General features: G+C 69.1%; 53 protein-coding genes and 2 pseudogenes (2 of these 55 only partly in view). 22 read left to right on the top strand and 33 right to left on the bottom strand.

Annotated features, from left to right (window positions below; genetic code table 11):
- Positions 1-167: the 5' portion of a DUF4031 domain-containing protein gene (locus tag BCY76_RS01455; protein ID WP_085437069.1), read on the bottom strand. Its footprint begins 733 nt before the window's first position; 167 of the gene's 900 nt are visible here — the first part of the coding sequence; its start codon is at positions 165-167; its stop codon lies beyond the left edge, outside the window.
- 10 nt (positions 168-177) lie between these two features.
- Positions 178-762, bottom strand: coding sequence for a phosphoribosylglycinamide formyltransferase (purN, locus tag BCY76_RS01460; protein WP_070160719.1), 585 nt, complete (start codon positions 760-762; stop codon positions 178-180).
- Positions 763-815: 53 nt separating this feature from the next.
- Between purN and BCY76_RS01465 the strand changes: the two genes are divergently transcribed.
- Positions 816-1,304, top strand: a complete 489-nt coding sequence (locus BCY76_RS01465; RefSeq protein ID WP_070160721.1) for a hypothetical protein — start codon at positions 816-818, stop codon at positions 1,302-1,304.
- On the opposite strand, the gene BCY76_RS17910 is transcribed toward BCY76_RS01465, so the two are convergent.
- Positions 1,253-2,596 (bottom strand): hypothetical protein, encoded by a 1,344-nt coding sequence (locus tag BCY76_RS17910; protein ID WP_170922544.1) that lies wholly within the window; start codon positions 2,594-2,596, stop codon positions 1,253-1,255. The genes BCY76_RS01465 and BCY76_RS17910 overlap by 52 nt on opposite strands.
- Before the next feature lie 112 nt (positions 2,597-2,708).
- Here BCY76_RS17910 and BCY76_RS01475 point away from each other — a divergent pair.
- The 7 genes and pseudogenes from BCY76_RS01475 to BCY76_RS01500 all read left to right on the top strand — a co-directional run bounded on the left by BCY76_RS01475 (position 2,709) and on the right by BCY76_RS01500 (position 9,067).
- Positions 2,709-3,391 (top strand): annotated as a pseudogene (locus tag BCY76_RS01475) (histidine phosphatase family protein).
- A gap of 219 nt (positions 3,392-3,610) precedes the next feature.
- The gene (locus BCY76_RS01480) at positions 3,611-4,261 is read left to right on the top strand and encodes a TlpA family protein disulfide reductase (RefSeq protein WP_083277572.1); all 651 of its coding nucleotides are present in this window, start codon (positions 3,611-3,613) and stop codon (positions 4,259-4,261) included.
- Positions 4,258-5,064: a cytochrome c biogenesis CcdA family protein gene (locus tag BCY76_RS01485; protein ID WP_070160725.1), complete on the top strand. Its 807-nt coding sequence runs from the start codon at positions 4,258-4,260 to the stop codon at positions 5,062-5,064. The genes BCY76_RS01480 and BCY76_RS01485 overlap by 4 nt, the downstream gene beginning before the upstream one ends.
- Positions 5,064-5,783 carry a cytochrome c biogenesis protein ResB gene (locus BCY76_RS19780; protein ID WP_272896801.1) on the top strand — a complete coding sequence of 240 codons (720 nt, stop codon included), beginning with the start codon at positions 5,064-5,066 and terminating at the stop codon, positions 5,781-5,783. Before BCY76_RS01485 ends, BCY76_RS19780 begins: the two co-directional genes overlap by 1 nt.
- A gap of 19 nt (positions 5,784-5,802) precedes the next feature.
- The gene (gene resB / locus BCY76_RS19785) at positions 5,803-6,750 is read left to right on the top strand and encodes a cytochrome c biogenesis protein ResB (RefSeq protein WP_272896802.1); all 948 of its coding nucleotides are present in this window, start codon (positions 5,803-5,805) and stop codon (positions 6,748-6,750) included.
- Entirely contained in the window at positions 6,750-7,886 is a 1,137-nt protein-coding gene (gene ccsB, locus BCY76_RS01495; RefSeq protein WP_070160727.1) for a c-type cytochrome biogenesis protein CcsB, read from the top strand. The genes resB and ccsB overlap by 1 nt, the downstream gene beginning before the upstream one ends.
- Positions 7,887-8,107: 221 nt before the next feature.
- Positions 8,108-9,067: an endonuclease domain-containing protein gene (locus BCY76_RS01500; RefSeq protein ID WP_139827557.1), complete on the top strand. Its 960-nt coding sequence runs from the start codon at positions 8,108-8,110 to the stop codon at positions 9,065-9,067.
- 103 nt (positions 9,068-9,170) lie between these two features.
- Here the strand turns inward: BCY76_RS01500 and BCY76_RS01505 are convergent, their stop codons facing one another.
- Complete coding sequence (locus BCY76_RS01505; protein ID WP_070160731.1) at positions 9,171-9,548, bottom strand: DUF4229 domain-containing protein; 378 nt, start codon at positions 9,546-9,548, stop codon at positions 9,171-9,173.
- Between the two features lie 122 nt (positions 9,549-9,670).
- On the opposite strand from BCY76_RS01505, the gene BCY76_RS01510 reads away from it, so the two are divergent.
- On the top strand, positions 9,671-10,192 hold the full coding sequence (locus tag BCY76_RS01510) for a PLD nuclease N-terminal domain-containing protein (protein ID WP_085437071.1): 522 nt from the start codon (positions 9,671-9,673) through the stop codon (positions 10,190-10,192).
- Between the two features lie 31 nt (positions 10,193-10,223).
- Here the strand turns inward: BCY76_RS01510 and BCY76_RS01515 are convergent, their stop codons facing one another.
- From BCY76_RS01515 to BCY76_RS01565, 11 genes and pseudogenes are all read right to left on the bottom strand, one after another.
- Positions 10,224-11,099, bottom strand: coding sequence for a 1,4-dihydroxy-2-naphthoate polyprenyltransferase (locus BCY76_RS01515; RefSeq protein WP_083277573.1), 876 nt, complete (start codon positions 11,097-11,099; stop codon positions 10,224-10,226).
- A gap of 58 nt (positions 11,100-11,157) precedes the next feature.
- The gene (locus BCY76_RS01520) at positions 11,158-12,339 is read right to left on the bottom strand and encodes an AMP-binding protein (protein ID WP_070160734.1); all 1,182 of its coding nucleotides are present in this window, start codon (positions 12,337-12,339) and stop codon (positions 11,158-11,160) included.
- A 59-nt stretch (positions 12,340-12,398) separates the two neighbouring features.
- On the bottom strand, positions 12,399-13,526 hold the full coding sequence (locus tag BCY76_RS01525; protein WP_083277574.1) for an aldo/keto reductase: 1,128 nt from the start codon (positions 13,524-13,526) through the stop codon (positions 12,399-12,401).
- Positions 13,527-13,636: 110 nt separating this feature from the next.
- Positions 13,637-14,623, bottom strand: a complete 987-nt coding sequence (locus tag BCY76_RS01530; protein ID WP_237089904.1) for a 1,4-dihydroxy-2-naphthoyl-CoA synthase — start codon at positions 14,621-14,623, stop codon at positions 13,637-13,639.
- A 66-nt stretch (positions 14,624-14,689) separates the two neighbouring features.
- A complete protein-coding gene (locus tag BCY76_RS01535) occupies positions 14,690-15,358 on the bottom strand; it encodes a CoA transferase subunit B (RefSeq protein WP_085437072.1) in 669 nt (222 codons plus the stop codon).
- 7 nt (positions 15,359-15,365) lie between these two features.
- Entirely contained in the window at positions 15,366-16,148 is a 783-nt protein-coding gene (locus BCY76_RS01540) for a CoA transferase subunit A (RefSeq protein ID WP_070160736.1), read from the bottom strand.
- 118 nt (positions 16,149-16,266) lie between these two features.
- A pseudogene (locus BCY76_RS01545) lies at positions 16,267-17,063 on the bottom strand (3-hydroxybutyrate dehydrogenase).
- 81 nt (positions 17,064-17,144) lie between these two features.
- Positions 17,145-18,557 (bottom strand): GntP family permease, encoded by a 1,413-nt coding sequence (locus BCY76_RS01550; RefSeq protein WP_085437079.1) that lies wholly within the window; start codon positions 18,555-18,557, stop codon positions 17,145-17,147.
- Between the two features lie 126 nt (positions 18,558-18,683).
- Positions 18,684-19,349 carry a PucR family transcriptional regulator gene (locus tag BCY76_RS01555; protein ID WP_085437073.1) on the bottom strand — a complete coding sequence of 222 codons (666 nt, stop codon included), beginning with the start codon at positions 19,347-19,349 and terminating at the stop codon, positions 18,684-18,686.
- A gap of 544 nt (positions 19,350-19,893) precedes the next feature.
- The gene (locus BCY76_RS01560) at positions 19,894-20,427 is read right to left on the bottom strand and encodes a GNAT family N-acetyltransferase (protein WP_070158852.1); all 534 of its coding nucleotides are present in this window, start codon (positions 20,425-20,427) and stop codon (positions 19,894-19,896) included.
- A 133-nt stretch (positions 20,428-20,560) separates the two neighbouring features.
- Positions 20,561-21,286 carry a glycoside hydrolase family 11 protein gene (locus BCY76_RS01565; protein ID WP_070158853.1) on the bottom strand — a complete coding sequence of 242 codons (726 nt, stop codon included), beginning with the start codon at positions 21,284-21,286 and terminating at the stop codon, positions 20,561-20,563.
- A 257-nt stretch (positions 21,287-21,543) separates the two neighbouring features.
- Between BCY76_RS01565 and BCY76_RS01570 the strand changes: the two genes are divergently transcribed.
- Positions 21,544-22,362 carry a YwaF family protein gene (locus tag BCY76_RS01570; RefSeq protein WP_083277296.1) on the top strand — a complete coding sequence of 273 codons (819 nt, stop codon included), beginning with the start codon at positions 21,544-21,546 and terminating at the stop codon, positions 22,360-22,362.
- Here the strand turns inward: BCY76_RS01570 and BCY76_RS01575 are convergent.
- Entirely contained in the window at positions 22,269-23,036 is a 768-nt protein-coding gene (locus tag BCY76_RS01575; RefSeq protein ID WP_070158855.1) for a hypothetical protein, read from the bottom strand. The genes BCY76_RS01570 and BCY76_RS01575 overlap by 94 nt on opposite strands.
- A gap of 58 nt (positions 23,037-23,094) precedes the next feature.
- On the opposite strand from BCY76_RS01575, the gene BCY76_RS01580 reads away from it, so the two are divergent.
- Positions 23,095-24,087 carry a DUF2332 domain-containing protein gene (locus tag BCY76_RS01580; RefSeq protein ID WP_070158856.1) on the top strand — a complete coding sequence of 331 codons (993 nt, stop codon included), beginning with the start codon at positions 23,095-23,097 and terminating at the stop codon, positions 24,085-24,087.
- A complete protein-coding gene (locus tag BCY76_RS01585; protein WP_070158857.1) occupies positions 24,084-24,272 on the top strand; it encodes a hypothetical protein in 189 nt (62 codons plus the stop codon). The genes BCY76_RS01580 and BCY76_RS01585 overlap by 4 nt, the downstream gene beginning before the upstream one ends.
- Here BCY76_RS01585 and BCY76_RS01590 read toward each other — a convergent pair.
- The gene (locus BCY76_RS01590; protein ID WP_070158858.1) at positions 24,253-24,624 is read right to left on the bottom strand and encodes a hypothetical protein; all 372 of its coding nucleotides are present in this window, start codon (positions 24,622-24,624) and stop codon (positions 24,253-24,255) included. The two genes, BCY76_RS01585 and BCY76_RS01590, sit on opposite strands and share 20 nt — an antisense overlap.
- A 135-nt stretch (positions 24,625-24,759) precedes the next feature.
- Here BCY76_RS01590 and BCY76_RS01595 point away from each other — a divergent pair, with 135 nt between their 5' ends.
- Genes BCY76_RS01595 through BCY76_RS01610 form a run of 4 tightly spaced genes read left to right on the top strand, consistent with a single transcriptional unit; the run spans position 24,760 to position 28,479 of the window.
- A complete protein-coding gene (locus tag BCY76_RS01595) occupies positions 24,760-25,389 on the top strand; it encodes a DUF4956 domain-containing protein (RefSeq protein WP_085437074.1) in 630 nt (209 codons plus the stop codon).
- The gene (locus BCY76_RS01600) at positions 25,386-26,261 is read left to right on the top strand and encodes a polyphosphate polymerase domain-containing protein (protein ID WP_237089905.1); all 876 of its coding nucleotides are present in this window, start codon (positions 25,386-25,388) and stop codon (positions 26,259-26,261) included. Before BCY76_RS01595 ends, BCY76_RS01600 begins: the two co-directional genes overlap by 4 nt.
- 9 nt (positions 26,262-26,270) lie before the next feature.
- Complete coding sequence (locus BCY76_RS01605) at positions 26,271-26,999, top strand: response regulator transcription factor (protein WP_070158859.1); 729 nt, start codon at positions 26,271-26,273, stop codon at positions 26,997-26,999.
- On the top strand, positions 26,992-28,479 hold the full coding sequence (locus BCY76_RS01610; RefSeq protein ID WP_139827558.1) for a sensor histidine kinase: 1,488 nt from the start codon (positions 26,992-26,994) through the stop codon (positions 28,477-28,479). The genes BCY76_RS01605 and BCY76_RS01610 overlap by 8 nt, the downstream gene beginning before the upstream one ends.
- Here the strand turns inward: BCY76_RS01610 and BCY76_RS01615 are convergent.
- The 6 genes from BCY76_RS01615 to BCY76_RS01640 form a co-directional block, all read right to left on the bottom strand.
- Positions 28,421-28,612, bottom strand: coding sequence for a hypothetical protein (locus BCY76_RS01615; protein WP_139827559.1), 192 nt, complete (start codon positions 28,610-28,612; stop codon positions 28,421-28,423). The two genes, BCY76_RS01610 and BCY76_RS01615, sit on opposite strands and share 59 nt — an antisense overlap.
- A gap of 44 nt (positions 28,613-28,656) precedes the next feature.
- On the bottom strand, positions 28,657-29,238 hold the full coding sequence (locus BCY76_RS01620) for a class I SAM-dependent methyltransferase (RefSeq protein WP_070158861.1): 582 nt from the start codon (positions 29,236-29,238) through the stop codon (positions 28,657-28,659).
- A complete protein-coding gene (locus BCY76_RS01625; RefSeq protein ID WP_070158880.1) occupies positions 29,238-31,496 on the bottom strand; it encodes a S9 family peptidase in 2,259 nt (752 codons plus the stop codon). Before BCY76_RS01625 ends, BCY76_RS01620 begins: the two co-directional genes overlap by 1 nt.
- 54 nt (positions 31,497-31,550) lie before the next feature.
- Positions 31,551-32,204: a response regulator transcription factor gene (locus BCY76_RS01630; protein WP_237089909.1), complete on the bottom strand. Its 654-nt coding sequence runs from the start codon at positions 32,202-32,204 to the stop codon at positions 31,551-31,553.
- A gap of 75 nt (positions 32,205-32,279) precedes the next feature.
- Positions 32,280-32,537, bottom strand: a complete 258-nt coding sequence (locus BCY76_RS01635; RefSeq protein ID WP_237089906.1) for a hypothetical protein — start codon at positions 32,535-32,537, stop codon at positions 32,280-32,282.
- 5 nt (positions 32,538-32,542) lie between these two features.
- Positions 32,543-33,511 (bottom strand): histidine kinase, encoded by a 969-nt coding sequence (locus BCY76_RS01640; RefSeq protein ID WP_070158863.1) that lies wholly within the window; start codon positions 33,509-33,511, stop codon positions 32,543-32,545.
- Between the two features lie 177 nt (positions 33,512-33,688).
- Here BCY76_RS01640 and BCY76_RS01645 point away from each other — a divergent pair, with 177 nt between their 5' ends.
- Positions 33,689-34,612, top strand: a complete 924-nt coding sequence (locus BCY76_RS01645; protein ID WP_070158864.1) for a hypothetical protein — start codon at positions 33,689-33,691, stop codon at positions 34,610-34,612.
- 100 nt (positions 34,613-34,712) lie between these two features.
- On the opposite strand, the gene BCY76_RS01650 is transcribed toward BCY76_RS01645, so the two are convergent.
- The 7 genes from BCY76_RS01650 to BCY76_RS01680 form a co-directional block, all read right to left on the bottom strand.
- Entirely contained in the window at positions 34,713-38,237 is a 3,525-nt protein-coding gene (locus BCY76_RS01650; protein WP_070158865.1) for a DEAD/DEAH box helicase family protein, read from the bottom strand.
- A 203-nt stretch (positions 38,238-38,440) separates the two neighbouring features.
- Positions 38,441-39,181, bottom strand: coding sequence for a hypothetical protein (locus BCY76_RS01655; protein ID WP_070158866.1), 741 nt, complete (start codon positions 39,179-39,181; stop codon positions 38,441-38,443).
- Positions 39,182-39,189: 8 nt separating this feature from the next.
- On the bottom strand, positions 39,190-39,378 hold the full coding sequence (locus BCY76_RS01660; RefSeq protein WP_070158867.1) for a hypothetical protein: 189 nt from the start codon (positions 39,376-39,378) through the stop codon (positions 39,190-39,192).
- A gap of 106 nt (positions 39,379-39,484) precedes the next feature.
- Positions 39,485-40,432 carry a restriction endonuclease gene (locus BCY76_RS01665; protein WP_139827561.1) on the bottom strand — a complete coding sequence of 316 codons (948 nt, stop codon included), beginning with the start codon at positions 40,430-40,432 and terminating at the stop codon, positions 39,485-39,487.
- 33 nt (positions 40,433-40,465) lie between these two features.
- On the bottom strand, positions 40,466-40,804 hold the full coding sequence (locus BCY76_RS01670) for a DUF3024 domain-containing protein (RefSeq protein WP_070158868.1): 339 nt from the start codon (positions 40,802-40,804) through the stop codon (positions 40,466-40,468).
- A gap of 3 nt (positions 40,805-40,807) precedes the next feature.
- Positions 40,808-41,944, bottom strand: a complete 1,137-nt coding sequence (locus tag BCY76_RS01675) for a restriction endonuclease subunit S (protein WP_083277300.1) — start codon at positions 41,942-41,944, stop codon at positions 40,808-40,810.
- Positions 41,941-43,479 (bottom strand): type I restriction-modification system subunit M, encoded by a 1,539-nt coding sequence (locus BCY76_RS01680; RefSeq protein ID WP_070158869.1) that lies wholly within the window; start codon positions 43,477-43,479, stop codon positions 41,941-41,943. The genes BCY76_RS01675 and BCY76_RS01680 overlap by 4 nt, the downstream gene beginning before the upstream one ends.
- 184 nt (positions 43,480-43,663) lie before the next feature.
- On the opposite strand from BCY76_RS01680, the gene BCY76_RS01685 reads away from it, so the two are divergent.
- Positions 43,664-44,911: an ATP-binding protein gene (locus tag BCY76_RS01685; RefSeq protein ID WP_070158870.1), complete on the top strand. Its 1,248-nt coding sequence runs from the start codon at positions 43,664-43,666 to the stop codon at positions 44,909-44,911.
- 9 nt (positions 44,912-44,920) lie between these two features.
- On the opposite strand, the gene BCY76_RS01690 is transcribed toward BCY76_RS01685, so the two are convergent.
- On the bottom strand, positions 44,921-45,598 hold the full coding sequence (locus BCY76_RS01690; protein ID WP_070158871.1) for a response regulator: 678 nt from the start codon (positions 45,596-45,598) through the stop codon (positions 44,921-44,923).
- Between the two features lie 86 nt (positions 45,599-45,684).
- On the opposite strand from BCY76_RS01690, the gene BCY76_RS01695 reads away from it, so the two are divergent.
- On the top strand, positions 45,685-47,565 hold the full coding sequence (locus BCY76_RS01695) for a sensor histidine kinase (RefSeq protein WP_070158872.1): 1,881 nt from the start codon (positions 45,685-45,687) through the stop codon (positions 47,563-47,565).
- 235 nt (positions 47,566-47,800) lie between these two features.
- Entirely contained in the window at positions 47,801-48,754 is a 954-nt protein-coding gene (locus BCY76_RS01700; protein ID WP_139827562.1) for a type IV toxin-antitoxin system AbiEi family antitoxin domain-containing protein, read from the top strand.
- A 152-nt stretch (positions 48,755-48,906) separates the two neighbouring features.
- Here BCY76_RS01700 and BCY76_RS01705 read toward each other — a convergent pair whose 3' ends face one another.
- A complete protein-coding gene (locus BCY76_RS01705) occupies positions 48,907-50,025 on the bottom strand; it encodes an acyl-CoA desaturase (protein ID WP_139827563.1) in 1,119 nt (372 codons plus the stop codon).
- A gap of 127 nt (positions 50,026-50,152) precedes the next feature.
- On the opposite strand from BCY76_RS01705, the gene BCY76_RS01710 reads away from it, so the two are divergent.
- Positions 50,153-50,845, top strand: a complete 693-nt coding sequence (locus BCY76_RS01710; RefSeq protein WP_070158874.1) for an alpha/beta fold hydrolase — start codon at positions 50,153-50,155, stop codon at positions 50,843-50,845.
- On the opposite strand, the gene BCY76_RS01715 is transcribed toward BCY76_RS01710, so the two are convergent.
- The gene (locus tag BCY76_RS01715) at positions 50,793-52,289 is read right to left on the bottom strand and encodes an alanine/glycine:cation symporter family protein (protein ID WP_237089907.1); all 1,497 of its coding nucleotides are present in this window, start codon (positions 52,287-52,289) and stop codon (positions 50,793-50,795) included. The two genes, BCY76_RS01710 and BCY76_RS01715, sit on opposite strands and share 53 nt — an antisense overlap.
- Positions 52,290-52,504: 215 nt before the next feature.
- On the opposite strand from BCY76_RS01715, the gene BCY76_RS01720 reads away from it, so the two are divergent.
- On the top strand, positions 52,505-54,561 hold the 5' portion of the coding sequence (locus BCY76_RS01720) for a rhamnogalacturonan lyase (protein ID WP_083277301.1). 235 nt of this gene lie beyond the right edge of the window; the window shows 2,057 of its 2,292 coding nt (coding positions 1-2,057); it begins with the start codon at positions 52,505-52,507; the stop codon falls past the right edge of the window.

Raw genomic sequence — 54,561 nt, forward strand, 5'->3', positions numbered from 1 at the left:
CGGTGCCGGTGCTCCGGGACGTCGTAGTGGTCCTCGTCGAAGGCCTGGCGCCGGATGCCGGTCCGCGCGGCGAAAGTATGCAGCTCTTCCAAGGAGGAGTCGGAGATCAGGTGCGCGAACACCGTCCCATGGGCGGGCCACACGGGCGGGTCGATGTAGATGGTCACGAGGCGGCGTTCACGAGCTCGGCAGTCCGATCCGGCCGTCGGCGATGCCGGCGATGGTCTCCACGAGCAGTCGGCGCTCCTCGACCTTGATCCGCTCGTGCAGCGTGTCGACGTCGTCATCCGGCAGCACCCGCACCGCCTCCTGCGCGAGGATCGGACCGGTGTCCACCCCGGCGTCCACCTGGTGCACAGTGCAGCCGGTGATCTTCACCCCGTGCTCGACGGCGTCACGGACCGCGTGAGCCCCGGGGAAGCTGGGCAGCAGCGCCGGGTGGGTGTTGATGATCGGGACCCCGACGCCGTCGAGGAACTCCGCGCCGAGGATCCGCATGAAACCGCTGGAGACCACCAGGGCCGGGCTGAAGCCGCGGACCTCGTCCCGCAGCCGGGAGTTCCATGCGGCACGATCGCCCCCGCGCGCCAGCGGCACCGCGAAGGTCGGGATCCCGGCCCGCTCGGCCCGTTCCAGGCCGCCGCAGCCGGGGACGTCGGAACCGACGGCGGCGATCTCCACGGGCAGGGAGCCGGCGGAGACGGCGTCGATGACGGCTTGGAGATTCGTCCCCGAGCCGGAGACCAGAACCACGATGCGCATGGACTCCACCCTACTTCCCCGGGCGGGGCCCGCGCCGCGTAGGCTGGTGGGCTATGAGCGTCACTCCACCTCAGCAGCAGCCCCCGCAGAACGGGTCCGCGAGCGGCGGGCCCGACGGCGGCAAGCCGGGCCGCCGTCGGGCCGTGGATCTGGAGCCGGAGACCTTCCGTCGGTACGCCCGCTTCACCGGGTGGCTGGTGCTCGCGCTGATCGTGTCCTACATCGGACTGCAGACGCCACTGCCCTACCGGCTGCTGGCCGTGGTGGCTGGACTCGTCGGGACGACGGGCGGGGTGATCCTTCTGGTGCAGGCCATCCGGAAGAAGCTGCCGGCCCTCATGCATGTCAGTGCGGCGGCGGCGATCGTGTGCTGCGGTCTCTTCGCGGCCACAGCCACCGCCCAGGCGCTGTTCTGGGGTGCCACCGTCGAGTTCGACCAGTGCCGCACCCACGCGCTCACGGAGCGCTCCATGACGCAGTGCTACCTCGATTACGAGGACGACATGCTGACCACCATCCCCGGACTCCCGGGAAGCCGCTGACCGTTCAGAGGCCGGGAGGCTGCTGGATGGTCTGACCCAGGTTGCTGGACGGCACCCGGGGATTGGACATCGCGTGGGCCGGGCTCCGGTCGCCACGTGCCGCGGCGCGATGCGACCGCACATAGGCCGACGCCGAGCGCGTCCACAGGGACGACGACGGCCGGCCCGGCGCCTTCGAACAGGCGCCCGGCCGGCCGTCGTGACAGGTGGTTCTCCCGGCTCAGGAGGAGTAGGGTCCACCCGGCTGCTGACCCGGCTGTCCGGGGTGCTGACCGGGCTGCTGGCCGTAACCGCCCTGGGGAGGCTGACCGTAGGGATTCTGCCCGTAGGATCGGGCCCGGCTGACCCGGCTGACCCGGCTGACCCGGCTGACCCGGCTGCTGCCCGGGCTGGACGTACCCGCCGGTGCCGTATCCGCCCGTGCCATACGTCCCTGGTCCCTGGCCCGGAGCGCCCGATCCCTGCTTCGCCCCGCGCACCTGCTGCACATAGGTGTTGCTGGCGGGCAGCCACAGCAGCACCAGGGCCACCAGGCTGGGCAGGACGACCAGCAGCAGGTTCAGCAGGCCGAAGAACACGGAGAAGATGCTCAGCGCCAGGTAGATCGTGGCCAGGATGCGGCCCACCTGGGAGCCCCGGGTGCTCAGGAAAGCCAGGGCGAAGTACGGGAGGGCCAGGACCACGGCACCGATGATGAGGGCGACGCCGAAGATCGCCATGAACTCCTGCGCCTCAGCGATGGAGACGTCCGCAATCTCCTGCCACTCCTGCTCAGGCAGCAGCTGGGTGGGGTGGGCTCCCATGATCCTCACGCCGGAGATCACCCCGGCGACCGCCAGCAGGAGCCCGGCCAGCAGCTGGAAGACCATGGACAGCGTCATCGTCAGTGGACGGGTCGGCTTCTCTGTCGTGACCGTCGGCTGACCGGTCGGGCCCGGCCCGGCAGGCGGCTGGCCGGGCGCCCCGTAGGGGCTCTGACCTGCCGGCTCATAGGGGCTCTGCTGCCCGTACTGGCTCTGCTGCCCGTACTGGCTCTGCTGCCCGTACTGGCTCTGCTGCCCGTACTGGCTCTGCTGGCCGTACTGGGGCGGCTGTCCATAGCCGGCGCCATAGGCCGGAGCGCCGGGCGCAGACCCGGCGGAGGGCGCCGAGCCGTGCTGGCCCTGCTGCTGGCCCTGCTGCTGCCCGTACTGCTGCCCGTGCTGGGGCTCCTGCGGTGGCTGGCCCTGCGGCTGCTGCGCCCCGTCAGGATCCTGCGGCCCGCCCTGGTTCTCATCACCGGTGGTGCTCATCGTCGTCGATACCTCTCGCCGTCGGGGTCGTTCAGCGCTCGTTGACAGAACCTATCGCTCTGAGCGGGGGAAAGGCAGGGTGCGGCTCCGTGACTCTGCGACACTGGTGCCCATGGCATCCAGCACCACCGCGCAGACCACGGCCACCGTCCACCTCGTCCGTCACGGGGAGGTCCACAATCCTGAGAAGGTCCTCTACGGCCGCCTGCCGGGGTTCGGGCTCTCCGAGCTCGGCCATCGCATGGCCGCCGGCATCGCGGACCATTTCGCCGCGCGGGCGGAGGCCGGGCATCCGGTCCACCTGCTCGCGGCCTCGCCGCTGCAGCGCGCGCAGGAGACCGTCGCCCCGCTGGCCGAACGGCTGGACATGCCGGTGCTCACCGAGGAGCGGGTCCTGGAGGCCGAGAACGCCTTCGAAGGACTCTCCCGCGTCAAGCAGCAGCTGCGCAGTCCCCGCTGGTGGCCCCTGCTGGTCAACCCCCTGCGCCCCTCCTGGGGCGAGCCGTACGCCCAGCAGGTCAGCAGGATGCTCGCCGCGGCCAAGGACCTCTCCGAGCTGGCCGTCGCCGAGCATGGCGACGGCGCTGAGGTCGTCGTGATCTCCCACCAGCTGCCCATCTGGGTCACCCGTCTGTGGCTGAGGATCGCCCGCTGTGGCACGATCCGCGACGCCGCGAATGCTCCCTGACCTCCATCACCGGCCTGCACATCGGTCCCGACGGGGTGGAGTCGGTCAGCTACGCGGAGCCCAACAAGGAGCTCCTCAAGGACGCCATCGCCCTGCCCGGCGCCTGATCAGGCGGACGCCCAGGTTCGGCTGATACCTTTCCCGACGGCGCCGGACCGTTCCCGGCGTCGGCCCGCAGGGTCGGTGCGGGTGGCGTGGTCATATGACGACGCCGCCAGCGACCAGGATTACTACACGCTGTAGAATTATGCCGACGTCCGCGTCAGCGCCCCTGCGCGCCGCCGAACAAGCGACACCACCACGCGTCACCCCGTAAGGACCGCCCCATGAGTTCACCTGACTCCGCCGCGCATCAGCCGGACCGTCTCCGGCCGGTGATGGGACGCCGTGCCCTGATCGGTGCCTCCGGGCTGATGGCGGGGCTGCTCGCGCTGACCGCCTGCAGCTCCGAGAACGACCGGCTCGCCGAGCAGGCCGCCAACGACGGCAGCAACTACGTGGCCGGCGACGGATCCGTCCAGGAGTTCGCCCCCGAGGAACGCGGCGAACCCGTGCACTTCGAGTCCACCCTCTTCGACGGCTCCACGGTGGAGCCCTCCCGCTGGGAAGGTGAGGTGGCCGTCATCAACTTCTGGTACGCCGCCTGCGCACCCTGCCGCGTGGAGGCCCCCGACCTCGCCGAGATCCACGAGGAGTTCGCCGACGACGGCGTCCAGTTCTACGGCGTCAACACCCGCGACACCCAGCCCACCGCGGAGGCCTTCGAGCGACGCTTCGGCATCGGCTACCCGTCCATGGAGGACCGGGACGGGCAGGTCATGCTGGCCATGACCGACTATGTCCCGCCGTCGGCGGTGCCCACCACCCTCGTGCTGGACCGCGAGGGTCGGGTCTCCGCACGCATCCTCGGCATCGCCGAGCCGGGCACCCTGCGCGCCCTGATCACCACCGCGCTGGAGGAGTCCGCGGAGGCATGATCGCCGACGTCGGGCACGCGACCCTCAGCGCGGCCAACCCTCTGGGTGCGGTCAACAACCGGTTCGCGGAGATCGTCTTCGACGGCTCTCTGCTGATCTCTGCCCCGGTGGCGCTGCTCGCCGGGCTGGTCTCCTTCCTCTCGCCCTGCGTGCTGCCCCTGGTGCCCGGCTATCTGGGCTACGTCACCGGGCTCTCCGGGGTGGACCTGGCCGCCCGGCGTCGATCCCGCATGGTGCTGGGCGCGACCCTGTTCGTGCTCGGCTTCTCCGTGATCTTCGTGCTCATCGGCGTCCTGTTCACCCAGGCCACCGTGTGGCTGCGGGTGGAGGGAGGCTGGCTGACCCAGCTGCTCGGCGCCGTCGTCGTGCTCATGGGCCTGATCTTCATGGGCGCGTTCAGCATCTTCCAGCGGGAGCGGAAGATCGAGCGCCGCCCGCCCGACGGTCTGCTCGGCGCCCCGCTGCTGGGCGCGACCTTCGGCATCGGCTGGGCTCCCTGCATCGGTCCCACCTTGGCCGCGGTGCTCGCCCTCTCCACCCCGGTGGGCGGGGACCCCGCCCGCGGTGCCCTGCTGATGCTGGTCTACTCCCTCGGCCTGGGCATCCCCTTCATCCTCATCAGCTTCGGCATTCAACGGGGCATGAAGGCGGTGTCCTTCTTCCGGAAGCACCGGGTGGCCGTCATGCGCATCGGCGGCGGTGTGCTGATCGTCGTCGGGCTGCTGATGCTCTCCGGCGTGTGGAACATGTGGGTCTACGCGCTCCAGGACTGGTTCGCCAATGAGGTGAGGATGCCGATCTGATGACTCAGCCCCCTCAGCCGTCCGCACACCGGGACAACGCCCGGGAGGACGCACTCCACGAGGCCACCGGGGACGCGCCCCGCCAGGAGGTCGCCCCGCCGGCCCTGGGGCTCACCGGCATGCTGCGCTGGGCCTGGACCCAGCTGACCAGCATGCGCACCGCGCTGATGCTGCTGCTCCTGCTCGCGGTGGCGGCCGTGCCCGGCTCGCTCTTCCCGCAGCGGGTCCAGGACGCCTTCGCCGTGCAGACCTGGATCGACGACAACCCCACTGTGGGTCCGATCCTGGACACGTTCCAGGTCTTCGACGTCTACTCGTCGGTCTGGTTCTCGTCCATCTACCTGCTGCTGTTCATCTCCCTGATCGGCTGCATCATTCCGCGGGCCCGCAAGCACATCCAGCAGATGCGCTCGGCCCCGCCGCGCACCCCCGCCCGGTTGGAGCGGCTGCCGGAGTACGGAGCCCTGGAGCTCGACGACGGCGGCCCCACCCCGGAGCGGGCCCTGGAGGACGCCGCGGACGTGCTGCGGAAGCGCCGCTACCGCGTAGACGTGCGGGAGGCCGGTGAGGACTCCCGCGGGCGTCCTCGGCGGGCGTCGATCGGCGCGGAGAAGGGGTACCTGAAGGAGATCGGGAACCTCCTGTTCCACGTGGCGCTGGTGGGTGTGCTGATCTGTGTGGCGCTGGGTCGATGCTCAGCTACCGCGGGCAGAAGGTGATCATCGAGGACGAAGCTTCGTGAACTCGCTGGTGGCCTACGACAACTTCTACCCGGGCACGTGGTTCGACGAGTCTCGGCTGCACCCGTTCTCCATCCGCTTGGACAGCTTCGAACGGGTCTTCGACCGCGACTCCGCCACTCACTACGGCCAGGCCCTGGACTTCACCGCCGACGTCACCACCCAGGAGGGTGCCGACGGCGAGCCGCAGTCCGATGAGCTGAAGGTCAACCACCCGCTGACCCTGGGCGGGGCCCGGGTGTTCCTGGTGGGCAACGGCTACGCCCCGGTGGTGACCATCCGCGACGGCGAGGGGGAGGTGGCCTTCTCCGGCCCGGTGATCTCCCGTCCGGACGACCAGGTCTACACCTCCATGGCCGTCATCAAGGCACCGGACGCCCAGCCCGAGCAGCTCGGCTTCGTCGGGCTCTTCCTGCCGACCGCCCATGAGGCGGAGGACGGCGGACCCGCGATCTCGGTGGACCCCGAGCTGTACAACCCGCAGCTGCAGCTCAACTCCTACTACGGGGACCTCGGCCTGGATGAGGGCATCCCACAGAACGTCTACGTCCTGGACACCGACAGCCTCGAGGTGCTGAACTCCCGGGAGGTCGACGCCGGTGGCATCGTCCTCGACCCGGGGGAGACGCAGGAGCTCCCCGAGGGGATGGGGTCCATCACCTTCGAGGAGGTCCAGGACTACATCGCGATCGACATCCACTACAATCCCGCCCAGGGCGGGGTGCTCGTCTTCGCGCTGATCGCGCTGGGCGGACTCATCCTGTCCCTGTTCCTGCGCCGCCGTCGCGCCTGGGTGACCGTGGAGACCACGGAGGCCGGACGCACTCTGGTGCGCTACGGCCTGCTGTCCCGGGGCGAGGACTTCCGCCTGCGGGATGAGAACATCGCCCTGCGCGACCAGCTGGAGAGCCGGTGGCCGGTGCGGGCGCCTGAGAAGGAGGACTGATGAATCCGGTCAATGAGGAGCTGGCGCAGTACAGCGACCTGTTCATGCTCATCGCGGCCCTGATCTACACCGCCGCGTTCATCGTCTTCGCGGTGGACATGGTCCGCAGCTCGGCGACCATCCGCCGCCTGGAGGCCGAACTCGCTGAGGAGGCGCAGGAGGAGCTGGCCCGCGCGCGGAAGGGCGCGCTGGTGTCGGCCTCCGGAGTGCGGGACGAGGCTGGGGGCGAGACCGGGGGCGAGACCGGGGGCGAGGCCGAGGGCGATGGTGCCTCCGAGGGCGATGGTGCCTCCGAGGGCACGGCGCCGGCCGCCGCGGCCGAGGACCTCGTCGACGACGACATGGCCTACGTGGGCACCCGTCGTCCGTTCGCGAACGTCGCGGTGGCGCTGACCATCCTCGCCGCCGCCTCACACGCCTTCGCCGTCATCGCGCGCGGGGTGGCCGCCGGGCGGGCCCCTTGGGCGAACATGTACGAGTTCCTCACCACCGGGGCCCTGATCGTCTCGGTGGTGTTCCTTCTGGCGCTGGTCCGTCGGGACCTCCGATTCCTCGGCACCTTCGCCATCGGCCTGGTGGTGGTCATGATGACCGCGGCCACGATCGGATTCCCGACGCCGGTGGGCAACGTGCAGCCCGCCCTGCAGTCGCCCTGGCTGGCCGTCCACGTGACCCTCGCGGTGACGGCCATGGGTCTGTTCACCCTGACGTTCGCGATGAACATCCTGCAGCTGGTCCAGCACCGGCGCGAGCTGAAGGTGGCCGCCGGGGACCTGCGCGGCACGGGCGGCTGGCAGTTCATGCGGATGGTGCCGTCGTCGACGTCGCTGGAGAACTGGGCGTACCGGATGAACGCCGTCGGATTCGTGCTCTGGACCCTCGGCCCGCTGATCACCGGTGCCATCTGGGCAGAGGAGGCGTGGGGCCGCTATTGGGGCTGGGACGTCAAGGAGGTCTGGAGCTTCGTGATCTGGGTGGTCTACGCGGGCTACCTGCACGCCCGTGCCACCCGCGGCTGGTCCGGGAACCGGGCCGCGTGGCTGTCGATCATCGGCTTCGCCTGCATCATCTTCAACTACTCAGTGGTCAACGTGTACTTCCCGGGTCTGCACTCCTACGCCGGCCTGCCGGAGTGAGGCTCCGCTGCAGCTGACCCCCACTGCCTCGAGTGGCCACGAATCCCGGCATCTTCCTGATGACACGCCGCGACACGGGCTGAGATGCCGGGATTCGTGGCCAGTGGTTCCAGGAGGGCACTCCTCCACAGCCCGACGCCGTCTGGCTCCGACACGCGCATCCCTCCCCAAGTGACCCGGTGCCGCAGCGGACTCGTCCGCCGTCCCGCTGGGATGGGCGCATGGAGTTCCCTCAGCACGACCGCCGCCGGAGGATTCCCCGGCCCGCGCCTGCCGGTGCCCACCGCATGCATGAGCTGCTGGACCTGGGGTGGGAGGAGGCGGATGTCCGCCGGTCCCTCGACTACAGCACCCTGCAACGGGTGGACCACGGGATCTATGGCGCCCTGACGACGGAGGTGGAGGCACGATCCCTCACCCTGCTGCAGGCGCTCACGGCCTCAGGCGACCAGGTGGCTAGCCACACCACCGCCGCCGCACTGCTCGGCGTCCCGGGGTTCCGACTGGTCCCGCCGCTGCACATCACCAGCCCCGTTGCCGGCGGGCGGATCCGGCGCGGGCAGGTGCGGGCGCACCGTTCTGACGTCCCTGAAGAGGACATCACCGTGCTGGGCGGGGTCCGGCTCACCCGGCCCGGCCGGACCTGGGTGGACCTGGCGCTCGGACGCACCCTGACCGACGCGGTCATCCTGGCTGACCGGATGCTGCGTCCGCCGCGGCACGAGTTCGGCGAGCACGGGGACGCGGTGATGCGGTGCGAGGAGATGCGCGCCGCCGTCGAGCGACGGCGGGGGAGTCGGGGCATCCGGAGGGTGCGCCTGGCCGCCGACCTGGCTCGGGTGGGGGCCGACTCGCCGCAGGAGACGCGGCTGCGGCTCGCCATGTGGAGGGATGGGCTGCCCGAGCCTCGGGTGAATCCCCAGATCCTGGATGAGGCGGGGCGTGTGGTGCTCGAGCCGGACCTGGCGATCGACGAGTATCGGATCGCGATCGAGTACGACGGCGTCGAGGTGCACTCCGAGCCGGGCCAGGTGCTCCGAGACGTCCGGCGCGCGGATCGGGCCGAGGCGATGGGATGGTGGGAGTTGAGGATCACCAAGGACCACAGCCGGGAGCAGTGGCGGCCGGGTCTGCTCAAGATCCGCCGTGCTCTGCGAGCGCGTGGATGGGTGGACAGCTGAGCTCCGTGCATCCACTGGTCACGAACCCCGGGTTCTCAGGCCGTGTCGCGGCGCGTCATCGGGGAGATGCCGGGATTCGTGGCCACTGGATATGAGGCGGGGATCAGCGAGGTGTGTCTCCCTGGCGAGTCCCTGGGTCTCCGTCCTGGTCAGTCCCCGAGTCTCCGTCCTGCTCAGCCTCGCCCGGCGAGGAGTCCCGGCGCCGTTCGTCCTGCTGCCGGTGGAAGTCCTCGGCCAGCGCGTCCTCGGCGTCGTTGTCCTGCTGTTCTCCGGCGCCCAGTCGCCGGGCGCCCCCGAATCGGCGGGCCAGTGCCTCGCCGGCCTCGACGCGGAGGCTGTTGAAGAACAGGTAGCCGACCGCCCAGGACCCCAGCAGTCCCACGATGAGCGCGAAGATCATGCCCAGGTCCAGCAGCAGGCATGCGGCGAAGAGGATGAAGAAGGTCGCCAGGCGGATCAGGGAGTACTTGAGAACGGCCATCACTCGATTCTACGTCCTGTAGAGGTGGCAGTGCCGGCCCGGTGTCGGCGCGGTGTCCGCCCGGAGCTGACCAGGAGGTCTCGGCGTGATCCCGCGGCGCCCTATGAACTACCCTGGAAGATATGTTGAAGGTGATCATCCCGCTGGGAATTGTGGGTGCCGGGCTGATGATCTACAGCCTGATCGAATGCATCCAGACCCCGCGCCACCGCGTGCGGGTGCTCGGCAAGAGTGCCTGGCTCGCGGTGATCGTGCTGGTGCCGATCATCGGCGCCGGGCTGTGGCTGGCGTTCGGCCGCGGCCGGGTGGCGGCTCCCGGAGCCGCGCCCAAGCGCCCGTCCGCCCCCGATGATGACCCCAACTTCCTGCGGAACCTGGAGATCCAGCGCATGCAGAAGCAGCGCGAGGAGGAGCTCCGTCGCAAGGAGGCCGAGCTCGAGGCCCGGCAGAAGGGTCAGACCCCGCAGAAGAAGCCCGACGACGGCGCCGCGACGGACACACCGTCCGACGGTTCCGGCGCCCCTGGCGCGGACAAGGACGGCGACGGCAGCCGCAACGGCAACGGCCGTCCGCCTCGGCGCCCCGAGGACTCGGCCGGCGACGCCGCCGAAGACACCGACGTCGACGACCCGCGCAGTACCTGATCAGCCAGTACCGGATCAGCACAGCACCTGATCAGCCCAGCAGCATCGCCGCGGCCATCGTGGCCGCGAACGCCAGGCTCACCTGGCCCGTCAGCTGCAGCACCGTGATCAGTGCACGCCCGGTGTGCCGGCGCGAGAGCATGATCCGCACGGGGCCGGCGCACAGCGGCCACACCAACAGCACCAGCAGGAACCACAGGTTCTGCGCCACCAGCGCCAGCGGCAGCAGCACCGCCACCCCGATCATCAGCACGTAGCTGATCCGCGCCTTCCGCTCCCCGAGCCGCACTGCCAGCGTCATCTTCCCGGACTCGCGGTCCGTGGGGATGTCCCGCACGTTGTTGGCCATCAGCAGCCCCGAGGCGATCAGCCCGGCGCCCACCGCACCCACCCAGGCGGCGGGGCTCAGCTGGGCGGCCATGACCCAGGTGGTCCCCAGGGTGGCGACCAGCCCGAAGAAGATGAACACCATCACCTCACCGAGCCCCAGGTACCCATAGGGGCGCGAGCCGCCGGTGTACCACCAGGCGGCCAGCACGCACACCGCGCCGACGGCGAGGAACCACCACATCCCTGACAGGGCCACGATCACTACACCGGAGGCACCGGCGATGCCGAAGGAGATGAACGCGGCGGCCTTCACCGCACCCGGGGACGCAGCCCCCGAGGCGGTCAGCCGCATGGGCCCCACCCGGGAGTCATCGGTGCCGCGCACACCGTCGGAGTAGTCGTTGGCGTAGTTGACGCCCACCTGCAGGGTCAGCGCCACGATCATCGCCAGCGCGCCGATCAACAGGTCGAAGGAGCCCAGCCCGGCGGCCGCGGCGGTGCCGATCACCACCGGGGCCACCGCCATCGGGAGCGTGCGGGGGCGGGAACCTGCGATCCATTCTGCGGTGGTGGCCACGGGACTCCTTCGATGGGGGACGGATGGGGGTGGGTCGGGTGCGCGTCCGGTCAGCAGGTCAGCCGGAGAACATCTGGAGCAATTCTCGCCGATCCGGCTTCCCGGATGTCAGCAGGGGCAGGGCGGCCAGCACGTGCAGGTCCTTCGGCACGGCCGCGGGGCCCAGCGTCTCCCGCACCGCCTCCCGCAGGTCGCCCAGGGTGTCGTCGGTGCGGGTGACGGCGGAGAGCACGACGGCGGCGCAGACTCGCTGCCCCCAGTCCGGGTCCGGGGCGGCGCCGACGAACGCGTCGCGCACTCCGGGATGGTCCAGCAGCACCGCGCGCACCCGCTCCGCGGAGACCTTGACCCCGCCGGTGTTGATGACGTCGTCGGCGCGGCCGGAGATGCTCAGCTCAGGCGTGGCGCCTGGGGTCTCGGCAGGCGTCAGCTCCCCGAGATCGTCGGTGAGGTAGCGGCGGTGCCCCATGAGCGGCTCCACGTCGAAATGCTCGGTGGTGAGCTCCGGGTCGTCAAGATAGCCCAGGGCGACCATGGGACCGGCCAGTCGGACCCGGCCGGCGTCGTCGGTGTCCACGGTGACGCCGGGAAGGGGATGGCCGTCATAGACGCACCCCCCGCAGGTCTCGCTCATGCCATAGGTGCGGACCACATGCAGGCCGGCCTGATCGGCTCGGCGCAGCAGCGGCGCCGGGGAGGCGCCGCCTCCGAGCAGGATCGTGTCCATGCTCCGCAGCGCGGACAGCGTCCGGGGATCTCCGGCCTCCAGGAGCCTGCCCAGCTGGGTGGGCACCAGGGAGACGAAGCGAGGCTCAGCGGTCAGCTGCTCGGCGGCGCCCGCGAACGCCGCGGGATCGGTGGTCCCTGTCAGCAGCGGCACCGGGACGGTGCCGGCCACCAGGCTGCGGGAGAGCACGGCCAGGCCCGCCACATAGCTGGGCTGCAGGGTCAGCAGCCAGTGCCCGTGTCCGCCGAGTGCCGCCGCCGTCGCGTCGGCGGAAGCCTGCAGCGCGGCGGCGGAGAGCAGGGTCTGCTTCGCCGTCCCGGTGGAGCCGGAGGTGCGCACGACGACGGCGGGGGCCTCACCGTCGCGGCCATGGTCCGTCGCGTCGGGGCGGTGCACCCAGCGGGGGGCGTCGTCGTCGGCCGGAAGGAATTCGATCGGGGGCGTCGCGCCACGGAGGGCGGCGTCGAGCGCCTCCAGGGCGGGCTCGATCCAGGAGTGACCGGTGCGGCTCATCGGGCGGTGGATGGGTCGGGGGTCGCTGTGACGACTGTGGGCATGATCCGCTGACCCGCTCAGCCTCGGGCCCCGAACTGTTCCGCCACCTGCTCGCCGATGGTGCCGATGATGTCCCGATCGGCCGCGCCCAGTCGTTCTCCGGCCATATCCGCCTGGTGCCAGTGCGGGTACATGATCTCCGGCCGGCCGACGCGGTCGATCGTGGTCCGGTCCTCCTCGGTGAGCTCGAGCGCGGCATAGCCCAGCAGGTCCTCCAGCTGGTCGAGGTTCCGGGCCGCGACGGCGGTGTTGTGCACTCCGGGACGGGTCAGCGTCCACGCCAGCGCCACCTGCGGGATGGTGGCGCCGTGCCTGCCCGCCACCTCCTTCAGGGCGTCGACGACGTCGTAGAGGCGGTCCCAGTCCGGCACGCGCATCTCCTGACCGGTGCCGTCCTTGAGGCGGGCAGGGCCGTCGGGCTGCTGTCCCCGGCGCCACTTTCCGGTGAGCAGGCCCATGTTCAGCGGACTCCACGGCTGAGTGGAGATCCCCGCGTCCAGGGCGGCGGGGATCTGTTCGTACTCCGCGGTGCGGGTGTAGGCGGAGTAGAGGATCTGCTGGGCGACCGGCTTGACGAAGCCGTGGGCCTCGCAGACTCGCAGGGCCTTCTGCAGCTGCCAGCCCATGTAGTTGGAGACCCCGTAGTAGCGGATCTTGCCCGACCGGACCAGAGTGTCCATGGTCTCCAGCGTCTCTTCCAGCGGAGTCTGGCCGTCCCACTGGTGCAGGTAGAACAGGTCGATGTGGTCCCGGTCCAGCCGGGCCAGGGAACGGTCGACCTCTCGCAGCAGGTGCCAGCGAGAGGCGCCGCCGTCATTGGGACCGTCACCGATGACCATGCGGGCCTTGGTGGTGATCAGGAAGTCCTCGGCATGGTCGAGCTTCTTCAGCGCCGCGGCGACGACCTCCTCGGCCACTCCGCGGCCGTAGAGGTTGGCGGTGTCGATCAGGTTGATCCCGGCCTCGTGCGCGCGGGACAGCATCTCTGCGGCACGGTCGGCGTCGAGGTCGCCCATGTGCGTGAGCTCCTCACCACGGCCGAAGGTCAGCGTGCCGAGGGCGATGGGGGAGACCCGGAGGCCGCAGGTGGGGGAGAGCTGGCGGTAGAACGGCGTGGAACCAGTGGGGGCGTCTGGGGTGCTCACAGTGTGTCCTCCTTAGACGGGACGGCTGACGTTGCCTCCGGACGCGTGGTCGCTAAACGTCGCGTCAGTGCGCTCAGAGCGACCATATCTCCGGAGTCAACGTCAGGGTCTCAGAAGTAGTACGGGTAGCTGGACCAGTCCGGGTCCCGCTTCTGCAGGAACGCGTCTCGGCCTTCGACCGCCTCGTCGGTCATGTACCCCATGCGGGTCGCCTCCCCGGCGAAGACCTGCTGACCGGCCATGCCGTCGTCCACCGCGTTGAAGGCGAACTTCAGCATCCGCACCGCCTGCGGGGACTGGGCGGCGATGTCGGCGCACCATTCGAGCGCCACCTGCTCCAGCTGCTCATGGTCCACCGCCTCGTTGACGGCCCCGGCGGCGACCATGTCGTCGGCCGAGTGCTCACGGGCCAGGAAGAAGATCTCTCGGGCCTTCTTCTGGCCCACCTGACGGGCCAGCAGGGCGGAGCCGTAGCCGGCGTCGAAGGAGCCCACCGTGGCATCGGTCTGCTTGAACCTCCCGTGCTGCTTCGACGCGAGGGTGAGGTCGGCGACCACGTGCAGAGAGTGCCCGCCGCCGGCGGCCCAGCCGTTGACCACGGCGATGACGACCTTCGGCATGGTGCGGATCAGCCGCTGCACCTCCAGGATGTGCAGCCGGCCGGCCTGGGCGGGGTCCACCGTCTCGGCGGTCTCGCCCGAGGCGTAGCGGTAGCCGTCCCGACCGCGGATGCGCTGGTCCCCACCGGAGCAGAAGCTGTGCCCGCCGTCCTTCGGGGAGGGGCCGTTTCCGGTGAGGATCACCGCGCCGACGTCGGGCGTCATGCGCGCATGGTCCAGGGTGCGGTAGAGCTCGTCCACCGTGCCGGGGCGGAACGCGTTGCGGACCTCCGGCCGGTCGAAGGCGATGCGCACCGCGGGCAGATCACGCAGGATCCGCCCGTCCGCGTCCCGCTCCACGCGCCGGTGGTAGGTGATGTCGGTCAGCTCGAAGCCCTCCACCGGGCGCCACTGCCAGGGGTCGAAGACGTCGGAGACCTTCTCGGGAAGCTGCGGTGCGTCAGCGAGGGGTGCGTCAGAGTTCAGTGCGTCGGTCACGCCCAGAGTCTACCGACAGGCGGGAGGCCCGCGCGGCGCCGATCAGTCCAGCTCGCGGCGCAGCTCTCAGTGCAGCTCCACACCGGTGGCCTCGCGCACCTGCTCCTCGCTCACCCCCGGTGCGGTCTCCACCAGCTGCAGGCGCGGCTCGGCCTCGGTGCCGACGACGTCGATCACCGCCAGGTCCGTGATGATCCGGTCCACCACGCCCTTGCCGGTCAGCGGCAGGGTGCAGGCGGGCAGGATCTTCGGGGAGCCGTCCTTGGCCACGTGGTCCATCAGGCAGATGACCCGCTCGGCCCCGTGCACCAGATCCATGGCGCCGCCCATTCCCTTGACCATCTTGCCCGGCACCATCCAGTTGGCGAGGTCACCGTTGGCGGCCACCTGCATCCCGCCCAGCACGGCGACGTCGATCTTGCCGCCGCGGATCATCCCGAAGCTGGTGGAGGAGTCGAAGAACGCCGCGCCCGGCAGGACGGTGACGGTCTCCTTGCCGGCGTTGATCAGATCGGGGTCCACCGCATCCTCGGTGGGGTAGGGGCCCACCCCGAGGATCCCGTTCTCCGACTGCAGCACCACGGTGCGCTCGGCGGGGATGTGGTTCGGGATCAGGGTGGGCATGCCGATGCCCAGGTTCACGTAGGAGCCGTCGGGCAGCTCGTCGGCGGCGCGCGCGGCCATCTGGTCACGGGTCCAGCCCGCGCGGGTCTCGGTGCTGAAGTCGCTGCTCATGGCAGGGTCACTCCTTCTCGTCGCTGCGGACGGTGCGCTTCTCGATGGGCTTCTCGATCTCCGTGCCGACCTCCACGACGCGGTGCACGAAGACCCCGGGGAGGTGGACGGTGTCGGGGTCGATCTCGCCCGGCTCCACCAGCTCCTCCACCTGGGCGATGCAGATGCGGCCGGCCATGGCCGCGTCCGGGCTGAACTGGCGGGCCGCCTTGTTGAACACCAGGTTGCCGTGCCGGTCGCCCTTCGCGGCGTGCACCAGGGAGAAGTCGGTGACGATCGACTCCTCCAGCACGAACTCCAGCTCGCGTCCGTCATGGACGGTGAAGGGACGCACCTCCTTCGGGGGAGATTCCTGTGCGACTCCGCCGGCGCCGTCGTACTTCATCGGGATGCCGCCCTCGGCCACCTGGGTGCCGACGCCGGAGCGGGTGTAGAACGCCGGGATCCCGGCACCGCCGGCGCGCATCTTCTCCGCCAGGGTCCCCTGCGGGACCAGCTCCAGCTCCAGCTCGCCCTCCAGGTACTGGCGGGCGAATTCCTTGTTCTCGCCCACGTACGAGGACGTCATCTTCGCGATGCGCCCGGCGGACAGGAGGATGCCCAGTCCCCAGTCGTCCACGCCGCAGTTGTTGGAGGCCACCGAGAGCCCGGAGGCCCCCTGCTCCAGCAGCGCCTCGATGAGCTGGATGGGGTTGCCGGAGAGGCCGAAGCCGCCGACGGCGAGCGAGGCGCCGTCGGGGATGTCGGCGACGGCCTCGGCGGCGGTCGCCACGGACTTGTCGATGGTCATGGGTCCTCCTCGGGGACTCGGTGGCTCTGGATCGGTGCAGGTCTGTGTGGGTCTGTGTGGGTCGTGGTGGTCGGTGCGGATCTCTGGTGGGGAGGCCGGCGTCGGTGGGAGCGGCCCGTCAGCTCGCGGTCCACCCTCCGTCGATGGCGTAGGACGTGCCGGTCACCATGCCGGCGGCGTCGGAGGCCAGCCAGGTGGCCAGGGAGGCGACCTCCTCGGGCTCAACCAGTCGCTTCACCGCGGACTCGGTGAGCATGATGCGCTCCACCACCTCGTCCTCACCGATGCCGTGGAGGCGGGCCTGGTCGGCGATCTGCTTCTCCACCAGCGGGGTGCGCACATAGGCCGGGTTGAGACAGTTGGAGGTCACGCCGTGGTCGGCGCCCTCCAGGGCTGTGACCTTGGACAGGCCCTCCAGCGCGTGCTTGGCGGCCACATAGGCGGATTTGTAGGCGCTGGCGCGCAGCCCATGGACCGAGGAGATGTTGAGGATCCGGCCGAAGCCGCGCTGGTACATCCCGGGAAGCGCGGCGCGGATGAGCAGGAACGGGGACTCCACCATGAGGCGGTGCATGAAGCGCCAGGCCTCGGGGTCGAACTCATGCAGCGGGGACACCCGCTGGACGCCGGCGTTGTTGACCAGGATGTCGGCGTCAGGCACGCCGGTCTCCTCACTCAGCTCCTCCAGCGCGGAGGTCTCGGCCAGGTCCACGGTCCATGCCCGGCCGCCCACCTCGGAGGCCAGGGCCGTGGCGGCGTGCCGTCGCGGTCGCAGACCGTGACCTCCGCGCCGGCGGCGGCGAAGGCCCGCACGCAGGCCGCCCCGATGCCGGAGGCCCCGCCGGTGACGACGGCGCGTCGACCGGCCAGCGCGTCGGCAGGGATCGGCGGGGTCCGGGTGGGCTGGGGGTCCATGGATCTCCTCCTGGGGAACGGGGGTGAGGTTGGGGCGATCAGCTGTCGGGGCGGGCAGGTCTCGGGACTGGCAGGTGCGGATCAGAAGCCGCCGACGGCAGAGACCAGGGCGATCAGCGCGGCCACGACCAGCACCGGGATGACAAGCGTCACCATACCGATGTCCTTGTACGACTGGCGATGGGTGAGCCCGCACACGATCAGCAGGGTGACCACCGCGCCGGAGTGCGGCAGGGTGTCGAGTCCGCCGGCGGCCATGGCCGTCAGACGGTGCATCATCTCCAGGCTCATCCCCTCCGCCTCAGCCATGGCGCGCAGGTCCCCGCCGAGGGCGTTGAGCGCGATCGTCATGCCGCCCGAGGAAGAGCCGGTGAGACCGGCGGTGATGGAGGTGGTGACCACCGAGGTCACCAGCGCGTTGGCGCCCATGCCGAACACCGAGTCGCGGACCACGGCGAAGGCGGCCACGGAGGCGACGACGGCCCCGTAGCCCACCTCGGAGGCGGTGGAGAAGATCGGCAGCATGGAGCGCTTGACGCCGTCGCTGAACCCGACCTTCAGAGTGCTCCACTGGCCGAAGTTCATGGCCACGATCAGCAGCACCGCGGCCACGATGGCGACCAGCACGGCCCACAGGCCGGCCCGGGAGTCGTAGGCGATGGACCCGAAGGTCTCCTCCTGCAGGTAGGACCAGTCCAGGGCGGGGAAGATGACCAGGGTGCAGGCGAAGTTCACGGCGAAGACCATCAGCAGCGGCAGGAACGGCACGATCCGGTTCGGCGGGGCCAGGGTGATGGTGACCTGCGAGCCGTCGTCGGCGGAGCCTCCGATGACCTTCTTGGACTCCGGGGACTCGAAATGCTCGCCCTTGGTGATGAGGCTGCGACGCCGGTGCTCCAGCCACAGCAGGCCGAGGCCGAAGATCAGCACACCGCCGAGGATGCCGACGCCGGGGCCTGCATAGGCTCCGGTGTCGAAGAACTGCCCGGGGATGATGTTCTGCACCTGCGGGGAGCCCGGCAGGGCCGTCATGGTGAAGGTGAAGATGCCCAGCGCGATGGTGCCCGGGATGAGCCGACGGGGGATGTCCGCCACACGGAACAGCTCGCGGGCCAGCGGGTACATCACGAAGGCGACCACGAACAGGCTGATGCCGCCGTAGGTCATCAGGGCGGAGGTGATCACCGTGGCGGCGATGGCGCTGCGGCTGCCGATCCAGCCGGTCACCGTGCGGGCGATGGACTCCGCGTATCCGGTGACGGTCATCAGGATCCCGAAGATGGCCCCGACCAGGAAGATCGGGAACCAGCTGCCCACGAACCCGGCCATCGCGGGCATGAACACCTCGGTGTAGGAGGCCAGGATCGGGGCCCCGGAGAACACCAGGCAGACGACGGCGGAGATGGGGGCGGCCAGGATGACCGGCACGCCCCGGTAGGCGAGCGTGATCAGCAGCAGCAGGGACACGATGATGCCGATGATGCCCAGGATCATGAGGTCTCCTCTTCGGAGGTGGTGGTCGGGCGACGGGATCTCGTCGCCGTGGACCAGCATGCTCCGCGGACTGTGATCTGGGCTACATCGACATGTTCAACGCTGGGGTGCGGATCTTGTGTCCAGCTACGAAGCACCGCCACGAGGTGGGCCGGACCGTCGGGACGCCAGCGCCCATGAGATCTCGATCAGGGTGTCCAGGTCGCCCAGATCTGCCCCGGCGATCTCGCCGAAGCGCTGGAGCCGGTAGCGCAGCGTGTTGACGTGCACGGGGATGCTGCGGGCTGCCAGGGGGATGCTCAGCCGGTGGGTCAGGTACGCCTCCAGGGCCTCGAGCACATGCTCGCCGAAGCTGCCGGTGTCCTCCAGCGGCGCCAGGTAGCGCTCCCTCAGCAGAGCGGTGACCTCCGGAGAGGCGTGCACCCCGGCCCGCCAGGACAGGCTCTCCAGATCCACCAGCCCGGTGCGGCCCACCGCCCCGGCGGCGCGCAGGGCCGCAGAGGCGGATTCGAAGGATCGTGGCAGCTCGTCCAGCGCGACGGCGGGGCCCAGCGCCGCGGTGAGCCGGGCCGGGTGGATTCCGGGAGTGGGTTCTCCGATGACGATCCCCACCAGCGAGGAGGCGCGGACTGCGGTCAGGATCCTCACTCCGGCCCGCTCTGCCCAGTCGTCGAGGGCGCGCTGGCGGTCGACGTCGGCCTCCGGGTGGGAGTCGGCGGCCAGGGCGCGCAGCGGCGCGGAGGTGGGGACGTCGTAGAGGGCCGCGCCCCGGGCCAGCTCCGCGGGCTCCATCCACGGTGGCGTCGGCGTCGCCGATCCATGCCGCCCGGCGTGTGGAGTCGGCCAGAGCTCGGGCGAGGTCCTTGTCCTGGTAGACGAGCACCGCCCGGGAGGAGAAGGCGTCTCCCAATGCCCAGAGGATGGTGGAGGAGGCCAGCACCTGGTCGGCGGGAATGCGGTGGGCCGGGGCGTGCTCCAGCAGCCGGTGCAGGATCACGGACATGCACACTCGGAAGCCCGCCAGCACGCTGCCCACGGGCACGCCTTGGGCATAGCGCTCCGAGGCCAGCGCGTCGGCCTCGATGACGTCCTGCGGGGAGGGCTCGAACCCGGCACGCACTGTCCGGATGCTCAGGGCGATGTTGCGCCGCACGGAGGACTCCAGGGCGGAGTCGGGGACGTCGTCGTAGCCCGGTACGGTGGCGCGGATGTCACGGATCGTCTGCTCCAGGATCGTGTCGTCCTGCTCCAGGGCGGTGAGGAGCCGCTCCCAGTGCTCATCCGCTGTCATGGGTGTCACGATACCGCCGCCGTCGCGGGGTGCAGAGGACCAGTCTCAGACGCCGAACGGTGCGGGGTACCGGATCGTCCCCGTCGGCAGTGGGCAACCGGTGAGGCTGAGTGCCATCAGAGCCTCGTCAGGGACGTCGAAGCCGACCCTGATCCCGTGGGAGGAGGCTCGTTCGAAGCCGAACCGGGGGTAGTACTCAGGGTGGCCCAGCACGACGACGGCGTCCTCGCCCAAGTCCCGGGCGGCGTCGAGGCCGGCGCGGGTGGCGGCCGATCCCGCTCCGGTGCGTTGGTGAACCGGGACGACCGAGCAGGGAGCCAGGGCCAGGGCCGGCATCTCACCGATGTGGCAGCGGGTCAGCAAGGCGTGGCCCACCGGCTCACCCTCCGGTGTCAGCGCCAGCATGGAGAGCCCGGGGATCCAGGCAGGGTCCTGCCGGAGAGCGTCCACCAGATCTGCCTCGGCGCTGGTCTCGAAGGCGGCGCGCGTGATGCGGCGCACGGCGGCCGCATCGGCGGGATCCGTCGGCGATTCGGGGCGTGTGCGCCACCCGGACGCTCGGGCCGCGTGACTGGTCATGCGGCTCACGATACCGCCGCCGTCGTGGGTTCCGGCCGTTCTGCACCCCGAAATCACGTCTGCCTCACCAGATATGGCGGTGCGATCGTGATTCCGGGGTGCAGAGTCTCGGCCTGGGGTCAGGGCCTGCGCATCACGGGGCGGTGTGGACCGTCACGGACGAGCTGCCGGAGGACTGGTAGCCCTCGGTGGCCATGACCTGGTAGTCGTGGCTGCCCAGCGGCATGCCGGCCTGCTCCCACGCGTGGAAGTGGTTCGCCGTGGTGATCGACCCGCTGGTGCGCGTGTCATGCCGGACGCTCCAGTACTGCTGGAACGTCTGGGTGCCGTCGATCGACGGCTCCTCGACCCGAGTGGTCTCGTAGATGTCGTAGTAGCTGCCGTCCGACCAGAAGGTGCCCTTGTAGTCACCGGTGGGACGGTAGGTGCCGTAGTCCTCGATGATGTAGTACTCCACGAGCGGGCCACGGGTCCAGCCGTAGAGGGCCAGGTAGCCGTTGCCCGACGGGTTGAACGTCGCGGAGTAGTCCACGGTCCGGGACGTACCGGTGGACCAGCCCTTTCCGACGACGAAGTTCCCGGTGTCGCCCCACTGCGTGGAGTAGCTGCCGCCCGGTTCCAGGTTCATGGTGATGGTCCCGGGGGCGTCGGTCCAGAACGTGTAGAAGTAGCCGTCGTGGTATCCCTGGGTGTCCTCGTAGACGGGCTGGGCCGAGGCTGGGGTGGCCAGAACGGCCCCGCACAGCATGGCCAGCGCAGCAGCGACGGCGACGGCGCGGCGGTGCAGAAGTCGGCGGATGCGGCCGGTGGACGGGGGTCGTGTCGCCGTCCGGGCGGGCGGCGTCTGAGCGGTGGTCATGGGAATGTCATCACCTTTCGTAGGAATGTTCATGTTCCGGCGAGGAAGGTGATCAGGCTTCCGTGGCCGGTTCGGAGCTGTGTACCGGGTTGCGGCACCGAGGGTGCGGCGGGAGATCGGCGGGTGAGCTCATTTTGTTCTCCCGATGAACGAAAATGTAGTGCACGTCACATCTCCTGGCAAGTGTTCACCTCTCTCGGGGTGAGTCTTCGTGACGGACTGTGGGGCCGAGACCGCTTCACACGTACAGTGGAGATGTGAGCCCTGTGATCGCCGCCGCCGCACCTGAGGTCTTCGGCGGGCGCCATCTGGCTCTGCTGGGACTGGCGGCCGTGCTGGGCGTGGTGGTCGTCTGGGGCGCCCGACGGCTGCGAGGCCATCCGGCTGAGCACCGTGTGACCTGCCTGGCGGGCTGGCTGCTGCTGGCGGCGTCGTTGGCCTGGATGGGCTGGTGGATGCTCCCGGAGAACTGGGACATCGGGCGCTCACTGCCGCTGCATTACTCGGACGTGCTGCGCATCATCGCGGCCGTCGCGCTGATCCGGCGCTCCCGCTGGGCGGTGGCCATCACCTGGTACTGGGGCCTGACGCTCAACACCCAGGCGCTGCTGACCCCGCATCCCAGTCAGCTGCGGTTCTCACCGGTGGAGTTTCCCTTCTACTGGGGGCTGCACATCGCGGTGCTGCTGGTGGCGCTCGTCGTCGTCTGGGGACTGGGCCACCGGCCGGGATGGCGAGACTTCCGCCTCGCCTACGCGGCCGTGCTGGGGTGGGCGGCGATCGTCATGGTCCTCAACTCCTGGCTGGGCACCAACTACGGCTTCCTCAACGAGCTTCCCCCAGGCGACTCGATCCTGGATCTGCTGGGCCCGTGGCCGATCTACATCCTCTGGGAGATCGTGCTCGTTGCTGCGGTATGGGCGCTGATGACGCTGCCCTGGACACGACCGCGGCCCGGAACACTGACCACGCGGACGGCCCGTCAGCGCAGCGCGGGCGGCAGCGGACGGGGCCGGTACCGCGCCACGAAGAAGCCGCGCCAGAGCCGGGGCACCGAACCCGGAGCCCCGGACTGATACGGCGACGACGGCGCGTCCCCCTCGCGCTGCCGGAGCACCACCGCGCTGTGAGCCGGGGCGCCCGGATCGTAGGGGTGGTTGGGGTCGTAGAGCAGCAGTTCCAGCTCGCCCGCCGGGGAGCGCCGGTACCCGTGGCAAACCGCCTGGTGGTTGCGACCCAGCGCCGAGGGGCGCAGCGAGTGGACGCTCACCAGCCCGAGGACCACGGGGACGCCGTCGTCGAGCGAGGCCAGGGCGCGCCGAACCTCCCTCCGGGTGAGCCCGATCAGCCACCCGGTGGGCATCGCGCTCCACGTCAGGTACCGAAGTCCGTTCAGGGCGCCGTGCCAGCCGCTGAGCATGCTGTGGCGTTGGCGGGCCCGAATGTGATCGGCCAGCGGATGCCCGTCCGGCGGGACGCCCGGAGACGTCCCGTCTGCGGTGCGGAAGTCCTCAGACGTCGACGGCGGCACCTTCGCCTCGGCGTGGAGGTGGTCCAGCGCGGAGAACGCCATCCCGCCGCATCGCCCGCGTCCGGTCCAGGTGACCTTCCGGCCCACCACCGGGGGCAGTCGGCCGGAGAAGAGCACGTCCACGAAGCGGTTCGGGAACCGGAAGGCATGGCGCCGGGGATCGAAACCGGTGCGGCGGCCGAGGTCCGCCGAGGCGGGGGACTCCGGGATGCGCTCCATGGGTTCACCGTACCGGAGGGTCCTTCCGCGGATGCTGAGCTGGCCGTAGGGTGTGGGTATGCGGGAGATCACACACGACGGCGACCTGGACCACCTGCGCGAGTTCTACCGGCATTTCGGGCACGTCGAGGCGGCCCCGGTGTCGGTGCTCTACGAGGACTGGGCCCTGGGGGTCGCTGAGGACACCGAGGTGCTCGACCGCCTGCTGGCCCTGCCTCCGGAGAAGCGCCAGCCGAACCTGCTCTTCGCCGCCGCGCGGCTGCACGGCACTCCGCTCAAGGCCTGGGCGGACGCCCGCCCGCAGATCCTCGCCCACTGGGAGGACATCACCACTACGATGCGGGAACGGCGCACCCAGACCAATGAGCCCGGGCGCAGCGCGGTGCTGAACCTCGCCCTGTCCCGGATCGAGGGCCCGGTCGCCCTCATCGAAGTGGGAGCCTCCGCCGGCCTGCTGCTCTACCCCGACTGCTGGGAGATCCGCTACGGCACGGCTGCGGGCCCCGTCACCCTGGAACCGACAGGCCCGGTGCGCGCCGAGGTGGAGCTGGACTGCGGGCTGGAAGGCATCGAGCCGCCGTCATCGCTGCCGGAGATCGCCTGGCGCGCCGGCGTGGACCTGAACCCGCTGGACCTTCGCCGGGAGGAGGACCGGGAGTGGCTGGAGCATCTGGTGTGGCCGGGCATGGAGTATCGGCTGGACCGCATCCACGCCGGCGCCCAGCTGGTGGCCGCCCAGCCGCCGTCGATCGTGCGCGGGGACCTGAACGGGATGCTGCCCCAGCTGCTGGACCAGGTGCCCTACGGGGTCACCCCGGTGGTGTTCCATTCGGCGGTGCTCGCCTACCTGCCGCTGGAGGACCGCGAGTCCTTCGCGCGCCAGGTGCGGGCCTCCCACGCCCGGTGGATCTCCAACGAGGGCTCCCGGGTGCTGCCCGAGATCACCGAGAAGCTGCCGCAGGGTGGCGACACCCCGGACTTCGTGCTGGCCCTCGACGGCGAGCCGATCGCCCGCACCGGCCCCCACGGGCAGTACGCCCAGGCACTGTGACTCTCAGGGACCGCGCTCGGCTGGCGGAGGCGCAGCGGCTGCTGGACGGGCTCGGACTTGACGACATCTCCGGCGTCGAGGGCTGGGCGCTGGCCGGGACGCTGCCCATCGGCGTCGACATCGAGGACTCCGATCTGGATGTGGCCCTTCTGGACGACGACGTCGTCAGCGCGTGGTGCCGCTGAAGCCGTCGGAATCGCCAGAGTCGCCGGGGTGGCCAGAGTCGCCGTGGTCGGGTTCGTCGCTGTCCGGTTCGTCGGTGGACTGCTGCTCGAGGCTCTCGAGCCGGGCCTCCAGCATGTCCAGGCGCCACCGGTCCTCGGCGGTGAGGTTCTCCTCGGCCCGGGTCGGGATGTGCGGCTCCTCCAGCTCCGGAGCGGCAGGACGCCTCTCCAGCTCGGAGAGGCGCCTCTTGAGCTGCTCGAGCTCCTCACGGTCGCCCGGTGCCCCGATCCCGCGCTCTGTCCGCGCCGTGACCACGGCGACGATCCCGCCGACGATGATGGCGGTGAGGACGATCCAGGCGAACCACGGCATGGCCTCACGGTAGCAGGGGGTCAGGCGAGCGCCCTACGAATTCTTGACCGAGACATCGCCGATTCATAGGGCGTTCATAAGATCGTGCCCTTCCATGGGGACTCGACACGTCATCGAGAACCCCAGGAGAACCCCATGGAACACCTCTGGATGGTCATGGTCGACGCCGCAGCGATCCTGCTGCTGACCTTCGGCCTGTACTTCCGCCGTCACCACCGCCGGGACCTGGTCACCGCGTTCGTGGTGGTCAACATCGGCGTCTTCGCCGTCGCCGCGGTGCTGTCCTCCCTGGAGATCGGCATCGGGGTGGGCCTCGGCCTCTTCGGCGTGCTGTCCATCATCCGGCTGCGCTCCTCCGAGATCTCCCAGCATGAGGTGGCCTATTACTTCGCCTCGCTGGCCATCGGCCTGATCGCCGGCTTCGACGGGATCGACCCCGCCCTAGGCGTCGCCCTGATCGCCCTGATCCTGCTGGCCGTGGCCCTGGTGGACTCCCGGAAGGTGCTGGGCCGGTCCCGTCAGCAGACCCTGCGCCTCGACGGCGCGGACCTCGACCTGGACACGGTGCGCGCCCGGCTCGAGCCCCTCATCGGCGCGCCGGTGCGCTCCGTGAGCATCACCCGAGTGGACCTCGTGGACGACACCATGACGGTCAACGTGCGGTGGTCCGATGCGCGCCCCCAGGACCTCCGCACCGAGGCGGACCTGGCGGGTCCGTCCGCGGCAGAGCATCCTGTGGCCGAGGGGCTGGAGCGTCGGGCATGAGCCTGCCCCACGCGACCCCGCCCGGGCGCATGGTCGAGTCCCTCGCGGCCGGATTCGCCCCCATCACGCTGGACCAGCTCAACGCGCAGGCTGCGCTGCAGACCCGCGTGGACCGCAAATACGTGGTCCATGGTCCCCAGGTGGAGGCGCTGCTGCGTCACCTCCAGGAGGACCCAGCCCGGGTCCTGGAGATCTCCGGGGCACGGGCCATGCGGTACCGGTCCCTGTACTTCGACACCCCGGACCGGGTCTCCTACCTGCAGTCCACGCTGCGCCGGCGGCGTCGCTTCAAGCTGCGCACCCGCCAGTATGTGGACACCGGCCAGGCCTACCTGGAGATCAAACGCTCAGGGTCCCGCGGGGAGACGGTCAAGGAACGCACCAGCCACCCCTATGTCCAGCTGGACCGCTTCCGCGGGACCGCCGACGACGACGTCGCCGCCGCCCTGTCCTCCACCGGAGTGGACCCGGCGCGGATCGAGGAGCTGGTGCCGTCGCTGGGCACCGCCTACCGGCGCACCACGGTGCTGCTTCCTGCCGCGGAGCCGGGGGAGCCGCCGTCGCGGATGACGATCGACACCGACCTCCAGTGGACCCGGCATGTCAGCACCGCCGAGGCCGGCTCCACACCCGCACGCAGCGAGTCCCTGACCACCCCGGGCCTCGCCGTCGTCGAGACGAAGTCGGCCTCGGGCGCGGGCCAGGCGGACCGGATCCTGTGGCAGCTGGGCGTGCGGCCGACCCGGCTGTCCAAGTACTGCACCGGCCTGGCGGCGCTGTGCCCGGAGCTTCCGGCGACCCCCTGGAAGCGCACGCTGCGCCGGCACTTCGCCTCGGGGATCCACCATGGTGAGAGCCTGCCCAGCCGGTAGGGTGCTCCCATGGGGAGTCAGGAGCATACGTTGACCCGCCTGGACGGCAGTCCGATCCGGGCGCTGGTGGTGGACGACGACCCGATGCTCAGCGAAGTCCTGGCCATGGCGCTCAGTGCCGAGGGCTGGGAGCCTCACCGGGTGGGCAACGGCCAGGCCGCACTGGCCGCGGTGCGGGAGCTCCGCCCCGACGTCGTCGTGCTGGACGTGATGATGCCCGGCATCGACGGCTTCGAGGTGGTCCGCCGGTTGCGGGCCTCCGGAGAGGATGTGCCGGTGCTGTTCCTCACCGCCAAGGACGACGTCGCCGATCGGATCGCCGGACTGACCTCCGGCGGGGACGACTACGTGACCAAGCCCTTCTCCGTGGAGGAAGTGGTGGTGCGGCTGCGCGGCATGGTGCGCCGGCACGTGCGGCATGTGGCGGAGGAGTCCTCGGTGCTGGTGGTCGGAGACCTCGTCCTGGACGAGGACACCTATGAGGTCACCCGGGCCGGGGCGCCGGTGGAGCTCACCGCCACCGAGTTCTCCCTGCTGCGGTACCTGATGGAGAACCAGCGCAAGGTGCTGTCCAAGGCTCAGATCCTGGACGCGGTGTGGCAGTACGACGTCGGGGGCCGCTCCTCGGTGGTGGAGCTCTACATCTCCTACCTGCGGCGCAAGATCGACGCGCTCGGCCCGCCGATGATCCACACGCTGCGCGGGGTCGGCTATTCGATCAGGGCCGCCGATGAGTGAGCGGACCCTGGCCCGGCTGAGTCGCTGGCCGTTGCGCCGCCAGCTGGTGGCCGGGATCGTGATGCTGCTGGTGGTGGCTACCGTCGTGATCGGGGTGGTGACGGTGGCGGTGCAGCGGCACACCGTGCTGGACCGGGTGGACGACCAGCTCGAGACCGTGCTGGAGGCGCAACGCTCCGCTGTGGAGGACGAGGCCCAGGAGATCCCCCGGATGCGGGCCCGCTCCGTGGTGGTCATCGAGGCCGACGGCGTCGAAGAGGTCGCCGAACTCACCGATGAGTCCGGGGTGGTGTCGCCGCTCTCGGACGCGGAACGGCATCAGCTGCTCGACGGTGCGGGCCGGGAGCCCTACGCCGAGACGGTCCAGCTGAGCGATCACGGCTCCTACCGGGTCACCTCGGCCGCCCTCGACGGCGGCGGACAGGTGGTGGTGGGGCAGTCCCTGTCCGAGGTGGACCAGACCATCCGGGACATGACCCTGTCCTTCACCGTGGTGGGGCTGCTGGGGGTCACCCTGGCGGCCCTGGGCGGGCGCTGGATCATCCGGCTGGGGCTGCGCCCGCTGGAACGGCTGGCCCGCACGGCCTCCCAGGTGTCGCAGACCCCGCTGGCCGAGGGCACCGTCTCCATGCCCAGCCGGGTGCAGGACCAGGACACCTCACCGGGCACCGAGGTGGGGCAGGTGGGTGCGGCGCTGAACCGGATGCTGGACCATGTGGAAGACGCCATCGGCCGGCGGCAGAGCAGCGAGGACCAGCTGCGCCGGTTCATCGCCGACGCCGGCCACGAGCTGCGCACCCCGCTGGCGGCGATCAGCGCCCACGCCCAGCTGATGGAGCGCCGCCGGACGGAGATGCCGGAGGAGCTGGGGCATTCCTCCCAGCGGATCCGCTCCGAATCGCAGCGGATGGGGCTGCTGGTGGAGGACCTGCTGCTGCTGGCCCGCCTGGACTCCGGGGTGCCGCTGGCCGAGGAACCCGTGGAACTGGCCCGCATCCTGGTGGACGTCTCCGCGGACGCCCAGCTGACCGCCCCGGGGCATCAGTGGCACATCGACCTGCCCGAGGGCGCTGCGGATCTGACGGTCCGCGGGGACGCCGCCCGGCTGCACCAGGTGGTGTCCAACCTGGTCAACAATGCGAAGGACCACACCCCGGAGGGCACCTCGGTGATCCTGCGCCTGCGTGCGGACCGTGCAGATGCCGTGGAGGTGACCGTCGAGGACGACGGCCCCGGCATCCCGGAGGAGCTGCAGCCCCGCATCTTCGACCGGTTCGTGCGCGGCGACGGCGCTCGCAGCCGCGGCGATGCCGAGGCCGGTCAGGGCAACACCGGCCTGGGGATGGCGATCTGCGCGGCGATCGTCCACGCCCACCGGGGGACTATCCGCTGTGAGTCCCGGCCGGGCCGCACCCGGTTCGTCATTCGGCTGCCTGCGGCTCCTCACTCGGCGGGTCCGGCAGCTTCTGCGCGAGGATGATGATCTCGGGGGAGTCCTCGGCGAGTTCCTCCCGGTCCCAGTCTCCCCAGACCTCGGCGACCACGAAACCGGCCTGCCCCAGGGACTCCACCAGCGTGGCCAGGCTCCGGTAGCGCAGGGTCTCGTGGACCACCAGGTGTCGTCCGTCGGGCAGCACCGTGTGGCCGCGGTGGGTGATCAGCGGGCCGTCGTCGGCGGCGTCAGCGAGGTCGCATCCACCCCGGCGAGCTCCACCCAGGAGGTGAACTCGCCGCCGTCGGGATGCGGCTGGGTCTCCCGGGTGTGCTCGGCGTCCCAGGCGTCCAGCTCCAGGGCCTCCGGGTTCCGGGACTCGAAGGCCAGCCAGCCGCCGTCGGCCAGGTTCCGGTGGGCGTGGGCCAGCACCTCGTCCCAGGCCGCGCGGGGCAGGAAGTACTGGGCTACGTGGCCCTCCATGACGGCGACGTCGGCCGCCGCCGTCGGCAGCTGCTCCGCGGTGCCATGGATCCAGGTGACGGCATCGCCGCCCGGCCGGGTGCGGGCGACCTCGATCATCGCCTCCGAGGGGTCCACTCCGGTGACCTGCAACCCTCGACGAGCCAGCTCCACTCCGAGCACCCCGGTGCCGCAGCCGATGTCGGTGACCCGCCGAGCGTCCTTCTGCTCGATCAGCGCGGTGTAGAACTCGTGGTCCCAGCCGCCGGAGTTCTCGACGTCGTAGACGCGCACCATCTCCGGGTGTTCCGTCCACGGGCCCTCGACGGTGACGGTCTCGCCCATCAGAACCGCCGCTCGGCCGCGCCCAGGTGGTGCGCCAGGAAGGCGTAGTCCCAGGCGCGCTCCTTCCAGGACTCGTAGCGGCCGGAGGCGCCGCCGTGGCCGCCGTCCATCTCGATCTTCAGCACCACCGGCGCCTCGCCCTGCTGATGCTCGCGCAGCCGCTGCACCCATTTGGCGGGCTCCACGTACAGCACCCGGGTGTCATGCAGACTGGTGACCGCGGCGATGGCCGGGTAGCGGGTGTCCCGGACGTTCTCATAGGGGGAGTAGGACTTCATGTAGGCGTAGACCTCGGCGTCCTGGATCGGGTTGCCCCATTCCTCCCACTCCAGGGCGGACAGCGGCAGGTCCGGGTCCAGGATGGAGGTCAGGTTGTCCACGAACGGCACCTGCGCGACGATCGCGGTGTACTTCTCCGGGGCCATGTTCGCGATCGCGCCCATCAGCAGTCCGCCGGCGGATCCGCCGAGGGCCGCGATGCGCGCCGGGTCCGCCCAGTCGGCCTCCACCAGCTGGTCGGTGGCGGAGAGGAAGTCACTGAACGTGTGGGTCTTGGTCAGCTTCTTGCCGTCCTCGTACCACCAGCGTCCCAGCTCCCCGCCGCCGCGCACATGGGCGATGGCGAACACGATCCCACGGTCCAGCAGGGACAGGCGGGGGATCCCGAAGGACGGGTCCATGCTCATCTCATAGGAGCCGTAGCCGTAGACCAGAGTCGGGTTGGTGCCGTCCGGGGCGACGTCGCGGTGGTGCATCACGGTGACCGGGACCTGCACCGGGGAGCCGTCCGGCGCGGTGCCGTCCCCGGGTGCCCAGATCCGGGTGGCGCGGTAGGCAGAGAGGTCGACGTCGTGGACCGGGGTCTCGCGGCGCAGGATCGGGGTGGGCGCAGCGGCGTCCCCGCCGTCGTCGGAGGGGGCGGCATGCGGGATGTCATAGATGCGCGGCGGCGTGAACCAGGAGGTGTACAGCACCCGGAACAGGGGGGCCTCATGCTCGGCGGAGGTCACCGCGCAGGTGAACAGCTCCTCCTCGAACCCCGGCCCGGGAAGCGACGACGTCGGCACCGCCGCGCCGCCGTCGCGGACGTTGCGCAGTGCGTCCAGGGAGAGCAGCTGCACGGACTCCACGGTGTCGCGCCGGGCGCTGACCAGCACCTGGGCGGCCGTGACGGTGACGCCTTCGAGTTTGACGGTGTCCTCGTGAGGGAGCACGGTGGTGCCCAGGTCCAGGGGGTCTTCGGACCGCTGGGCGGCCAGCGCCTCTGCGGTGGTCAGGCTCAGCGCATTGTTCGGGCCCCCGGCATTGTGGGTGACCAGCAGCTTCCGCTCGCCGTCGAGCTCGATCGGGTCCACGCTGTGCAGCAGCCGGCGGTCCGCGGAGATCAGCAGCACCGGCTCGGCGTCGGGGTCGGTGAGGTCCAGCAGGCGGGACTCGTCATACTCGGAATTGCCGGAGAGGATGATCAGCTCGCGCTTGTCCGAGGAGACCCCGAACCCGCTCCAGAGCTGCTCGTCGGTGATCTCCAGCAGCAGCCGATCCTCGGAGGCGTCGGTGCCCAGAGTATGGACGTAGAGACGCCAGGGCCTCCAGGACTCGTCGGCCACCATGTAGTAGGCGCGCGACCCGGTGGGGTCCAGGACGGCGGCGCCGTGGACGTCCTCGACGGTCTCTGGCAGGTTCTCCCCGGTGGTGAGGTCCCGGAAGCGCAGGGTGTGCCGTTCGTCCCCGGTGGTGTCCTCGCAGTAGGCGAGCAGCCGGCCGGACTCGTCGATGCTCATCCCGCCGAGCTGGTAGAAGGCGTGGGGCTTCGCCTCGGCGTTGGTGTCGAAGTAGGTGACCTCACCGTCGAGCGGCTCCCCGGGCTGCACCTCGGGTGGGGTCCAGGCGTCCAGGGATCGGGACTCGGGAGCTTCTGACTCCGGGGCGCTCACCGGCACACGGCAGTAGATCGGGTGCTGCTCGCCCTCGATGGTGCGGGTGAAGTACCAGAACCCGCCGCGCCGGGAGGGCACCGTGAGGTCGGTCTCCACGGTGCGGTGCTTGATCTCGGAGAAGATCGCCTCACGCAGCGGCTCCTGGTCCGCGGTGACGGCGTCGGTGTAGCGGTTCTCCGCGTGCAGGTGCTCCAGGACCTCCTGGGACTCCTTGTCCCGCAGCCACTCATAGGGATCGGTGACAGTGTCCCCGTGGTGGACACGGATGGTGGGGACCTTCTTCGCCTCCGGGGGAGCGGGAATCGTGGTGGTCTCAGACATGGGCACCATTCAACCAGAGGGCGGTGTCACGGCTGTCTCGTCAGGCCCGGCCGTTCAGATCCAGGCGGGCCTGGGCGACGATGACGGCCAGCTGGGCGCTGGTGTCCGCCCCGATCTTGGCCCGCGCGCTGGCAGGGTGCTCTTGACGGTGCTCGGCGAGATGAACAGCTCACTTGCGATGTCTTCATAGGTGTTGCCGTCACCGATCAGCCGGGCCACGGCGATCTCGCGCTCAGCGAGTCGGCTCACGCGTCGACGGGCCGACTCGCAGACCGGCTCCGTCCGCGGGCCGACGTAGCTGGCGATCAGCCGGGAGGTCATCGCCGGTGAGATCATCGGGTCGCCGTCGTGGGCCATGCGCAGGGCGGTGGCGAGGAATTCGGTAGCGTCCTCCTTCAGGAGGAAGCCGGTGGCCCCGGCGTCGAGGGCGCCATGCAGGTGGGTGTCCGTGCCGAAGGCGGTCACCGCCAGGACGGCGGGCGGGGCCAGCTGCTCGCGGAGCCGGCGGATGGCCTCGACGCCGTCCATGCCTGCACCCAGGTGCAGGTCCATCACGACGACGTCGGGCCGGTGGGTGCGGACGGCGTCGATCGCCTCGGCACCCGACGGGGCGGTGGCGACGACGGCGATGTCCTCCTCGCCGCTCAGGATGTTCTGCAACGAGCCCAGGACCAGGGCGTCGTCGTCGACCATCACCACAGAGAGCATCACGCGGGAAGTCTACCAACTGGGGGCTGACGCGACGGGGGAGCCCCAGGTCAGAGGCGGGGGACGGGCCGCGGCTCAGCCGGGCGGCTCGGCGGCCTCGGGCGGAGGCCAGGGCAGCCGGACGGTGAGGATGAAGCGGCCCTCGTGCTGATGAGTCTCCACTGTGCCGCCGAGCGCCCGGGCCCGTTCCTCCAGGCCGACCAGACCCGTGCCGGAGCCGGCGGTGAAGCGGGGATGCTCGGGGAGCCGGTTGGTGACCCGCAGATCGATCCCCTGGCCCTCGCCGCCGGTCAGGCTGATCTCCGCGGTGCGGTCGCTGCTGTGCCGCAGCACGTTGGTCAGGGCTTCCTGGAGGATGCGGCGGACCGCGTGCTGCAGGGCGTCAGGGGCTGAGGAGAAGCCGTCGACGAGCACGAAGGGACGCACGTCCACGCCGCCGGCCGCGGCCTCGGCGAACAGGGCCTGCAGGTCGGTGACCCCGCGCGGGAGGGTGCCGGGGCGGCGTCGCTGGCGTCGCCTTCACGCAGGGAGGTCAGCAGGGTGCGCAGATTGGTCAGTGCCCGGTCCGCATAGTGCCGGGTGGTGCGCAGCTCGTCACCGAGGCGTGGGTCACCGGAGTGCTGCGCGGCCTTCTCCAGCCCGCCCACGTGCAGGGAGAGCCCGGAGAGGTCGGAGGCCAACGTGTCGTGGACCTCCCGGGCCAGGATCTGCCGCTCCTGCTGACGGGTCAGCTGCTCGGTGAGCGCCTCGTTGCTGTGCTCGGCGGCGCGGGCGTGGGCCTCGGCGGTGCGGGCGGACCGGCGCTGCCGCACGCCCAGGGAGATCCCCAGCACCAGGCCCAGGCACAGGACCGTGACGACCGCGACCAGGATCTGCCCGGTGCGCTGGTAGTCCGGATCCGGCCAGCCGGTGAGGGCGTACAGATGCAGGCCCGTGCAGATCAGGATGACGGCGAATCCGGCGGCGGCGACCGCCCAGTGCCAGCGACGCTCGGCCCGGACCACCCACACGGTCAGCCCCACGGCCAGGACGAAGGGGTCCAGGCGCAGCAGCAGTGCGACGACGGTGCCGGCGATCATCGGCACCAGCGGAGCGCGCCGGTAGAAAGGCAGTGTGAGCAGGGCCAGCATCGCCGCCCCGATCATGATGGCGCCGAGAGTGGTCGGTTCGTCCGTCGCCGGGTCGATGTACCCCGGGTTCGTCATCGCCGTCGACACCGTCACCAGGAGCCCGGTGCTCATCATCACCAGCACGACGATGCCGGAGAGGATGACGCGCACGGCCCGGGGCCACGATCGGGGGAACATGCCGTCAGTGTACTGAGGCGCTCTGACATGCGGACACGGCGGATCGGGCGGCTCAGTATGCCCGATCAGGCATCCTTGTCTGCCCGATCAGCGGTGCCGGTGATGCGCGCAGTCCGAGAAGCTCGAATCAGCACAGAGTGCTTCACTCGCAGACCGATGAAGAAAGCAGGTTGAACCATGTCGACCACCTATCCGGATCCCGCCGCCGTCGAGGCCGGGCCGAGCAGGAACATCCTTGGGATCATCGCACTGATCACGGCGATCCTCGGGGCGATCTTCGCCTGTGTGCCGGGCGCCCTGATCCTGGGCTGGGTGCTGCTGCCCATCGCGTTCGTCCTGGCCCTGGTGTCCCTGTTCCTGAAGGGGAAGAAGCGTGGCGCAGGCATCGCCGGGCTGATCGTCTCCGTGGTGGGCACCGTCGTCGGGATCATCGTGTTCTTCGCCGTGGTGGCCGACGCCTTCGATGAGGCCTTCAACGACGAGACCACCGTCTCCACCGCCGCGGAGGAGGGCGACGACGCGGAGTACGGTGACGCCGAAGCGGGCGGCTCGGAGGTCGGCGGCTCTGACGACGCGGCCGCCGCTGCCGAGGAAGAGGCCGACCAGGAGGAGGCCGACGCCGCGGCGACCTCGGAGGATGAGGACGACGAGGCCTCCGCCGATGACGCCGAGCCGGGCACCCGCGCGAACCCGTATCCGCTGGGTTCGGAGATCTCCACCTCCGACTGGGCGGTGACCGTCAACGGGGTGGACCTCGACGCCACCGACGCCGTGCTGGCGGAGAACCCGTACAACGAGGACCCGGAGGAGGGGCACACCTACATCCTGGTGGACCTCAGCGTCCAGTACACCGGTGACGACCCCGAGGGCGACACCCCGTGGGTCAGCGTCGACTACGTCTCCCCGGCGGGCAACACGTTCCGCTCCTCCGACAGGGTCACCGTGACACCGGACAGCTTCGACTCCATGAGCACGCTGTACGAAGGCGCCTCCACCACCGGCAACGTCGCCCTCCATGTGCCGGCCGACGGCGTGGAGGACGGCGTGCTGACGGTGTCGCCCGGCATGTTTGCCGACGACGTGTTCGTCGCGGTGGACTGAGGGACCCGGAGGACGTACACGACGACGGCGGGCGGGTGACCGCGAGAGGCCACCCGCCTGCCGTCGTCGTGTGTGGTGGTGTGGCTGCGCGTCGGCGTGGTCAGGTCGCGATGCGGTCCGTGGCGTCGGGGCCGGGGGATTCGAACTGGGTGGCCTCACTCTCGGAGGGTGTGGCGCGGCGTCGGATCTTCTCGATGATGTCGATGACGACGTCGACGCGGTCATCCCCGATGACGCTGTCCGGGTCTCCGTTGTCACTGAGCGGGGACTCGTAGAGCGCCTCCACGGTCATGGCCCCGTTGGCGGTGAGGTAGTCGATGACCTGGTCGATGAACCGCAGCTGCTGCGCGGAGAAGGTGGAGCCGGCGATGAACTCGTTGAAGCTGGCCTGTACGGCGGTGCGGTCCAGACCCACCAGGGAGCGGACGAACAGGCCCAGTCCCTGGGCCTCCTCGGCCGCGGCCTGGATGTCCGCCCGGGTCCCGGCACCGGATTCGAGGAGCATCTCCTCCAGCGCGGCGAGGTCCTGGCTGGTGAGCTGACGGTTGTGACGCAGCTTCTGCAGGGCCAGCGTGTCCATCTGGGATTCCAGGAATCGTGTGGCCTTGTCCTTGAACCGACGCATGTCTGTCCCCGGGGTGGTCCGGGCCAGGTCCACCTCGCGGGCTTCGATCAGCTCGTCGGTGAACGTGGTGTGGACCGGCTTCCAGGTGCGCTTGTCCACGTAGACGATGAGGTCGCGGAGCCGCCGTCGGACGTCTTCGAGCATCAGGGCGGAGGTGTCCTGCCACCAGGTGTCATCGGCCAGCTCCTCCAGCAGGCGGGCCTGGGCCTTCACCGTGGGCACGTTGACCTTGGTCAGCAGGTTGGTGGCGATGTCCTGGATCCGGTGCTGCTGGGTCTGGAAAGCGCTGCTGTCGCCGAGCAGCTGCGCCAGCTGGGCGCGCAGCACGGTGAGGTCGAAGGTCTTGGCCTCTTCCTTGTCGCGCTGCGCACCGGTGGGAAGCCGTCCGAGGGTCGCGGCGACGTGCTCAGCCTCGGCCGGGTCGAGTCTCTCCCAGGCCTCCGAGGAGGAGTAGGTCTCCACCAACTGACGGTGGGGTCGGACCTGCACGTTGTGGGGGTTCATACCGAGCACGTGATGCCGGGCGGCATGGGCGATGTCGGCGTGGAGATGGTCCGCCCGGTATTCGACGGCGTCGACGACGGCGTGCCCCAGGTCAGGTCTGCCGAGAGTCCCGTTGCCGGTGGGGGAGCGCCCGGTGCCGTGGCGCAGCGTGGTCAGCAGCTCCACCCGGTGGCGGAAGAGGCGCTCGCTGAGGGACTGCGGGCGGGCGGCCTCCCGTTCGGGCAGGTCGGCGTTGAAGAATTCGACGTTGCCGCAGACGTCCAGGATCAGGAACTCGGTCTTGTCCTGGCCGGGGCCGAAGAGGTCTCGGCGGGTGCGGGTGCCGCGGCCGACCATCTGCCAGAACTTGGTCTTGGAGTAGACGGGTTTGAAGAACAGCAGGTTCACGGCCTCGGGCACGTCGATGCCGGTGTCGAGCATGTCGACGGTGATGGCGATGTGCGGCTCGGCCTCCGGGACGCTGAAGGAGTCGATGAGGTCCTGGGCGTGCTCGACCTGATGGGTGATCACGCGTGCGAAGGTTCCGCCGTACAGGGGGTATTGCCGGTTGAAGCGCTGGTAGATGAAGTCGGCGTGCTGCTGGTTCTTCGCGAAGATGATGGTCTTGCCCAGCCGGTCTCCGCCGGCGACGGTGATGCCGTGGGTCATGAGCTCGGTGAGGACCTTGTCCACCGTGTCCTCGTTGAAGAGCCGCTGATTCATCTCGGCGGAGGTGACGGCGTCGGGGATCTCACCGTCCTCGTCCCACTCCAGAGCGTCCCAGGCGAGCTTGTCCTCCTCGGAGAGCTCGTCGTAGCTGATGCCGCGGTCCAGGAAGCGGGTTCCCAGGGTCAGGGTGCGGGGCGGGACGAGGTAGCCGTCGTCGATGGCCTCCTCGAGCGAGTAGGCGTCCGTGGGGACCCCGGGCTCCTGTTCGAAGAGCAGGTAGGTGTTCTTGTCCACCTGGTCCACCGGGGTGGCGGTGAGCCCGAGCAGCAGGGAGTCGAACCAGTCGAAGATGCTGCGGTACTTCTGGTAGACGGAGCGGTGGGCTTCGTCCACGATGACCAGATCGAAGTATCCGGGGCTGAAGGGGCCGGTCTGCTTCTCGGTGTACTCCCGGATCCGGTTGAGCATGGTCGGGTAGGTGGAGACGAAGATCCGCGCGTCCTGGTCCTTCTCCTCCACCAGGTTCACCGGGGGCTCCTGGGGGAGGTGCTCCTTGAACGCGTTGACGGCCTGCCGCACCAGGGCGGTGCGGTCGGCGAGGAACAGGACACGTTTGACCCATCCGGCCCGCAGCATCTGGTCCACCAGGGCGATGACGGTACGGGTCTTGCCGGTGCCGGTGGCCATGACCAGTAGGGCGGCCCGCTGACGGTCGGTGAAGGACTCGCCGACGGTACGGATGGCGTGGGTCTGATAGTCGCGTTCGACGATGTCGGCATTGATGGGTGTCTCGGGCAACGGCCGCCGGCGGCGCCGGGATTGCAGGCGCCAGGCGAGCTCCTCCTTCCGGAGGAAGCCGCGGACCTCCCGGGGCGGGTAGCCGGAGGCGTCGTCCCACAGCCAGGTGGTGCTGCCGTTGGTGTAGAAGATCAGGGGACGCTGAGGGTGTTCGGCTTCGAGGGCGTCGGCGTAGAGGCGGGCCTGCTCCTGCCCGGCCTCGGCGTTTCGGCTCGTGCGTTTGGCCTCCACGACGGCGAGGGGGCGGCCGTCGTCGCCCCAGAGGACGTAGTCGGCGTAGAGGGTCTGACCGGTGTGCGGGTGCGTGAGCCTGACTTCGGTCTCGGCGTGGTTCGGCGGGGTGCGGCCGTCTCCTGGTGTCGTGAGGGTCCAGCCGGCCTCGCTGAGGTCGAGGTCGATGTAGCGCGTGCGTGTGGCGGCCTCGTCGTAGTCGCGGGTGTCGCGGACCTGCTTAGCCCGCTGCGCCTCGGCCACCTGGGCGCGGACCGTGGCGAGCTCTTCTTCCAGGGCGCGAGTCTTGGCCTCGGACTCTTCGAGCTGGCGCCGGTAGTCCTCCTGCTCCTTCTGCACCGTGACGGCGAGCTGGCGCAGTTCGTCCACGCGCATGGGCTGGCGGCGGGCGGCGAGCTGCGGGTCGAAGGCGGCGGTGACCGGCACAGTGTCCGGGGCGGTGGAGAAGTGCTGGGCGGCCCAGATGAGCACGTGGTGGAGGTCGCGGACCACGTGGTGAGCGACGTCGGGGCGGGGTGTCTGGTCTCCGTGGACGGCTTTGTTGCCGACTTTTCTGATCAGGTCCAACTTCTGGATGATGCCCTGGGTGCTGATCTCGCGGAACTGTTGGTCGTGGACGCGGGCGGCGAGGTCGTCACGGTAGGGGTCGCGCAGGCCGCGGAGCTGGTAGATGCGTTCGATCAGCTGCTCGATGGAGTGCCGGGCGTAGAAGCAGGCGGAGCGGGGATCGCTGCTGATGTATTCTTCGGCGCGCAGGCAGGACGCGTAGATCTGCGGCCACTCAGCCTCGATGAAGGCGAAGTTGCTCTGGGCCGGCATCGCAGTCCCCCTTACGCGTGTGTGTCGGCACTCACTGTCACCGTATCCGATCGCGCTGACATGCGGGAGTGACATCGCGGGCGGAGATGTTCGCGTGACGTGCTCGAAGACGAGAACTCTGGGGGCGCGAATTCAATCTAATGCGCGTTTGTACTGCAATCTCCTGATCACACGAAAGTCCGGTTGGTGCTCGTCGGAGATCCTCACAACGCTTCCAGTCGGTCACCCTGACGGCATGTCGGAGATGCTGATGGGGGCAACGTGACCTGGTATCCCTTGCTTCGAAGAGCGTCGGCGGCAGTCTCGGTGTCGTCCCCGACGGCGGCGGCGAGCTGGCGGCGACGGAACTCACTCCGCTGCTCTCGGAGTATCCGGCGACCGCCTTCCGCGATGTCGATGCCGAAGTCACCTGCCAAGGCTTCGAGGATGTCCTCCAAGCACGGCCGGAATCGGTGGCCGCCGGTGGGGAAGTGAAGTTTCTCGGTCCGGGGCGCATATCGCACGCTGCGCGACTTCGGGTGGCCGCGTTGCATGATCCACTCCAGTCCCCGATGGTGGGAGTGGACGTTGAGGTGCGAAGCCGGGACGCTGTTCGACTCCCGCTCGTAGTCAAAGCGCACGAGAGGCTCGTTCGTCGCCGGGAAGTCGTCGCGTTCCTCGGGAGCGAGGTCATCCTCGGCGAGCGGAAGGATTCGGACTGACGAGGTTTGGATGGCCATGTACTGGCGGTCCTGACTCCACCGGCAGACGTATTTCAGCGAAAGGCGCATGACGGGCTGTCGGCGTGCCTGCAGAAGAATGCCCTGTTCGGGTGTCGTGAGCGCCAGGGAGCGTCGTGCTTGGGTGACCTCGACGTGATGGCCCGAGCCGGCGACCGTCTCGAGAGCCTTGTTCGTGGTGTGAGGGAATGTCTCGATCTGGCGAAGCAAGGGATCGTCAGGCATGCGGTCGTTCAGCCTTCAAGTCGCAGCATCTCGACGACTCCTTCGAGGCGGAACAGAATGTCGACCTGCGCTCGTGTGAGTTCGTCGTCTGAGCACTGGGAGAGCTCATCGAATGACATCCCTGCGCGTGCTTCGAGCTCTGCTTTCTCGGCGCGTAGGTCTTCGGCTGTGACGTGAGCGATCGGAATCGTCGTCATGGATCCGCCTCTCAGTGTGCTCCTACTGTACTTAACGTCGCAGACGCAGTCTGCAGTTCCCGGTTGACGGAGAGGGCCGGGCGTCGCTTCGCCGGGGAGGCGTGGATCATTCGAAGAAGTCTTCGTCCACTGTGACGACTTCGTAGGTCTGTTTGACCTGGACGCCGACCCGGTACTTGATCATCAGCGAGGTGAGGCGCTCACCGTCGATGAGCACGACCCGGGTAGGAAGGTTGTCGGCGTATTCGCGTGCGAGCTTGGTGAAGTGGCTGGTGGTGATGAAGACGCCTTTGGCGGCGCCGCGGCCGTGGAGCGCTCCGATGAAGGCCTGGAGGGTCTCGCGGCCGATGCCGTTGCCGGTGCTGTACCGCTTGGCCTGAATGTAGACGCGTTCAAGGCCGAGGGGGTCCTGGTCGACGAAGCCGTCGATGCCGCCGTCGGCGGTGCCTCCGACCTTCATACCTCGCTGTTCGGCCCCTCCGTAGTCCATGGCGAGCAGCAGCTTGACCACGGCGTCCTCGAAGAAGTCGGGGGAGCCGTCCTGCAGGCGTTGGAGGAGCTCGTCGGAGACGGTGCTGTGCAACTCGTCGATGGCACTGGTGATCTGATCTTCCGGGGTGGAGTCGCCCGTGGTGGCCTCGGTCTCGTCTGGGGCGGTGCTGGCTCCTGACCTGGCGCGGCGGGCGGCTTTCGCTTCGTCATGTTCGACCCAGGAGGGGAACTTCCTCAGGTCAGCCTGGGTGATGCCGTCGGGGTGGTCTCGCAGTGCCTGACGTCCGGTCTCGGTGATCCGGTAGGTGGCGCGTGCGGGTCGCTCCACGGCGCCCGCCTGGGAGAGCGCGGACATGGCCCACCCGATGCGGTTCTCGACCTTTGACTGACCCGATGCGAACATGACGCTGGTCTGATCGTCGGTGAGCTCCATCAGCTCTGTGGTGGCCGAGTAGAGCTCGCGGCGGCTGCAGGACTCTCCGTCTGAGAGGACCTGCAGCACCGGCCGCATGAACTCGTGCCAGCGGGGGATCAAGACGGTCGCGTCGGACGAGATGGTCATCGTCTCCTCAAGGCTTGAGTGAAGTGGGGTGGGTCAGCCCCAGAAGATGGGGTCGTCAGTGGTGTCCAGGAAAGCCAGCGCTTCGCGGACGTTCGACGTCGGCTGGAAGTCCGGGTAGTGGTGGAACGTCAGGTTCCTGTCTCGCCAATAGATGGTCCACAGGCCAGTGCGTGTGGTGTAGCGGAGGCGGGCGATGGGGAATCGCATGGCGGGGCGGTTCTGCGGGTCCATCCAGTCGGGTCGGCACTCCATGATGTCCACGTGGCGAGGTGTGACGTCGTGCTCGATCCAGATTTGGTCCCGCACGTGTTCTGGCGTGCGCTGCTCGCACCAGTCGGCGATGCGCTGGAGGTCCGTGGACGAGACGGCCATAGGTCAGAGCTCCCCTCGGAAGGCCCGGGATTGGAGGGACTCTCGCAGGTCGTTCAGGGTTGAGAATCTGGATCGAGCAGTGGATCGAGCAGTACGGAGCTCGACGAGACGCTCAACGTACTCCTTCTGGATGGACAACGGCGGGACAGGCATGGGCATGCCCTTGATGATGCCCATGTTCAGCCCGCCCATGATCGCGCCTTTGGTCTTGCTTCGTAGGTAGCGCTGCGCGGCCGGGTTCCACAAGAACGTTGAGCGGAGAAACTCCGGGAGGCATTGCGACTGATCGAGAGTGATACAGCACAGGTGCTTAGTGTTGATGGCTGTGGGGATGTCATCTGGAACCACGGCTACGCGGCCATTCGTGCCCATGATCGTGATGAGCACATCCCCGGGATGAACCGTATATCTGCTGAGCTGCTCGTACTTTTCCTGGGTGATGAAGCGCCTCTCCCCCCAGCCGAACTCGTTCCTTACGACGTTGTCGATTCCTATGACGGGTATCCCTGAGTCAGTGAGCTCCTCCTTGAGGAGCTGGCTGCCGAAAGGTCCGGTGCGCATCGAGTTCTTCTCCGGCAAGGCCACATCTTGAACGGTCTTGGTGGTCCAGCCCGCCTCGATCTGTTGGAACATCGACCTGTAGAGGCTGGCCTCGGTGGCATCCAGGAGGTCCACCACGCTCAGCGCTTTGCCCGCAACGTCAGCAGCGCGGTCGAGGATGGCGGCGATGCGGCGTTGTTCGGCGAGGGGTGGGAGGAGGGTTGTAATGCGGTAGACGTCCTCGCGGTTGAGGCCCGGCACTGCTGCGGACTTGTTCATGGACTCTAGCCCGACTGACCGCAGGCGGTGGTAGAGCCATCTGAGGTTGACACGTGAGTCGTCGTGCTTGGTGAAATAGGTGGTGTCGATGGGCCAGAACGGGCGATCCGGGGCATGGATCTGCCCGATCGAGCCCTTGCGGCCGACCACGAGAGCGGGTCCGGACGTGAAGGCTTCTTCATGGTGGTCCACCGCCCCGGCGGAGCCGTAGACGGGTACGCCTCCCGGGGTTCGAAGCTTCTTGGGGAGAGATTTGCCGTACCTGAGCTCCACGATGTCCCCCAGCGCCACCGTCGTCCAGCCCTTCGGCAGCTCGCTCACTTCAGCATCTCCTTCAGCTCGGCGAGCCCAGTGCGGATCTCGTCGTCGAGCGTCTCCAGCTCCTCGATGATCTCCAGCGGGTCCTGGTGGTCCTCTTCCTCGAAGACGATCTCCTTGTACCGGTTGATGGAGAGGTCGTAGTCGTTCTTGGCGATCTCCTCCCGCGGGACCGTGAAGCTCTGCTCGGTCCGGGGCCGCTCACGCTCCGCGCCGTCCCGCTCAGCCCACCGAGCCACCACGTCCGGCAGGTTGTTCTTCGTGTGCTCCTCGGTGCTCAGCGGCTCCTCCGGGCTCGGGCCCAGCTTCTCCACATCCAGCAGGGGAGTGCGCTTGTCATCCAGGCTCATGCCGTCGGCGGCCACGTCATAGAACCAGACCTCGTCGGTCGCACCCGCGCCGCCGTCGTCGGCATTGGTCTTGGTGAAGAACAGGATCGCCGTGGACACCCCCGCATACGGTTTGAACACACCCGAAGGCAGCTTCACCACCGCATCCAGCTTCTGACCGTCCACCAACTGACGGCGCAGATCCCTATGCGCCTTCGACGAGCCGAACAGCACGCCGTCCGGCACGATCACCGCGGCGCGCCCGCCCGGCTGCAGCAGCCGCAGGAACAACGCCAGGAACAGCAGCTCCGTCTTCTTCGTCTTCACCACATTCAGCAGGTCCCGGGACGTGGACTCATAGTCCAAGCTCCCGGCGAACGGCGGATTCGCCAGCACCAGGGAGAAGTCATCCGCCTCCCCGATCGCACCCTCCGAGAGCGAATCGCGGTACCGGATGTCCGGATGCTCCACCCCGTGCAGCATCATGTTCATCGACCCGATGCGCAGCATCGTCGAATCGAAGTCGTACCCGTGGAACATCTCCTCATGGAACTGACGGTTCCACTCCGGCCGGTACAGCTCCTGCTCATAGGTCTCCCGTACGTACTCCGAGGCCGAGACCAAAAACCCCGCTGTCCCGCAGGCCGGATCGATGATCCGATCCCCGGGCTTCGGGGCCGTCATCGCCACCATCATCTCGATGATGTGCCGCGGCGTGCGGAACTGCCCGTTCGTCCCCGAGGTGGAGATCTTCGAGAGCATGTACTCATACACGTCCCCATTGGTGTCCCGGCGGTCCATCGGGATCGAATCCACCAGATCCACCACCCGGGTCAGGATCCCCGCCTTCTCCGCATTGATGGTGAACCGCGCATTGCGCATGTGATCCGAATACGTCGACTCGTCGTTCCCCAGGTTCTGCAGGAACGGGAACACCTCATCGGAGATCACCCGGTGCATCGTCTGGGCATCCAGGTTCTTCAGCTCAGACCAGCGCAGATGCTGCTGGTCCTCGGTGAAGAACATCGTCTCCACCGGCTTGCCCGTCCGCTTCGCCTTGTTCTCCGCACGAGTCTGGAGCTGATCCAGCCGGCGGATGAACAGCAGATACGTGATCTGCTCGATGATCTCCAACGGGTTGGACATGCCGCCGGTCCAGAACGCATCCCAGATCCGATCAACCTTGCTCTTCAGCTCTCCGGTCACCATGGGGACAACCCTATCCGGCAGTGCTGACGCACAGGAAAAGCACAGACCAGTCGACATCTGAGCGAAAAGGAGCGCAGAGGGCGTGCGGAAGGTAGTGTAAATAACGTGCGAAAGGTAGTGTAGAAGACGTGCAGAAGGTAGCGTACGGCGTTCGGAGCTGTACGGAACAGAGGTGGGAGGAGCCATGGACTACACCCCTCGCAGCATCGACACGCTCCTGGACCGTTTCTTCCCCGAAGTGTCGGCGTACGCGCTGGACGGGGCCAAGGGAGTGGGGAAGACGGCGAGCGCCGCACGCCGCTCGGCCCATGTCTGGAACCTGGAGCGGCCAGAGCATCGGGCCCATCTCATGGCTCAGTCGAACTACCTGAACCTCCCTGAGGGAACCGTGTTCATCGACGAATGGCAGCACCTGCCTGACGTCTGGAACGCCGTGAGACGCGCCGTCGATGACGGTGCTCCAGGTGGACGGTTCCTCCTCGCGGGGAGTTCTTCACCACGTGACGCCTCCGGTACGCACAGCGGTGCGGGGAGGATCCTCTCGGCCAGGATGCGCCCGATGGGGCTCCATGAGCGGGACCTGTGTGATAATCCGGTGAGCCTCTCAGAGATGCTAGCTGGGGATCTCCCGTCGATCGATGCCCGGTGTCCTCTGCGCCTCGAGGACTACTTCGACGCCGTCGTCTCCAGCGGGTTCCCAGGCCTTCACCGCATGTCAGTGCAGGTACGGAACCAGCATCTCGACGCCTATCTCCGGCGGATCGTCGACAGAGACATGCCGGATCTCGGGTTCACTGTGCGCAGGCCCCTCCAATTACGACGGTGGATGGCTGCCTACGCCGCCGCGTCCTCCACGACGACGGCGCTGGCCCGCATCGCTGCCGCCGCGGGGGAGGACGGCGAGATTCCGGCCAAGACGACCACGCAGGCATATCGAGAACATCTGGCCCAACTCTGGATCCTGGATCCGCTCGAAGCCTGGAGCCCGTCAGTGAGCATGTTTAAGCGCATTCAGCAGAAGCCGAAGCATCATCTTGCTGACCCAGGGCTGGCCGCACGACTGCTCGGTGTGTCGGCTCGGCACTTGGCGTTGCCTACGAACGCGGACGTCGCCGGTAGGCTCTTCGAATCACTGGCGGTGCTGACACTCCGGGTCATCGCCGAGGCCGAAGGGGGTCATGCGTGGCACTTCAGGACGCGTGAAGGCCGCGAGGAGATCGACCTCATCATCGAAGGCGACGAAGGACAGGTCGTCGCCGTGGAGATCAAGCTCGCAGGCGATGTGCACGACCGAGATGTCCGTCATCTGTTGTGGTTGCAGGATCAGATGCCCGATGACGTCCTGGACACGATGGTCATCACGACTGGAGAGTTCGCCTATAGGCGGCCCGACGGGGTCGCAGTGGTGCCCCTCGGGCTTCTGGGGCATTGACGCTCCGGATCATTCCCCTGCCCGCACCAGCCCGGACTCATACGCCGTCACCACGATCTGTGCCCGGTCGCGCAGGCCCAGTTTGGTGAGGATCCGCGAGACGTGGGTCTTCACGGTCTGCTCGGCCAGGTGCAGTTCGGCGGCGATCTCCGCGTTCGCCAGGCCTCGGGCCACCTGCGTCATCACCTCCCGCTCCCGGTCGGTGAGCTCGGCCAGCAGGTGGGTCCGGGGCCGCGACGTGGGCCGGGAGGCGTAGTCCGCGATCAGGGTCCGGGTGACCTTGGGGGAGAGCAGCGCCTCGCCTTCGGCCACCACCCGGACCGCGTGCACCAGTTCCTCCGGGGTCGCGTCTTTGAGGAGGAAACCGCTGGCCCCGGCGCGCAGCGCGTCGAAGACGTACTCGTCGGCGTCGAAGGTGGTCAGCATGAGGATCCGCGGCGGGGTGCCGGGCATGTGCGCGATCTGTTTCGTGGCCTCCAACCCGTTGACCACGGGCATGCGGATGTCCATCAGCACCACGTTCGGTCGGGTGCGGCGCACGACGTCGACGATCCCCTCCCCATCCTCCGCGGTCCCGACGACGGCCAGGTCCTGCTGGGCGTCGAGCAGTGCGGCGAAGCCGGCGCGGATCATCGACTGGTCGTCCACGATCAGCACGCGCACCGCGGCGGAAGGGGTCTCAGGCATGGCCCCACGGTACCCCTCCGGTATGCCCCGCACATCGCTCTGTGGTGTGATGTGACCATCACAGCCCTTCGTCAAGGATCGATGTCATGATCCGCCGTCTGCTGCGCGACTGCGCCTACGTGCTGCCCGGACTGCCCATCGCGGTCTTCGGGTTCAGCCTGCTGGTCACGCTGACCGCCGCCTCCATCGTCACCGCCCCGCTCTGGATCGGGGCGCTGCTGCTGCCGGCCACCCTGATCGTCGCCTCCGGTTTCGCGGAGCTCTCCCGTCGGCGGCTGCGCCTGTGGGGCGCGGTCCCGGAACCTGTCGTGTACCGGCGGCGGGGCTCCGGGGTCGCCGGGGTGATGCGTCTGCTGGGCGACCCGCGGCGCTGGCTGGACCTCATCTTCGAGGCGATCATCGCTCTGCCGGTCCGACTGGTCACCTTCGTGATCGCGGTGCTGTGGATCGTCCTGGGGCCGGCCGCCATCACCTACTTCTTCTGGTCCCGCTTCATCCCGGGGGAGCGCGGCCTGATCCAGCTGCTGGACCTGATCGCCCCCGCGCTGGTGCCTGCCACCGACACCGGCCGGTACCTGCTGGACTCGGCCGTGTTCTTCACCGTAGGTGTGATCGTCCTGGTCACCCTGCCGGCCGTGATGCACGGCCTGGCGTGGATGGACGCGCTGCTGGCCACCAGCCTGCTCGGCTCCGGCGGCCGGGGCAGGCTTCCCGACGGCGGCATTGTCGCCCCAGGGATCGAGCCGGAGGTCGATCATGTCGTCGGGCCCGAGGCCGCCTCCGGTGCCCCGGCGGAGCGGGCTTCCGGAGCGTCCTTCAGCGCCCAGGCGTGGTCCTGGATGGGGGCGGTGTTCGCCGCCGTCGTGCTGCTGGCCGTGGGCTGGCCGGTCACCGCCGCCGTCTATGAGGTCAATGTGGCGATCGCCATGATTCTCACTGTGGCGCACAGCGGCGCCCTGGTGCTCACGTTGCGTCACTCCTGGTCCGGCATCGGTCTCTCCGTCGTGGCTTCGGCAGCCATGATGGGGGCCACCGCCGAGTCCGAGGTAAGCGTCTGGCCCTGGCCGGTGACCGCGATGCTCGCCCAGTGCGGGGTGCTGCTGGTCGCAGCACTGCGTCAGCGCTGGTATGTGGCGGCCAGCGGCTGGGCGGCCAGTGCGCTGCTGACCGGCGCTGCCGTGGTCGCGACCGCCCCTGAGGTGCCGGGCGGGGTGCTCTCTACGGCGATCGTCTTCGCCTCGGTCAGTGCAGGAGTGGTGCTGCTCGGGTCCCTGATCCGTCAATGGATCCTCAACGCCGGACGGCTGCAGGCTTCGGAGCAGGCCAGCGCCCAACAGACCCGGCGACGCCGTGAGCTCGAGGAGCGCAACAGGATCGCCCGGGAGCTGCATGATGTCGTGGCGCACAGCATGTCGGTGATCAGCGTCCAGTCCGCCACGGCTGCGTATCGCGTCCCCGACATCGGGAAGGAGGCACAGCGAGAGTTCGAGGAGATCGCGCGTTCCTCCCGGCAGGCGCTGGGGGAGATGCGGATGCTGCTGGGCATCCTGCGCGGCGACGACGACGTCCCCACCGCGCCGACGCCCGGGCTCGGGGACATCGAACAGTTGGTGGAGGACACCCGCGCCTCGGGCGTGACGATCCACGTCGACGGGTTCGCCGAGCTGCCTGAGGTCCCCTCCGCCGCTGGGCTGGCCGCCTACCGGCTGGTGCAGGAGGCGCTGAGCAACGCCCTGCGCCATGCGCCCGGCTCCACGGTGGCGGTCACGGCCTCGGTGGAGGCGGGAGAGCTGCAGCTGACCGTGAGCAACACCGCCCCGCCGGCGAGCGACGCCGCACCGTCTCCGGGCGCCGGGCTGGGGCTCGAGGGCATCGAGGAACGGGTCAGCGCGGTGGGCGGCGTCGTCGAGTCGGGCCCGACGCCGGAGGGTGGGTTCTGTGTGGAGGCGCGCTTGCCGCTGGAGTGATGGCGCTGTTTCTGGGATGCCCGGGCCGTTCCAGTGGGCTCCACTGCGGCTCCTGATGAACAGGCCGGTGCAACCACCGATAGACCCCGCCGCGCGTCAGTGCGGACAAGTGCACGGGAAAGTGACCCCCGGATCTGTGTGGCGTGGGCCCATCTGACTCGTCTCGCTCGGGAGTTTTCCACAGCCCAGAGGAAGGCGCCTGCGCATCGCCGCCCCATCCGCTGAGATGGAGGGCATGAACCCGCTCCACAGCCCGGAGGCTGACGGCAGGCACCGTGCGCCGCCGGCTGTGCCGGAGGGCCCTCTGCGGCGTCGTGAGCTCGCCGCGTGGTCCGACGCGGATCTGGAGCGCGCCCTGCGGCACGGATCCCTGACTCGGCTGGCGCACGGAATCTATGACGCCGGTGGGCACCAGCTGCCTCCGATGGTGGCAAAGCTTCAGGCGCTGACTGCCGACGCTGACGTGGTGGCCAGCCATGAGACTGCTGCCGCTCTGCTGGGGCTGTGGGGCACGCAGCTGAGGGAACCGTTCCACCTGACGGTGCCGCGACGCCGAACACGTATCCGCCGCCGCGGCGTCGTGGGGCATGGCGTCGACATCCCTGCGGGCCAGATCACGTCTGTGGCTGGCGTCAGGGTCACCACGGCGGCGCGGACCTGGGCGGATCGATTCGCCGGGGGATCCTTGGAGGATGCGCTGATCGCCGCAGACCTCGTTCTGCGGGCGCCACGGGTGGAGTTGGAGGGGCCGGGCGAGGCGGCGGCGACCCGCCATCAGCTGCAGGCGGTGGTCGAGTCGATGGGCGGACGGCGCGGAGTCGCCATGCTGCGCCAGGCCGCAGAGCTGGCTCGCGAACGGGTGGACTCTCCGCAGGAGACGCGCCTGAGGCTGGCTCTGCACCGCGCCGGACTCCCGGAGCCCGAGGTCAACGAGTGGGTGCTCGACGAGTACGGGCGCCCGGCGTTCCAGCCGGACTTGATGTTCCGTGAGTGGAAGGTCGCCGTCCAGTACGAGGGAGCTCATCATTCCCTGCCCCAGCAGGTGGAGCGCGACGTCGGCCGGGCGGAGCTCGCCACGGCGCTGGGCTGGATCGAGGCGCGGATCACCCGACGGCATCAGGTGCGGGCATGGGAACCTGCCGTGGACAAGGTGACTGCTGCGCTGATGAGCCGCGGCTGGCGGCCCTGAGGTCCCGTTGAAGCATCGATCGCGTCGAGGAGTCAGAATCCCGCACATCGTCCCGGCCTGACGCGTGTCAGATTGGAAAGATGTGCGGGATTCTGACCCCTCGATCCGGGGAAAGGCGCCGAGCCTGGTCACCTGCCCCCGCGCGGCTGATCTCAGCGTCCCCGGTACTGGGTGACCAGCGGGCAGTCCATGGGGTCGGCGTACCCCAGGCCCACGCGGTTGAGGTAGCGGATCACGATGCCGTAGGACTCCACGAGTCCGGTCTCGGTGTAGGGAATCTGCTTCTCCTCGCAGAACCGCACCACGATCGGCCGGACCTTGCGCAGGTTCATGCTGGGCATGCGGGGGAACAGGTGGTGCTCGATCTGCAGGTTGAGCCCGCCCATCGCCCAGTCCATGAGCAGCCCGCCGCGGATGTTGCGGGAGGTCAGCACCTGGCGGCGCAGGAAGTCGATGCGCTCGTTCTTGGGGATCAGCGGCATGCCCTTGTGGTTGGGCGCGAAGCTGCCGCCCATGTAGACGCCGAAGACCACCAGCTGCACTGTCAGGAACGCCAGGCCCAGCGGCAGTCCGAGGGTGAGCAGCACCAGCGCGGGGAAGCCGACCAGCCGGATGGTCACCAGCACGGCCTCCACGGCGCGGTGCTTGACCTTGGGCTCCAGGATGATGGTGCGCACCGCGTTGTAGTGCAGGGCGAAGGCGAAGAGGGTGAGCAGCGGGAAGAAGAGCCAGCCCTGTCGGCGGGTGATCCACCCCATGAAGCCGGTGCGTCCCTCGTTCTCTCCGGGGACGAACACCAGGGCGCCGGTGGCGATGTCGCCGTCGCGGCCGATGGTGTTGGGGCTGGCGTGGTGGCGCCCGTGCTTCCGCGACCACCAGGCGTAGCTGAGGCCGACGCCCAGATTGCCCACGATCCGGGAGAACCACTCGTTGGTCCGCCCGGTGGCGAACACCTGCTGGTGGGCGCTGTCATGGGAGAGGAAGGCCAGCTGGGTGAACAGGACGCCGAAGACGGCGGCGAGCCCCAGCTGCCAGAGGCTGTCTCCGAGCACGAACATCAGGGCCACCGAGACGACGGCAGCCAGTCCGAGGACCACCAGACGCAGGATGTAGCGGTCGGCCCGGCGGTCCATCAGTCCAGCGGCCTTCACCTCCGCGGCGAGCTCGGCGAAGTCATTGGTCTGCGCATTGCGCGGCATGCGCTCACGCGGGGCCGACGGTGCCGTCTGCTCCACGGTGGCGGTGCTCTTCTCAGTGCTGATGACGCTCATGCGGCTACCGTAAGGAGCCGGTCAGTACGGAGGCATCACCCAGGGGAGCCAACTCCGCCCCCTACCGGGGTAGGGGGTCGGTCATCAGCCCTTGACTCGCCGCGGCTCGACGGCGAGTGTTCACGCCATGCGATTCATCCTGATCCCCGGCCTCTGGCTGGCCGCCGATTCGTGGGGAGACGTCCCTGACCTGCTGCGGAAGGCCGGCCATGAGGCTCACGCGCTGACCCTTCCCGGCCTGGAGTCCCGCGACGCCGGCCGCGCCGGCCTCGGCCTGGACGACCACCTGGCCGCGGTGCTCGCCGCCGTGGAGGAGGACCCGGAGCCCGCCGTCGTCGTGGGGCACTCGGCCGCGGCCACGTTGGCGCATCTGGCCGCGGACGCCTGGCCGGACTCCGTGGCCCGCACGGTGATGATCGGCGGGATGCCGGCTGGGGAAGGCAGCCCTTTCCTGGAGGGCTTCGCCGCCGACGGCGACGACGTCCCCTTCCCCGGGTGGGCGGCCTTCGAGTCCGAGGACGTCCGGGACCTCGACGACGAGGCGCGCGCGGGACTGGAAGCGATCATGCGTCCCAGCCCGGCGGGCGTGCTCGAGACCCCGGTGACCTACCGGGATGCGCGCCGCCATCAGGTGCCGGTCACGCTGGTGTGCCCGGAGTTCACCGTGGAGGATGCTCGGCAGTGGATGGCCGCCGGGTTCATGCCGGAGCTGGCCGCCGGGGACGACGTCGAGCTGGTCGACATCGATTCCGGCCACTGGCCTCAGGTCACTCGGCCCGCGGAGCTGTCGGCGATTCTCGCTGCTGCAGGTAGTCGCTGACGTCCTCGCGGCTCCAGCATTCGACGTTCTCCAGGTCCGGCATGTCCTCGTCGACGAACACGGGGTCCAGGCCCTGCTTGCGCTGGGCGTCGAAGTGCTTGAGCAGGCGGAACGCCTTGCTGCCGAGCAGACAGATCACCACGAGGTTGAACAGGGCGATGATCACCATGGTGACACCGGCGATGGCCCAGGCGAGGTCGACGCTGATGATGGAGCCGAGGAACACCACGCCGGTGAGCACCACGGCGAAGGCCTTGCGGACGTTCTCCTTCGAGGAGATGAACAGGATGTTCGCCTCGCCGTAGGAGTAGTTCCCCAGGATGGAGGTGAAGGCCACCAGCGTGATGATCACGGCCAGGGCGATGGCACCGAACATGCCGAGGTTCGCCTCGAGCGCCCCTTGGGTGAGCTCCACGCCCAGGTTGGCGTCCGCCCCGACCGGGTCCTCGAAGGTGAACAGGATGATGAACGCGGTCACCGAGCAGATGATGATCGTGTCCAGGTAGACGCCCAGGGTCTGCACCAGGCCCTGCTTGGCGGGGTGGGAGACGTCGGCGGTGGCTGCGACGTTCGGCACCGAACCCATGCCGGCCTCGTTGGAGAACATGCCGCGCTGCACGCCCGCCATGATCATCGCGCCGAAGGCGCCGCCAGCAGCTGCGCGGAAGTCGAAGGCGTCGCCGAGGATCTGGCCCACCACGCGGGGCAGCTCCTCGATGTTCATGATGATCACCACCAGCCCGAGGATGATGTAGAGCGAGGCCATGAGCGGCACCACGTTCTGGGCCACCCGGGCGACGCTGCGCAGGCCGGCGACGACGATCAGTCCGGTCAGCACGGTCAGCACGACGGCAAGGATCCAGCTCAGCGTGGTGGTGTCGGCCACCCCGACGGCGTCCGCGGCACCGGTGACGGCGTCGACGACGGTGTTGGCCTGCAGCGAGGTGAAGGACAGGGCGAAGCAGAAGATGAAGATCACGGCGAAGACGATGCCGGCGCTGCGGGAGCCCAGTCCGCGCTGGATGTAGTACGCGGGACCGCCCTTGAAGGTGTCGAAGCGGCGGGTCTTGTACAGCTGCGCCAGGGTGGACTCCACGAAGGAGGCCGCGGAGTTCAGGACGGCCATCACCCACATCCAGAAGATCGCGCCCGGGCCGCCCAGGGCGATCGCTCCGGCGACTCCGGCGATGTTTCCGGTGCCCACGCGGGCCGACGCCGTGATCGTGAAGGCTTGGAAGGCGGACAGCGACTTGGTGCGACCGGTCTCGTCCCGCCGGGCCTTCTCCACGATGGCCGCGAACATCGCGGGCAGGTGGCGCAGCTGCACCACCCCGGTGCGGACGGTCATGTAGATGCCGACGCCGATGACGACCCAGATGCCGAGCCAGGACCAGGCGGTCTCTTCGATGTCTCCGATGATCTGGAGCAGTGAATCCATAGTCATGATGGGCCGACTGTATCGCGCACTGTGAGGCGGACAACAGGTGGAGAGCGGGCTGACGGCGTGTGCGCCGTCGTACGTCATGTCGCGACAGCGCTGTGCCCACCGCTATTGAAACGTTTTTAGCATCACTGTTGTCGAGGGCAACCGCGCCGCTCTAGGGTGATCCACGTTACAACGCTGGATGGTCCGAGAGTGATGAACGAGGAGCTGAGCCTGTGCCCTATCGACGACGAACAACACGTACCGCCGCTGCCCTGGCCGGTGCCGCGGCGCTGAGCCTGACTGCCGGATCCGTGTCCGCGGGTCCTTCCCAGACCACCGAGCTCGGCCACCAGCTGGAGGCCCTGGACCGCGGCCTGGTCGCCGTCGGCACCGACGACGGCGTCCACCTGAGCTGGCGACTGCTGGGCGAGGAGACCACCGGAGCCACGGGCCACGGCATGAAGGGGCCGAACTTCCACGTGCTGCGCGATGGCGAGCGCATCGCCACGGTCACCGATTCCACGAACTTCCACGACGCGGACGGCGACGCCGACTCCACCTACACCGTCACCCCGGTGGGCAACGCCCCGCACAACGGACCCGACGGTGAGGCGGAGGTCTGGGCGGAGGGCCACTATGACCTGCCCCTGCAGAAGCCCGAACCGGGGACCACCCCGGCCGGAGAGGAGTATGAGTACCACGCCAACGACGTCTCCGTCGGGGACGTCACCGGCGACGGGCAGTACGAGTTCGTGGTGAAGTGGGACCCCAGCAACTCCAAGGACGTCTCCCAGGTGGGCTACACCGGCGAGGTCTACGTGGACACCTACACGCTTGACGGTGAGCTGCTGAATCGCATCGAACTGGGCCCCAACATCCGCGCCGGGGCCCACTACACCCAGTTCCTCGTCTATGACTTCGACAGCGACGGCACCGCCGAGATCATGATGAAGACCGCCCCCGGCACGGTGGCCGGCGACGGCGAGCACATCACCATGCCGCAGGAGGACCTGGATGCCGGGTACAGCCCTGAGGACGACTACCGGATGAGCGCCGACGACTACTACGAGCATGTGGTGGAGGTATTCCGCGGCTGGCACGAGCATCCCGAGGTGGTCGCCGGGAACTGGCCGGAGACACTGGAGGAGGCCTTCGGTGAGGAACCCTCCTACGACTACCCGCTCAGCGACGCCGACGCCCGGCAGCTGGCTGACTTCTTCATCGACGAGTACGCGCCCTCCCGCAGCGAACGCAACGATCTGCGGACCTTCGAGGGCTTCATCGTCCACGGCCCGGAGTACCTGACCGTCTTCGACGGTGAGACCGGCGCCGAGCTGGACACCGTGCCCTACACGCCGGAGCGCGGCGACGACGGGCTGATGTGGGGCGACTACGCGATGTCCCGCATCGAACCGGGCAACCGGGTGGACCGCTTCCTGGCCGGGGTGGCCTACCTGGACGGCCAGTCGCCGTCCGCGGTATTCACCCGCGGCTACTACACCCGCTCCGCCGCGGCCGCCTATGACTTCGACGGCGAGCAGATCACCGAGCGGTGGGTGGCCGACTCCGGGCATGTGCCGATGGACAACCCCTTCGACGCCGGCCCGCACGAGGGAGTGGGGACGGACCCCGAGCTGGGCACCTTCGCCGGACAGGGCTTCCACTCGCTGAGCGTGGCCGACGTCGACGGCGACGGGAACCAGGAGATCATCTACGGCTCCGCCACTCTGGACCATGACGGCAGCCTGCTGTACTCATCCACCGGGGTGGGCCACCCGGACAGCAGCATCCCCGGCCAGGAGATGAAGCTGGGCCATGGGGACGCCCTGCACGTGGGCCACTTCGATCCCGATCGGCAGGGCCAGGAGATCTTCGCCGTCCACGAGGCCGGCCCCTGGGCGCCCTATGGCTATACGATGCGTGACGCCGCCACCGGCGAGGTCCTGTGGGGCGACTACACCGGCACCGACGTCGGCCGCGGCATGGTCGGCGACATCGACCCGGAGACCCCCGGCTACCATGCCTGGGCGTCGATCCCGCCCAACGAGGAGGAGGGCACGACCGGACTGTTCACTGCCACCGGTGAGCCGGTGGACGGGGACGTCCCCGGCACGAACATGAGCATCCGCTGGGCCCCGGACATGACCACCCAGCTCATCGTCGGCGACCGGGAGGACACTCCGCGCATCGAGGACTGGCTGGACGGCACCCTGCTGGTGGCCGAGGGTACGAGGACGAACAACTACACCAAGGGCAACCCGTCCCTGGTGGCGGACATCTTTGGGGACTG

The organism is Nesterenkonia sp. PF2B19, assembly GCF_001758425.2.
Classification (GTDB): domain Bacteria; phylum Actinomycetota; class Actinomycetes; order Actinomycetales; family Micrococcaceae; genus Nesterenkonia; species Nesterenkonia aethiopica.

What these genes read in the sequence shown, in the direction of transcription:
- purN (WP_070160719.1), bottom strand. Translation starts at nt 762, where the DNA reads ATGCGCATCGTGGTTCTGGTCTCCGGCTCGGGGACGAATCTCCAAGCC.
- BCY76_RS01465 (WP_070160721.1), top strand. Translation starts at nt 816, where the DNA reads ATGAGCGTCACTCCACCTCAGCAGCAGCCCCCGCAGAACGGGTCCGCG.
- BCY76_RS17910 (WP_170922544.1), bottom strand. Translation starts at nt 2,596, where the DNA reads ATGAGCACCACCGGTGATGAGAACCAGGGCGGGCCGCAGGATCCTGAC.
- BCY76_RS01480 (WP_083277572.1), top strand. Translation starts at nt 3,611, where the DNA reads ATGAGTTCACCTGACTCCGCCGCGCATCAGCCGGACCGTCTCCGGCCG.
- BCY76_RS01485 (WP_070160725.1), top strand. Translation starts at nt 4,258, where the DNA reads ATGATCGCCGACGTCGGGCACGCGACCCTCAGCGCGGCCAACCCTCTG.
- BCY76_RS19780 (WP_272896801.1), top strand. Translation starts at nt 5,064, where the DNA reads ATGACTCAGCCCCCTCAGCCGTCCGCACACCGGGACAACGCCCGGGAG.
- ccsB (WP_070160727.1), top strand. Translation starts at nt 6,750, where the DNA reads ATGAATCCGGTCAATGAGGAGCTGGCGCAGTACAGCGACCTGTTCATG.
- BCY76_RS01500 (WP_139827557.1), top strand. Translation starts at nt 8,108, where the DNA reads ATGGAGTTCCCTCAGCACGACCGCCGCCGGAGGATTCCCCGGCCCGCG.
- BCY76_RS01505 (WP_070160731.1), bottom strand. Translation starts at nt 9,548, where the DNA reads ATGGCCGTTCTCAAGTACTCCCTGATCCGCCTGGCGACCTTCTTCATC.
- BCY76_RS01510 (WP_085437071.1), top strand. Translation starts at nt 9,671, where the DNA reads ATGTTGAAGGTGATCATCCCGCTGGGAATTGTGGGTGCCGGGCTGATG.
- BCY76_RS01520 (WP_070160734.1), bottom strand. Translation starts at nt 12,339, where the DNA reads ATGAGCCGCACCGGTCACTCCTGGATCGAGCCCGCCCTGGAGGCGCTC.
- BCY76_RS01535 (WP_085437072.1), bottom strand. Translation starts at nt 15,358, where the DNA reads ATGAGCAGCGACTTCAGCACCGAGACCCGCGCGGGCTGGACCCGTGAC.
- BCY76_RS01540 (WP_070160736.1), bottom strand. Translation starts at nt 16,148, where the DNA reads ATGACCATCGACAAGTCCGTGGCGACCGCCGCCGAGGCCGTCGCCGAC.
- BCY76_RS01550 (WP_085437079.1), bottom strand. Translation starts at nt 18,557, where the DNA reads ATGATCCTGGGCATCATCGGCATCATCGTGTCCCTGCTGCTGCTGATC.
- BCY76_RS01555 (WP_085437073.1), bottom strand. Translation starts at nt 19,349, where the DNA reads ATGGAGCCCGCGGAGCTGGCCCGGGGCGCGGCCCTCTACGACGTCCCC.
- BCY76_RS01560 (WP_070158852.1), bottom strand. Translation starts at nt 20,427, where the DNA reads ATGACCAGTCACGCGGCCCGAGCGTCCGGGTGGCGCACACGCCCCGAA.
- BCY76_RS01565 (WP_070158853.1), bottom strand. Translation starts at nt 21,286, where the DNA reads ATGACCACCGCTCAGACGCCGCCCGCCCGGACGGCGACACGACCCCCG.
- BCY76_RS01575 (WP_070158855.1), bottom strand. Translation starts at nt 23,036, where the DNA reads ATGGAGCGCATCCCGGAGTCCCCCGCCTCGGCGGACCTCGGCCGCCGC.
- BCY76_RS01580 (WP_070158856.1), top strand. Translation starts at nt 23,095, where the DNA reads ATGCGGGAGATCACACACGACGGCGACCTGGACCACCTGCGCGAGTTC.
- BCY76_RS01590 (WP_070158858.1), bottom strand. Translation starts at nt 24,624, where the DNA reads ATGCCGTGGTTCGCCTGGATCGTCCTCACCGCCATCATCGTCGGCGGG.
- BCY76_RS01595 (WP_085437074.1), top strand. Translation starts at nt 24,760, where the DNA reads ATGGAACACCTCTGGATGGTCATGGTCGACGCCGCAGCGATCCTGCTG.
- BCY76_RS01600 (WP_237089905.1), top strand. Translation starts at nt 25,386, where the DNA reads ATGAGCCTGCCCCACGCGACCCCGCCCGGGCGCATGGTCGAGTCCCTC.
- BCY76_RS01605 (WP_070158859.1), top strand. Translation starts at nt 26,271, where the DNA reads ATGGGGAGTCAGGAGCATACGTTGACCCGCCTGGACGGCAGTCCGATC.
- BCY76_RS01610 (WP_139827558.1), top strand. Translation starts at nt 26,992, where the DNA reads ATGAGTGAGCGGACCCTGGCCCGGCTGAGTCGCTGGCCGTTGCGCCGC.
- BCY76_RS01620 (WP_070158861.1), bottom strand. Translation starts at nt 29,238, where the DNA reads ATGGGCGAGACCGTCACCGTCGAGGGCCCGTGGACGGAACACCCGGAG.
- BCY76_RS01625 (WP_070158880.1), bottom strand. Translation starts at nt 31,496, where the DNA reads ATGTCTGAGACCACCACGATTCCCGCTCCCCCGGAGGCGAAGAAGGTC.
- BCY76_RS01630 (WP_237089909.1), bottom strand. Translation starts at nt 32,204, where the DNA reads ATGCTCTCTGTGGTGATGGTCGACGACGACGCCCTGGTCCTGGGCTCG.
- BCY76_RS01640 (WP_070158863.1), bottom strand. Translation starts at nt 33,511, where the DNA reads ATGTTCCCCCGATCGTGGCCCCGGGCCGTGCGCGTCATCCTCTCCGGC.
- BCY76_RS01645 (WP_070158864.1), top strand. Translation starts at nt 33,689, where the DNA reads ATGTCGACCACCTATCCGGATCCCGCCGCCGTCGAGGCCGGGCCGAGC.
- BCY76_RS01650 (WP_070158865.1), bottom strand. Translation starts at nt 38,237, where the DNA reads ATGCCGGCCCAGAGCAACTTCGCCTTCATCGAGGCTGAGTGGCCGCAG.
- BCY76_RS01655 (WP_070158866.1), bottom strand. Translation starts at nt 39,181, where the DNA reads ATGCCTGACGATCCCTTGCTTCGCCAGATCGAGACATTCCCTCACACC.
- BCY76_RS01660 (WP_070158867.1), bottom strand. Translation starts at nt 39,378, where the DNA reads ATGACGACGATTCCGATCGCTCACGTCACAGCCGAAGACCTACGCGCC.
- BCY76_RS01665 (WP_139827561.1), bottom strand. Translation starts at nt 40,432, where the DNA reads ATGACCATCTCGTCCGACGCGACCGTCTTGATCCCCCGCTGGCACGAG.
- BCY76_RS01670 (WP_070158868.1), bottom strand. Translation starts at nt 40,804, where the DNA reads ATGGCCGTCTCGTCCACGGACCTCCAGCGCATCGCCGACTGGTGCGAG.
- BCY76_RS01680 (WP_070158869.1), bottom strand. Translation starts at nt 43,479, where the DNA reads ATGGTGACCGGAGAGCTGAAGAGCAAGGTTGATCGGATCTGGGATGCG.
- BCY76_RS01685 (WP_070158870.1), top strand. Translation starts at nt 43,664, where the DNA reads ATGGACTACACCCCTCGCAGCATCGACACGCTCCTGGACCGTTTCTTC.
- BCY76_RS01690 (WP_070158871.1), bottom strand. Translation starts at nt 45,598, where the DNA reads ATGCCTGAGACCCCTTCCGCCGCGGTGCGCGTGCTGATCGTGGACGAC.
- BCY76_RS01695 (WP_070158872.1), top strand. Translation starts at nt 45,685, where the DNA reads ATGATCCGCCGTCTGCTGCGCGACTGCGCCTACGTGCTGCCCGGACTG.
- BCY76_RS01700 (WP_139827562.1), top strand. Translation starts at nt 47,801, where the DNA reads ATGAACCCGCTCCACAGCCCGGAGGCTGACGGCAGGCACCGTGCGCCG.
- BCY76_RS01705 (WP_139827563.1), bottom strand. Translation starts at nt 50,025, where the DNA reads ATGAGCGTCATCAGCACTGAGAAGAGCACCGCCACCGTGGAGCAGACG.
- BCY76_RS01710 (WP_070158874.1), top strand. Translation starts at nt 50,153, where the DNA reads ATGCGATTCATCCTGATCCCCGGCCTCTGGCTGGCCGCCGATTCGTGG.
- BCY76_RS01715 (WP_237089907.1), bottom strand. Translation starts at nt 52,289, where the DNA reads ATGACTATGGATTCACTGCTCCAGATCATCGGAGACATCGAAGAGACC.